This is a genomic window from Serratia sp. BW106 (assembly GCF_002607755.1).
Taxonomy (GTDB): domain Bacteria; phylum Pseudomonadota; class Gammaproteobacteria; order Enterobacterales; family Enterobacteriaceae; genus Serratia; species Serratia proteamaculans.
This window is the reverse complement of record NZ_MCGS01000001.1, coordinates 57672-115342: the sequence shown is the minus strand read 5'-3', so window position 1 is coordinate 115342 and position 57671 is coordinate 57672. Positions and strand designations below refer to the sequence as shown.

Below are 57671 nucleotides of genomic sequence, written 5' to 3'. Positions count from 1 at the left end.
CGTTGCCGGTATTTCTACCCAGGGTTATCACGACCGGGTTGAGTTGCCGATGGTAATGAAAGGCGCGGTGCCGCGTCAGTTGGCGGGCACCCTGACGCTTTCTACCTGCAGCAACGTCTGCATCTTGACCGACTATCCGTTCAGTCTGGATCTTGGCGCGCCGTCAGACGCGCAGTTTACCCATGACTTTGCCCAGGCGATGGGGCAGGTACCCATTGCTGATGGGCTGGTGGAGAGCATTAAAGCCGGCTATCAGAACGGGGAGCTGCAGATCAGCGCCGAGCGAACCGCCGGTTGGCAGCAGCCTGAGCTGTTCTTCGATACGTTGGAAGATGCCGACCTCGGCAAGCCGAAGGTCAGCAGTGAGGGTTCACAGATGTTCGCGCGGGTGCCGGTCAGCGATGGCTGGGGTGACAGCGCAGCGGATTTACGCGGCAAAACTCTGACGTTGGTGATCGGTGACGGTGGCGTGGCGCAACAGGTGACTCTGCCGATTGGCGGGCCGTTGGCCTCACCGATTGCGACGAGTTTCTCGCTGTGGCAGGCGGTCCTGATGGCGCTGCTCGGTGGGCTGATCCTCAACCTGATGCCCTGCGTGCTGCCGGTGTTGGGCATCAAACTGGGTTCGATTTTGCAGGTCGAACAGCGCGACCGACACAGCATTCGGCTGCAATTTCTGGCCTCGTCGTTCGGCATTGTAGCGTCGTTTATGGCGCTGGCCTTGCTGATGACGCTGCTGCGGTTGAGCAATCAGGCGCTTGGCTGGGGTATCCAGTTCCAAAACCCGTGGTTTATCGGCTTTATGGTGTTGGTGACGCTGTTATTCAGCGCCAACCTGTTCGGCCTGTTCCATCTGCAGCTTTCCTCTTCGCTGAACACCAAACTGGCGACCCATAACGGCCGTGGTCTGGGCGGCCATTTTTGGCAGGGCGCTTTTGCCACTTTGCTGGCGACGCCGTGCTCCGCACCTTTCCTGGGTACCGCGGTGGCATTTGCCCTGGCCGCGCCGTTGCCGGTGTTGTGGGGTATGTTTGTCGCGCTGGGCATCGGCATGAGCCTGCCCTGGCTGCTGATTGCCGCCTGGCCGGCGCTGGCGCTGCGTCTACCTCGCCCTGGGCGCTGGATGAACAGTCTGCGCCTGGTGATGGGCCTGCTGATGCTGGCTTCTTCGCTGTGGCTGCTAAGCCTGATGGCCAACCATATCGGCGGGATGCCGACGCTGGTGGTGGGGGTTATCGCTCTGCTGGCCCTGTTGCTGGCGGTCGGCTGGCAACATGGCATTCGTCTGGCGGCCAAGCTGGCTGCCGGGACCCTGGTACTGGTCGGAGTGGTGCTATTGGCCGGTTCGCTGACCGCCGGGCTGTGGCGTCAGCCGCTGCAAGACAATGTAGCCTGGCAGCCGCTGAGCGAAGAGGCGATCACCCAGGCGCTGGCCCAGAACAAGCGGGTGTTTGTCGACGTTACTGCCGACTGGTGTGTAACCTGTAAAGCCAACAAATTCAACGTACTGCTGCGCGATGACGTGCAAAAGGCGCTGAGCGCTGAGGACGTTGTTGCCCTGCGGGGGGACTGGAGCCGTCCATCGGCTGAAATTAGCGCCTTCCTGCAACAACGCGGCAGCGTCGCCGTGCCCTTTAATCAAATTTATGGCCCCAGCAGCCGAGATGGCGTGGTGTTGTCCCCGCTATTGACCCGCGATGCCGTATTGCAAACTCTGTCCGCCGCCAAAGGAAACTCACAATGAAAAAGCTAATGATTTTACTGATGTTGATCGCCACCCCTGTTTGGGCCGCCGCCCCTTTTACCCCGGAGCAGGAAGTGCGTATTAAAGAGCTGATCCGCGAAACCCTGGTGTCGAACCCGGATATTCTGGCGCAGGCGGTTGATGCCTGGCAGCAGCAAACCGCCGGCCAACAAATCAGCCAGGCGATTAAGCAAAACGCCAAAACCCTGTATGAAGACCCGGCCAGTCCGCGTCTGGGGGCAGCCAATGCCAAACTGACGCTGGTAACCTTTACCGATTACAACTGCCCGTACTGCAAGCGTTTTGATCCGATGCTGGAAAAAATCGTTAAAGAGAACCCGGATGTGGCGTTGGTGGTGAAACTGTTGCCGTTCAAAGGGGAAAGCTCGGTCAGTTCGGCACGCGTGGCCTTGACTACCTGGCAGCAGCATCCTGACCAGTTCTGGGCGTTGCACCAGCGGCTGATGGCGAAGAAAGGTTTCCACGACACCGCCAGCATTGCCGCCGCACAGCAGAAAACCGGGGTGAAAGCCGTAGCCCCCAGCGAGGTAAGCATGACCACGCTGCGCACTAACATGGAACTGGCGGAGCAACTGGGCGTGCAGGGGACGCCGGCGACGCTGATTGGTGACCAGATGCTGCCGGGGGCCGTGTCTTACGAGGAGCTGGAAACGATGGTGAAACAACAATTGGCGAAGGTCAAAAATGGCTAGGCTGCGACGTTGGACGCGCGAACTGCTGATCCTGCTGCTGATCGTCCTGGTGGCGGCGTTCGGGATGGACTGGCTGCGCGCACCGCAGGCACCGGCAGCCTTCGACTCGCAGGTTCTGACGACGCTGAACGGTGAACAGGTGTCGCTGGCGCAGCTCAGTCAGGATAAGCCGTTGCTGGTCTATTTCTGGGCCAGTTGGTGCGGTGTTTGCCGCTTCACCACCCCCTATGTCGCCAGACTGGTTGGCGAGGGGGATAACGTGTTGACCGTAGCGCTGCGCTCCGGCGACGACAGTCAGGTAGCGCAGTGGCTGGCGGGCAAACGGGTGACCTTGCCGGTGGTGAATGATCCGCGTGGCGAGCTGTCGGCGCAGTGGCAAATCGGCGTCACCCCGACGCTGGTGATCATCTCCAAAGGCCAGGTGGTGCAGAGCACGACTGGGTGGACCAGCTACTGGGGCATGAAGCTGCGGCTGTGGTGGGCCGGGCTGTAATCAGCGGCTTATTCTGACGCCATCACCTGACTAATCGCCCGGCACAGCCGGGCGATACCTTCCTCAATCAGCAGCGGCGTATTGGCGGCGAAATTCAATCGCAGGCCGTGCGTGCCACGCTGTTCCTCGGCATAAAAACATTCTCCGCGCGCAAAAGTCACACCCTGTCGCCAGGCCACCGGCATCAGGGCTTCGGTGTTAACGGTCGCAGGCAGCGTCAGCCAGATAAACAGCCCGCCCTCCGGTGTTTCAAACTGGCAGCCTGGCGGCAGTTGTTGCTGCAAAGCCGCCACCATCACGTCCCGGTGTTGGCGATAGATCCGCCCGGCGCGCCGCAACTGTTTGTCGTAGCGACCTATGGTGACGAAGGCGTCCAGCGCCCGCTGGATCAGGTTGGAACTGGTAAAGCTGTCGACGTGTTTCAGCCGGGCGATGCGCTGATAATGTTCGCTGTCCGCCACCAAATAGCCGATGCGCATACTGGGTAACAGCATTTTGGAAAAAGTGCTGACGTAAATCACCGCACCCGGCTGCGCCAGTGCCCGCAGCGAGGGCAACTGCTTGCCGTTGTAGCGCAGATCGCCGACAAAATCGTCCTCCAGGATCACCACCCCTGCGCGCTGGGCCAGTGCCAACAGGCGTCGACGGCGGGCTTCGCTCATGCAGCGTCCGGTGGGATTATGGAAATTGGGAATGGTGTAAATCAGCTTCGGGCGATGTTTTTCCAGCAGGGCAGGCAACTGTTCAACCAGCATGCCGTGCCGATCGCTGGGGACAGTGACGATATTGATGCGGTGCAGGCGCAGCAGCCCCAGCGCTTCGGCGTAGGTCGGCTGTTCGACGATCACCGTATCGCCCGGCTCCAGCAGGCTTTGCACAATCAGGCTGATGGCGTGCTGCGAACCGTTGGTGATCAGCAATTGTTCTGCATGGGTCGGAATGCCCTGCGCGGTGAGGATCCGCCCCAGCGTATCGCGCAGCGGGTAGTAGCCACAGTATTCGCCATAGCTGAAAGCCTCTTCCGCATGGCGGCTGAGTACTGACAGCAATATCTTGCGGAATTCTTCCTGAGGGAAAACCTTCGGGCTACCGACACCGGCGGCAAAGTTGATGATGTTGTCCGGCAGCGGGATATCGGGGTAGCCATCCAGCCGTGAGGTCAGGGTGGTGAAACGTTCCGTCGGGAAAGCTGTGTCGGTGCTGGGGCGCGGTTGAGCGGGTTGTGGCAGCGGGTGCTGGACATAGGCACCGCTGCCGCGCCGTTGGCGCAAGAAGCCTTTGGCCGCCAGTTCGGCATAGGCGTTATCTACCGTCAACCGGCTGACGGCCAGTTCGCTCGCCAGCGTACGGGTGGAAGGCAGCTTATCGCCATCGACAAACACGCCGCTCAGGATCGCCCGCCGCAGCGCTTCTTCAATTTGCAGATACAGCGGGACGTCCTGCTGGCGGTCTAATGGAATATGCATGCGAAATTGGCTCGGTTAACGGTGATGATTTTTACTATACCCCATAGCAGCAGGCCTTCAAGCGGATAAAAGTGGCCTGTATAACATTGGGGGAAAGTGGCTCTGGCGGCAAAATCGCGCGGCGTTAGAATCTCAGCCTGAGTCTATTACCGCCATTTTTTGAGGGTGTCATGTCATTACCATCGGGTGTTTCAGCCAGGCCGGTTTTCCCCGGCGCGGGTATTTTACAGGGCAGCAGTCAGGGTTATGTGATTGCCATTATCAGCGCCATGTTGCTGGCTTTTACCGCCATTATTATCCGCGTGCTGACGCAGTATTATCACCTGCCGACCTTTGTGCTGGCCTTTTGGCGAGCGGCGTTGGTGGCGCTGGTTTTATTGCCGGCGTTGTTGCTGTTTAAGCCCGAGTGGGCGCATTTACGGCGTTCGCAGATCCCCTTTTATGCCTGCTATGGCCTGCTGCTGGCGGTATTCAACAGCCTGTGGACGTTGTCGGTGGCGCTGAACGGCGCGTCGGTGGCGACCATTCTGACTTACTGTTCGGTAGGCTTTACCGTCTTTCTCGGTTGGATGATCTACAGCGAGCGCCTGAACCTGCGTCAGTTGGTGGTGATTGTGGTCAGTCTGGGCGGCTGTTTCCTGGTCAGCAACGGTGACAGCATGGGCAACAGCCATTTTAACCTGCTGGGGCTGCTGGTCGGTATGCTGTCCGGTATCGGTTATACCCTCTACACGCTGGGCGGGCGGGTCGCGACGGAGCGTCATTATCCAGTGTGGAATACCATCTTGTACGTGTTCGGCTTTTCGGCCATCTACCAGTGGCTGTTCAACGCCGCGTTGACGTTCTACCCGCTGGCGGCGTTCCACGGCATGACCGGTTCTTTGTGGTTCCTGTCCCACGGCGTTCAGGGCATTGAGTGGCGTGGCTGGCTGTTGTTGCTGACCCTGGCCGCCGGGCCGACGCTGTTGGGGTTTGGTTTGTACAACATCAGTCTGAAAACCTTGCCGCTGGCGGTGGCCAACCTGATTTTGTCGCTGGAGCTGGTGTTTACGGCGGTGATCGCCTATTTCCTGCTGGGGGAAAACATGAATCAGTTGCAGTTGCTGGGTAGCGCGCTGGTGATGGGCGGGGTGCTGATGTTGAAGAGCAAGACGGCTGAGGCGTGATTTGTTACTCAAAAACAATGCCTCAGGCTTTAGGATGTTGTTTCTTGCAGTAGATAAAGGGCGGAAATCACTCACCCTCAGACGGCTGACAAAGCTCGTTATTAGGGAGAGCGTGCCGAAGGGGTCGTAGCAGCTTTAGCTGCCGGAGCGCCCCTCGGTGCGCTAGGCCCGAGTATCTAGGGTTCAAAGACAACTTTGTCATCAAACCAAGGGCGGGGTAAACACCCCGCCCTTTGGCTTACTCGGCCTTGGCCGCTTCCGCCCTTTGGCGGCGTTTGCGTACGATGCGCAGCAGTGGCGGCAGCACCAGCACGGACACCGCCAGCACCAGCAAGGTTTGCGCGATGCTGCTGCTCCACAAAATGCCAAACTCCCCGTTGCTGATCGACAGCGCGCGGCGCAGGTTCTGCTCCAGCATCTCCCCTAATACGAAGCCCAAAATCAACGGCGACATTGGGAAGTGCATTTTCCTCAGAATATAGCCAAACACCCCCAGCCCGACCATCAACAGCAGGTCAAAGGTGGTGCTGTGCACTGCATAAACGCCGACCGCAGACACCGCGGCAATCGCCGGGACCAGGAACCACAGCGGAATGGTCAGCATGCGGGTGAACAGGCCGACCAGCGGCAGGTTCATGATCAACAAGATCACGTTGGCAATCAACAATGCGGCGATCAGGCCCCAGACAATATCCGGTTGTTCGGTGAACATCGCCGGGCCAGGCGTGATGTTATACAGCGTCAGCGCGCCCATCATCACCGCCGTGGTACCGGAACCCGGCACGCCCAGCGTCAGCATCGGAATAAACGAGCCGCAGGCTGAGGCGTTATTGGCGGCCTCTGGCGCTGCCACGCCGCGAATATCCCCTTTACCGAAGGTGTCGCTGTTACCGCTGATTTTCTTTTCGGTCATGTAGGTGAGCGCACTGGCGATGGTGGCACCTGCGCCCGGCAGAATGCCGACGAAGAAACCAATCACCGAAGAACGCAAGGTTGGGCCAACGCACTGGGCGGCTTCCTTACGGTTGAACAGCAGGCGGCCGGTTTTGCGCACCAGCTTTTGTCCGCCGCTGGTGCTTTCCAGCATCAACAGGATTTCACTGACCGAGAACAGGCCAATCACCACCACGATGAACTGCACGCCGTCGGAGAGATGAACACTGTCGAAGGTGAAGCGGTAAACTCCGGTGTTGGCATCCACCCCGACCGTCGCCAGCCCCAGGCCAATCAGCGCCGCCAGCAGCGACTTCAGCGGGTTCTGGCTCATCATGCTGCCCAGGCAGGCGATGGCGAACACCATCAGGGCAAAGTACTCCGCCGGGCCGAACGCCAGTGACCAGCGTGCCAGCAGTGGGGCGAACAGGATAATCCCGCCGATGGCGATCATCGAACCGACAAAAGAGCTGACTGCCGAGATCGACAGTGCCACACCGGCACGGCCTTGCTGCGCCATCGGGTAGCCGTCCAGCGCGGTCATGATGGCCGCCGCGTCACCCGGTACGTTAAGCAGTATCGAGGAGATACGACCGCCGTACTCGCAGCCGATATACACCGTCGCCAACAGGATCAGCGCGGACTCGGCCGGCAGTTTGAGGGCGAACGCCAGCGGCAGCAAAATAGCCACGCCGTTGATCGGCCCCAACCCCGGCAGCAGGCCGACAATGGTGCCAACGAAGCAGCCGATCAGGGCAATAATCAGGTTCTGTGGCACCAATGCCACCTCGAACCCTTGAGATAAATACATCCAGGTTTCCATCATCGCCCCCGTTAGCTCAGCCAAACGCCGAGTGGCAGTGTCACATCAAGTAAGCGGTCAAAGGCGTAATACAGCGCCACGCCCATCACCACGCCGGACACCAATGCTGCCTTCAGGCTGGCCTGGAACAGCAGGCCAATGCTGAAGGTCAACAATGTCGTCGCCAGCGGAAAGCCCAGCCACTCGAAGCCCCAGGCGTACAGCACCAGGGTAATCACCAGCACCAGCAGGCGTTGCATGACCTTGTTATGTGGCCATTCAACTACCTGAGGTTTGTTCAGCAGCAGCAGGGCTGCGCACAGCGCCATCAGGCTGAGGATCGCCAGCGGGAAGGGACGTGGCCCCAGGGGCTCGTAACTGTATTCGCTCTGGATACCCCAGCCGATAAACAGGCCGCCGATACACAGCAGCAGCCAGAAACCGGCAAAAATGCGATCGCTCATGGTATGCCCCCGGTTACTTGGCCAGGCCGAAAATTTTGGCCTGTTCGCGGTACTGATTGACCTGGGTTTTCACGTAGGCATCCAGTTCCTTGCCGGCCAGGTTGAATTCAAACAGGCCACGCAGATCGCGCTGTTTTTTGAACTCATCGGTCGCCGCCATTTTCTGGAAGGTGTCGAGCCACCATTGGTATTCCTCTTCACTGACCTTCGGGCCAAGGTAGAAACCGCGGATAACCGGCCAAACCAGATTGAACCCTTGTTCTTTGGCTGTCGGTACATTGGCTAACTGACCCGGCAGACGCTGATCGGCATATACCGCCAGTACGCGGATTTTGTCGCCCTGCAGGTAGGGCACCATTTCGCTCAAATCACCGGAAACTGCCTGAATGTGGTTGCCGAGCAGGGCGGTAACCGGTTCGCCGCCGCCTTCGAATGCCACGTAACGCATCTTGTGAGGATCGATCCCGACCTCACGCGCCAGCAGGGCGGTTTTCATCCAGTCCTGGCTGCCGATAGAGGCACCTGCGCCGAACACCACGCTGTTCGGATCTTTTTGGAAGGCATCCATCAGGTCTTTCAGGGTTTTGTACGGCGAGTCGGCGCGGACCGCGATCATGCCGTAATCAGTACCGACGGCGGCCAGCCATTTCACGTCGTCGACGTTGTAACGGCCAAATTTCCCTTGTGACAGGTTCAGCAATGAGCCGCCGGAGAAGGCGACCACGGTGCCGAATTCCGCCGGACGCTGGGCGACAATGGCGTTATAGGCCACCGCGCCAACGCCGCCGGGCATGTAGGTGACGCGCATCGGTTTATCGATGGCTTTGGTTTCCTGCAGCGAGACCTGAATCAGCTTGCAGGTCAGGTCAAACCCACCGCCGGGCTTGGCAGGGGCGATACATTCGGTACGTTTCGGTGCTTCAATGGCAAAGGCCTGATGGGTTGCCAGCAGCAGGGCGGTAGCGGTCAGAGTGCGGGTGATTATTTTTTTCATTGCTTTCCCCAAGGTATTTTTTCAGTCGGTGTCGATCCCCGCCGATACGGGTTGCTGGATTGTTAAATCAACAACCTTTCATTTACCTTTCAACCCGCGGAAAAGTTTACGGGATGTGATACGCATCTCCTGTTAGGGGCAAAACAGCGGTGTTTACGGGGCGGCTGTTGCGCTAACACATGCCCTGTGATAATTACAGCCCGTAAACCTTGCTTAAAACCTGTGTATTATCAGTTTTGCCGAGGTTTTTTTGAGATAAAATGCCTAAAACTAAAATTATGACGGGTGCGGGATTATGTTTTTATTAGGGAAATTATTCGGTGGCAGGGATAGCGATAAAGTAAGAGCTATTAAAATGTTACCGTCGGCGTATGCCGAGATGTCCGGAGGGGCAGGAGAGTGTCGGCTGAAACGCCTGCGACCGGAGATTGGCGTTTTTGAACTGCATTTTTCTACTGAAAAAGGCGATAAATACGTTTGCCCAATGACGGCCTGTATTACCGGCATTGATATTGTTTTTGCCGCCCATAATCGCTCGGTGCTGGTGTCACCGCCATTCACCCCAACCAAATTGCAGCCGGTGTTGGATATTGCCCTGGCCGAAAGCGGAAAATAATAGCCCGCCCACGGAATAGACGGCTGCGCCGACTGGCCAGCGTTTATTCCGTGTCACAATTGTGCCCCAGCTCCCAAAACTGGCTCGGCATAACCCTTCTATCCCCCGGTCTTACGTGCCATCCTTCGGTTATCAATATGTTAATTAACCACTGACCAGAGCCGGGTCCCTCGGCACCGCATCTGGCCTGTAGGTATAGATAAATCAATGGAATGGAAAAATGCGTCTGTTATTGGTTGAAGACCATCCCGAGTTATCTCACTGGTTGCAAAAGGCGCTGACCGGCGTCGGTTTTGCCGTCGACGTCGCGCCGGACGGGCTGGCGGCCGACCATCTGTTATTAAACGAAACCTATGCGCTGGTGGTGCTCGACGTGGCGTTGCCGCGCCTGAATGGGCTGGAGCTGCTGGCCCGGCTGCGCAAGCGCGGACAGGATTTACCGGTGTTGTTACTGACGGCCAGAACCGACGTCGCCGATCGGGTCAAAGGGCTGAATCTGGGCGCAGACGATTACCTGACCAAGCCGTTCGAGCTGGATGAGCTGGAAGCGCGTATCCGGGCGTTGCTGCGCCGCAGCGTCGGCGTCACTCAACAGGCGCTGCAGTACGGGGCGCTGACCTATCATGATGAAGGCTATTTCCAACTGGACGACAAACCCTTGCAGTTGACGCCACGGGAACTGGCGGTGCTGACCGCGTTGATCCACCGGCGTGGCCGACCGGTTGCCAAACAGCAGCTGTTTGAACAGGTGTTTACCCTGTCCGATGAGGCCAATCCGGAGAGCATCGAACTGTACGTTCATCGGCTGCGGAAAAAGCTGCAGGGCAGCAATGTGGCAATAATCACCCTGCGTGGTCTGGGCTACAGCCTGGAGCTCAGCAATGAGGTGGTTTAACGCGCCGAGATCGCTGTTTTATCAACTGTTGTTATTCTTTGGTTTACCGTTGCTGGTGTTGGGCGGCATCTCGATTTATACCCACTACTTCAGCGCGATGAATGCTGCCACGCTGGCCTACGATCGCACGCTGCTAGCATCGGCGCGTACCGTGGCGGAGCGGCTGGTGGTGCGCAATGGTCGGCTGGAAGCGGATGTACCCTATGTGGTCCTCGACAGCTTCGAGCGCAACATGAACGATCAGCTGTATTACGAAGTGATCTCCCCGCTGGGGGAAAGTATTTCTGGCTATAACGATCTGCCGCCGATGCCGCCCCATATTCTGCGTTCCAGCCTGTATCCAGCGCTGGTGCATTTCTATGATGCCGAATATCGCGGCCGACCTATTCGCGTGGCTGCGCTGTACCAGCCGATCAACGAGTCTGGCGTGATGGGCATGGCGACCATTCTGGTGGCGGAAACGCTGGAGTCACGCCGCTATCTGGCGCGGCAAATGATGCTTTCCGCGTTGCTCAGCCAGGGTACCGTGGTGGTGTTGACCATGATCCTGGCCTTTGCGCTGCTCAAGCGGGTGCTGAAACCGATGCGCAAGCTTTCCGGCATCATGCTGCGGCGCGATCCGGGTGAACTGACGCCCTTGCCGATGGTGTTGCCCTGGTCGGAAATGCAGCCACTGCTATTGGCATTTAACCGTTATATTGAACGGCTGCGGCTGATGGTGGCGCGTCAGGAACGTTTCAGTGCCGACGCTTCGCACCAGCTTCGCACGCCGTTAACCGTGCTAAAGACTCAGGTGGGGGTCGCGCTGGCCAGCGATAAACCGCAGCAGTGGCGGGAAAGCCTGTTAGCGATGAGCGCTACGCTGGATAACACGGTGGCGCTGACCGATCGTCTGCTTTATCTCTCCAGGCTCAAAGCCCATGAACACCAGGCGGATCGCCAGTTGCAGCCGGTGAATCTGGCGCAGGTGCTGCGCGATGCCTGTTTTTCACGGCTGCCACAGGCGCGCAGTAAACGTATCGATCTGGGGTATGAGGGGGAATCCGTCTGTTGGGTCGGTGGGGAGGCGTTGCTGCTGACTGAACTGTGTGCCAACCTGCTGGACAATGCGCTGAAATACACCCCGAATCAGGGTACGGTCACGGCACGACTCACCATGGATACGTTGGCACGGGAGTGCGTGCTGGAAATTGAAGACAGCGGCCCAGGCATTGCCGAACAGGACACGGCGCAGGCGCTGCAGCCGTTTCATCGGCTGGATAACGTGGGCAATCAGCCCGGTGCCGGCCTGGGGCTGGCGCTGGTCAGCGACATTACCCGTTATCACGGCACCCGCCCGGAGCTGTTGACCTCGGCCACCCTGGGAGGCCTGCTGGTGCGGGTGCGCTTTCAACTGCTGCCTTAGCTTTCACACTCTGCGGTTTGTTTTGCCTTGCGTGCCAGCGGCGTGCGCAGGCGCTGCGACAGGATCACCCCCAGCAGGGTGATGCCGCCGCCGATCAAATGGTAACTGTGCAGATGTTCATGCAGGAACAGCACCGCAATGATAGCGGTAAATACCGGTGCCAGATTCATAAAGATCGACGCGGTATTGGCACCCAGACGCATTACGCCGTGGATCCACAGGTAAGGTGCAATGATCGAGGCCGGGATACCGGCGAACAGCACCAGCGGGATATTCTGGCTGGTCAGCGCGACGTCCTGCGCCATCAGAAAATTAGGCAACAGCAACACTACGCCGAAGACGATCTGTACATACAATGACTGCCAATTTGGCAGGGCGATCGCCCAGCGCTTGGTCAGCACGCCATACAGCGCATAGGCGGCGGTGGCGGCAAACATCATCAACTCGCCTTTGCCGATTCCATGTTGCAACAATTCGGCCGGGTTACCGGCGCTCACCAGCCAGATTAAGCCAGCCAGCGACAACAGGCTGCCGATCGCAATGCCCACCGTCGGTGCTACCCGCAATAACACAATACTGATCAGAATGGTCAGTAACGGGATCAGGGAAACAATAATCCCCATAAACAGCGCGCTGACGCTCTGTGCCGCGTAATAGGCCAGGCTCTGATACAGCACCATGCCCAACATGCCGAGAACCAGCAGCTTCCACCAGTTGGCGCGTATTGCCCCCCAGTGACGGATCACCCCTGGCAGGACGAAAGGCGTCAGAGCGATCAACGCCAGCAGCCAGCGGTAGAAGGAGATGGCTGCCGGATCGATGGCGGTGGCGGAGAGCTTGCTGACCACGGCATTGATTGACCAAATCAACACCGCCAGCAGAGGGAACAGCATATTCATGATAATTATTCTCATTAACAACGGACATGCTGGCTAGTTTACTCGTGTCCGGTTTATTATATATAGCGATATCCAGACAATATTTTCCCTAAACAAGACAAGTCACGGGGCGAAACCATGCCAGAAATTCGTCATTATCCCGAAGCGCTGATCCCGGCGCCACGGCCGGTGCAATTCCGCTGCGAGGAGTTCAACGCCCGTACGGAGTTTCAGCCACACCAGCACAGTTGGGGGCAGTTGATGTGGGTCAAGGCCGGTGTGATGGTGCTGCGCATCGGCGGCCAGCGTTTTTTGGCTCCGCCGGAGTTTGTGCTGTGGGCACCGGCGGGCATTGAACACTCCTGTTATAACCAGCGATTGGCGCAGTGCCGCATGGTCGATATTGCGTTGCCGCTGTGCGCCGGGCTGCCGGTTGACCCCTGTTTGATCAGCGTAACGCCGATTTTCCGCGCCATTGCCGAAGATTTTTACGCACGCAAACAATATATCCCTCAGAGCAAACAGGATTTGCGCCTGTGCCGGGCACTGATCGACCAACTGCATCTGTCGCCGATTCAGCAAACCTACCTGCCGTCGTCCGAAGACAAATTCCTGGCACCGGTGCTGGAGGCGCTGGAGCACTGCCCTTCGGACAACACGTCGCTCGCCGCCTGGGCTGCCCGGGTTTATACCACCGAACGTACGCTGTCGCGCCGTTGCCAGCAGGATCTGGGGATGTCATTCAGCGAATGGCGCCAGCGGTTGCGTTTCCTGCATGCCGTATCCTTACTGGAACAGGGAAAAACCGTGCAGGAAGTGGCGCTCGAGGTAGGGTACAGCTCGGCCTCGGCGTTTATTGTCATGTTTCAGCAAATCGCCGGTACCACCCCCGAGCGCTTTCGCCGGGCATGATTCGGTGGCACACTATTTCCCAGCGAAATAGCCGTAAACCGTCGGAGCAATAAGTGAAAATCCTGGTTGATGAAAATATGCCATACGCGACTGAATTGTTCAGTCGTTTGGGGAATGTGCAGGCGGTGCCTGGCCGTCCGATCCCGAGTGATGCGCTGGCTGATGCCGATGCGTTGATGGTGCGTTCAGTGACGAAAGTCAATGAAGCGCTGCTGGCCGGTACCCGTATTGGTTTTGTCGGCACCGCCACCGCCGGGACCGACCACGTAGACGATGCCTGGCTGCAACAGCAGGGCATCGGTTTTTCTGCGGCACCGGGCTGTAATGCCATTGCGGTGGTGGAATATGTGTTCTCCGCGCTGATGCTGCTGGCCGAACGTGACGGTTTTCAACTGCGGGATAAAACCGTCGGCATTATCGGCGTGGGCAACGTAGGCTCGCGTCTGGATGCCCGCCTGAAAGCCCTGGGGGTGCGCACCTTGTTATGCGATCCACCGCGTGCCGAACGTGGTGATGCCGGTGAGTTCTGGCCGCTGGAAAAACTGGTGGCGGAAGCCGACGTGTTGACCTTCCATACGCCGCTGAATAAATCCGGCCCTTATAACTCGCTGCACCTGGTGGGCGCTGAACTGCTGGCGGCACTGCCGGACAATCGTATTCTGATCAACGCCTGCCGCGGTGCGGTGGTGGATAATGCTGCGCTGCTGCAGGCGCTGGAAAAAGGCAAAAAGCTGAGTACAGTGCTGGATGTCTGGGAACCGGAACCGGAGCTCTCGCTACCGTTGCTGGCGCGGGTGGATATCGGCACCGCGCATATTGCCGGTTACACGCTGGAAGGCAAGGCGCGCGGCACCACTCAGGTGTTTGAAGCCTTCAGCCGCCACCTGGGGCAGCCGCAACAGATCGAGCTGGCCTCGCTGCTGCCGGTACCCGAATTCAGCCAGATCCAGCTCAATGGGCCGCTGGATGAAGGCAAATTAAAACGATTGATGCACTTGGTGTATGATGTGCGCCGCGATGATGCGCCGCTGCGCAAAGTAGCCGGGCAACCGGGCGAATTTGATCGTCTGCGCAAGCATTATCAGGAACGCCGCGAGTGGTCTTCATTGCGCGTCCAGTGCGATGACAGTGCCAGTGCGGAGCTGCTGCACAAGCTGGGTTTCCTGACGGCATAAGGCTTTCTTAAGCCACAGCGACTAATTTTGTTATCAGGGCGGTGCAGTAGCCGCCCATCTGCATTTGAATAAATACTCTGGAGAAACCCAATGTCTGACGGCTGGAATATCGCTCTGCTTGGCGCCACTGGCGCGGTAGGTGAAGCGTTGCTGGAATTATTACAGGAACGCCAGTTCCCGGTGGGCGAACTCTATCCCTTGGCAAGTGTTCGTGGTGCCGGTGCTACGGTGCGCTTCAATGGTAAATCGGTACTGGTACAAAAAGCGGAAGAATTTGACTGGTCACAGGCGCAGTTGGCGTTCTTCGTCGCCGGTACCGAGGCCTCGGCCCGCTACGCGGAAGAAGCCGGCAACATGGGCTGCCTGGTGATCGACACCAGCGGCCTGTTTGCGCTGGAGCCGGACGTGCCGCTGGTGGTCCCTGGGGTGAACCCGCAGGTGCTGGCAGATTACCGTAACCGCAATATCGTTGCCGTGGCCGACAGCATGGTCAGCCAACTGCTGACCGCGATCAAACCTCTGACCGAGCAGGCCGGGCTTTCCCGTCTGCACGTCACTACCCTGATGTCGGTATCGGCACGTGGCAAAGTGGCGGTCGACGATCTGGCCGGCCAAAGTGCACGCCTGTTGAACGGCATTCCGGCTGAAGCGGGCGTTTTTGCCAAGCAGCTGGCGTTCAACCTGTTGCCGTTGCTGGCTGATGAACAGGGCAGCGTGCGCGAGGAACGTTTGATTGTCGATCAGGTACGTAAAGTGCTGCAGGACGAAGGGTTGCCGATTTCCGTGAGCTGTGTGCAGTCGCCGGTATTCTACGGCCATGCGCAGGTGGTTCATCTGGAAGCGCTGCGCCCAATGTCTGCGGAAGAAGCACGCGGTGAACTGGAGCAGGTGGACGATATCCAACTGAGTGAAGAAGACGACTACCCGACCCAGGTGACGGAAGCCTCCGGCAGCGATGTGTTAAGCGTCGGCTGCCTGCGCAATGACTACGGCATTCCGGAGATCCTGCAGTTCTGGTCGGTCGCTGATAACGTACGCTTTGGCGGCGCGTTAATGGCGATCGAAACTGCCGAACGTCTGGTGCAGGAGCAGATGTACTGATGTCTGAAGTTGTCTTGCCCACCCAGCCGACCTTAAAAATCGCGCTGGGGATTGAATATGACGGCAGCCATTATTACGGCTGGCAGCGTCAGCAGGAAGTGGCCAGCGTGCAGGCCTGTCTGGAACAGGCGTTGAGCAAGGTGGCCAATGCGCCGATCAACGTGCTGTGCGCCGGACGTACCGACGCCGGGGTGCATGCTACCGGCCAGGTGGTACATTTTGAAACCACCGCGCAGCGCAAGGACGCCGCCTGGACGATGGGGGTCAACACCCATTTGCCGCCGGATATCGCCGTGCGCTGGGTGACCGGCGTGGCTGAAGATTTTCATGCGCGTTTCAGTGCTACTGCACGCCGCTATCGCTACATTATTTATAACCACCGCTACCGCCCGGCGGTATTACAGCAGGGGATGACCCATTTTTATCACCCGCTGGATGCCGAACGGATGGAAAGGGCGGCTCAGGCGCTGCTGGGCGAGAACGACTTTACTTCGTTCCGCGCCGTACAATGCCAGTCGCGCACGCCCTGGCGTAATGTAAAACACGTTAAGGTTACGCGCTACGGCGAGTATCTTGTGGTAGATATCAAGGCGAATGCCTTTGTACATCATATGGTTCGCAACATTGTCGGTAGCCTGATGGAAATTGGCTGCGGCAATCAGGATGAGAACTGGATGGCCGAGTTGTTGGCACTGAAGGATCGAAATCTGGCTGCGGCGACGGCGCGGGCCGACGGGTTATACCTGGTTAGCGTCGATTACCCTGAGCACTTTGCCATACCCCGGCCGGCAATGGGGCCACTGTTTTTACCCGACAATTAAACAAATGTGCCCTATGAATTTCAAGCTGCAGCTAGGCGCCCAGCTCACTCATCCCCAGGCGCTTACTTGAGTAAGTAACTGGGGTGAGTGAGTGCAGGTAACAACGCTGCAGCTTGAAAGGCGACGGGTATAAACACTGGCGCGCTTGACGCGTTACTCCCTTGTGTACCTGCCGGGTGGGTGAGACACCCGGTAAAAGAGAGAACCTATGGACATTATCAAGTTTGTGATTGATTTTATTCTGCATATTGACGTGCATCTGGCCGAACTGGTGGCGCAATACGGTATGTGGGTGTACGCGATTCTGTTCCTGATCCTGTTTTGTGAAACCGGGCTGGTGGTGACGCCTTTCCTGCCGGGCGATTCTCTGCTGTTTGTTGCCGGTGCGCTGGCGGCATTGCCGACCAACGATCTGAATGTGCACACCATGGTTGCGTTGATGATAGGTGCGGCGATACTCGGGGATGCGGTCAACTACACCATAGGTCGGCTGTTTGGGGAAAAGCTGTTCAGTAACCCGAATTCGAAAATTTTCCGCCGCAGCTACCTGGATAAAACCCACCAGTTTTATGAAAAACACGGTGGAAAAACGATTATCCTGGCGCGATTTGTGCCGATCGTGCGTACTTTTGCGCCGTTTGTTGCCGGTATGGGGCATATGTCCTATCGCCATTTTGCTGCCTACAACGTGATTGGTGCTCTGGTTTGGGTGCTGCTCTTCACTTATGCTGGCTACCTCTTTGGCGATCTGCCGATCGTGCAGGAAAACCTGAAACTGTTGATCGTGGGTATCATCATTGTTTCAATTCTGCCGGGGGTCATTGAAATTTGGCGCCATAAGCGCGCGGCTGCCCGCCAGCAAAAACAGTAAAAACATCGCTTAACCTGTCGGTTCGACCAGTTTTTTGTCCACAGAGTCGGGCCGATATGGTTTAATGAGCGACATTTATGGTCTGTTCCTGTTAACAACCTTGAAACCTGTGCCTTGCTCGCGCGCATGCCGCGTTTTGCCCAGGCATTTTTCATTGGTGTGTTTTCGGGGGGATTGTTAAAGCATGAACAGCGGACTGGCGTCTGCCAGGTTCAAACAGAAAGGTCATCGATGAGCTGGATTGAACGAATTCTTAACAAGAGCAATATCACCCAAACCCGTAAGGCGAGTATTCCTGAAGGGGTCTGGACCAAATGCGATAGCTGCGGTCAGGTTCTCTACCGCGCCGAGCTGGAGCGTAATCTGGAAGTGTGCCCGAAATGCGACCACCACATGCGCATGACTGCGCGTATGCGTCTGCATACCCTGCTGGATGAAGGCAGTGAAGTGGAACTGGGCAGCGAACTGGAGCCGAAAGACGTTCTGAAGTTCAAGGATTCCAAAAAGTATAAAGATCGCCTGGTTGCCGCACAGAAAGCGACCGGTGAAAAAGACGCGCTGGTCGTGATGAAGGGCACGCTGTACGGCATGCCGATTGTCGCGGCTTCGTTTGAATTTGCCTTTATCGGTGGTTCCATGTCGTCCGTGGTCGGTGCGCGCTTTGTGCGTGCGGTTGAGCAGGCGATGGAAGATAACTGCCCGCTGGTGTGTTTCTCAGCCAGTGGCGGTGCCCGTATGCAGGAAGCGCTGATGTCGCTGATGCAGATGGCGAAGACCAGCGCAGCGCTGGCGAAACTGCAGGAACGCGGTCTGCCGTACATTTCGGTATTGACCGATCCGACCATGGGTGGTGTTTCTGCCAGTCTGGCGATGCTGGGCGATATCAATATCGCCGAGCCGAAAGCGCTGATCGGTTTTGCCGGTCCACGCGTTATCGAACAGACGGTACGTGAAAAGCTGCCGCCGGGCTTCCAGCGCAGTGAGTTCCTGATTGAAAAAGGCGCGATCGACATGATTGTACGCCGTCCGGAAATGCGCCAGACCCTGGCGAGTATCCTTTCCAAGCTGACCAACCAGCCGCAGCCGCATTTCGATGAAGCCGCGCCGGTGTCTGAGCAGGAAAATCAGGCCGACGCCTGAGGCAATAAGTGACCCACACCGCTATCAGTCGGTGTGGGTTCAGCCGCCATTTTGTGGCTAAATGACGGCTGAAAACGGAGAGCATCGCCTTTACCGCGGTGAGGGTGGTGCCCGATGGATTAATGAACCCAAGTTCAGTGACGGGACTCATGCAAAACCACCAAATTCCCCAAGCCACGTCGCCATTGAGCTCGTGGCTTTTTTATCTGGAACGTCTGCACAGCCAGGCGATCGAACTCGGCCTGGAACGCGTACAGCGCGTTGCGGCGCATCTTGATTTACTCACTCCTGCACCGACGGTATTTACCGTTGCCGGTACCAACGGCAAAGGCACCACCTGTCGCACCCTGGAAACCATCCTGTTGGCGGCCGGTTTGCGCGTTGGCGTCTACAGCTCGCCGCACCTGGTGCGTTATACCGAACGGGTACGCATTCAGGGCGATGAACTGAGCGAGGCCGAGCATTGCCGTTCGTTCGCCGCTATTGAGGCGGGCCGGGGTGAAACTTCTTTGACCTACTTCGAATTCGGCACCCTGTCGGCGCTGCAACTGTTTAAACAGGCTAAGCTTGACGTGGTGATCCTGGAAGTCGGACTCGGTGGACGCCTGGACGCGACCAATATCGTCGATCCGAGCGTGGCGGTGGTGACCAGCATCGCGCTGGATCATACCGACTGGCTGGGCAACGATCGCGAAAGCATTGGCCGCGAAAAGGCCGGTATCTTCCGTAGCGGCAAGCCGGCGGTGGTAGGTGAACCTGATATGCCGGCCACCATTGGGCAGGTAGCGGAAACCCTGGGTGCCCAACTGTACCGCCGTGGCGATGCCTGGACCTTCAGTGAACAGGGCGAACGCTGGCAGTGGCAAGGCGGCGGCACTTTGCTGACCGACCTGCCGATGCCAAACGTCCCCTTGGCCAACGCTGCGACCGCGCTGGCAGCGCTGCATTTTTCTGCATTGGAAATTGATGAGCGGGCGATCTTCACCGGGCTGCAGCAAGCGACATTGCCTGGGCGCTTCCAGATTGTACGGCGTGAGCCGACGCTGATCCTCGACGTGGCGCATAACCCTCACGCGGCAGGCTATCTGGCCGGGCGTCTGGCGACTTTGCCGCGCAAGGGTGGCAAGGTGCGTGCGGTGGTAGGGATGTTGTCGGATAAAGACATCGCCGGCACCCTGGCCTGTTTGAGTGAGCAGGTCGATGAGTGGTATTGCGCACCGCTGGACGGGCCGCGCGGGGCCAGCGTTGAACTGTTGGCGCAATATTTGACGGAACCGCGGCAGTTTGCCGATGTCGAAACTGCCTGGCGTCAGGCTATGCAGGACGCAGATATTCAGGATATTGTGATCGTCTGTGGATCGTTCCACACCGTTGCACAGGTTATGGCGGCGTTAGACGAGATGCGGGGAGTGTGAGTGGCAAGTAAATTTCAAAACCGATTGGTCGGTACCGTTATTTTGGTCGCGCTGGGGGTGATTATCCTGCCAGGGCTGCTGGACGGTAAAAAGAAGCATTATGAGGACGAATTCGCCGCCATTCCATTGGTGCCAAAGGCCGGTGATGTGGAAGAAAACGACGTGCTGCCACCGGTAAGCCAACCGCTACCGGCACAGCCGCCGGAAGGGGCGGGCGCGTTGGTTGAGCAGCAGGCGGCCAATGAGGCCGCAGCGCAGCAGGCAGTTCGCCAGCCGACGCAGCAGCCGACGTTGGTTACGCCGCCGGTCGAAACCCGTCCACAGCCGACACCACAGCCGACGCCACAGCCAAAACCGAAACCGGTAGAGGTGAAGCCAAAACCGGTGCAGCAGCCGAAGCCGGTAGAAGTGAAGCCGGTAGTGAAACCTGAGCCAACGCCAGTACCCAAGCCTGAGCCTGCACCTGTGCAGAAACCGGCGGAAGAGAAAGCGCCGGCGGGGCAGGCTTATGTGGTGCAGCTCGGCGCGCTGAAGAACGCCGCCAAGGTCAATGAGGTGGTGGCATCGCTCAGGCTGTCCGGCTATCGCGCCTTTACCGTGCCGTCAACGCCGGTACAGGGGCAGATCACCCGGATTTATGTCGGTCCGGACGCCTCGAAACAGAAGCTGCAGTCTTCGCTGTCCGCGCTGAACTCGATCAGTGGTTTGAGCGGTCAGGTGAAGCCGTACGGCGTACGTTAAGATGAGGGGGCACAGCATGCTGTGCCCCTGAAACGATGGATGCCGATATAATCATTAAAAATAATGTGCCTTTCGTAGCTGAAATGGCCTATGTAGGCGCGGCGATTGGGAATTTTTTTATCGCCGTTTTTTATTTGTAACGTGGTAGGAAAACCCCTACGCAAACGTTTACGTTTTCTGTTAGAATTCGCCGCGAAATGGATGCAGGGGCGATTCATCATTGGAATAGTTCATGGTCTGGATTGATTACGTCATTATAGCGGTGATTGGATTTTCGGCTCTGGTGAGCCTGATCCGAGGGTTTGTTCGCGAAGCATTGTCACTTGTGACATGGGGATGTGCGTTTTTTGTTGCCAGCCATTTTTACTCTTACCTTGCAGTCTACTTCACTCGTTTTGAAGATGAACTGGTGCGAAACGGCATCGCGATTGCCATCTTGTTTATCGCGACCCTGATCGTAGGCGCTATTGTTAACTATGTGATTAGCTCACTGGTAGAGAAAACCGGGTTATCAGGCACCGACCGGGTGCTGGGCGTCTGTTTCGGCGCACTGCGCGGCGTGTTGATCGTTTCGGCGATACTGTTTTTCCTGGATACCTTTACCGGCTTTTCACAAAGTACCGACTGGAAACAGTCGCAGCTGATCCCCCAGTTCAGTTACATCATCAGGTGGTTCTTTGACTACCTGCAGAGCACGTCGAGTTTCTTGCCGACCCATTTACCGGGGCGGTAGCGCTGATGAGGAAAAGACAACATGTGCGGTATTGTCGGTATCGCCGGTTTTATGCCGGTAAACCAGTCGATTTATGATGCGTTGATGGTGCTTCAGCACCGTGGCCAGGATGCCGCAGGCATCGTCACCATAGATGCCCATAATGGGTTCCGTCTGCGTAAAGCCAACGGTCTGGTGAAGGATGTGTTTGAGGCACGCCATATGCAGCGCTTGCAGGGCAACATGGGTATTGGCCATGTGCGCTACCCGACGGCTGGCAGCTCCAGTGCCTCAGAGGCTCAACCCTTCTATGTCAACTCGCCGTTCGGCCTTACGCTGGCCCACAACGGTAACCTGACCAACGCCCATGAGCTGCGCCAAAAGCTGTTTGAAAGCGGCCGCCGCCATATCAACACCACCTCCGATTCCGAGATCCTGCTGAACGTACTGGCCAGTGAGCTGGACCGTTTCCAACATTATCCGCTGGAGTCCGACAACATTTTCACCGCCGTTGCCGCCATGCATCAGCAACTGCGTGGCGCATACGCCTGCGTAGCGATGATCATCGGCCACGGTCTGCTGGCGTTCCGTGACCCTAACGGTATCCGCCCGCTGGTGATTGGCAAACGCACGCTGGAAGATGGCCGTAACGAGTATATGGTGGCTTCCGAGAGCGTGGCACTGGACACGCTGGGCTTCGAATTCCTGCGCGACGTGGCGCCGGGCGAAGCGGTGTACATCACCGATAAAGGCCAACTGTTCACTCGCCAGTGTGCAGAGAACCCGAAAACCAACCCGTGCCTGTTCGAATACGTCTACTTTGCTCGTCCAGACTCCTTTATGGACAAGATTTCGGTCTACAGCGCCCGTGTGCGTATGGGGCAGAAGTTGGGTGAGAAGATTGCCCGTGAGTGGGAAGATTTGGACATCGACGTGGTGATCCCCATCCCGGAAACCTCCTGCGATATCGCGTTGGAAATTGCGCGTATCCTGGATAAGCCGTATCGTCAGGGCTTTGTGAAGAACCGCTATGTCGGCCGTACCTTCATCATGCCGGGCCAGCAGGCGCGCCGTAAGTCGGTACGCCGCAAGTTGAACGCCAACCGTGCCGAGTTCCGCGACAAGAATGTGCTGCTGGTGGATGATTCCATCGTGCGCGGTACCACTTCCGAGCAGATCGTAGAGATGGCGCGTGACGCCGGGGCGAAACGCGTTTATCTGGCTTCCGCTGCGCCGGAGATCCGTTTCCCTAACGTGTACGGCATCGACATGCCGAGCGCCAATGAACTGATTGCCCACGGCCGTGAAGTGGATGAAATCCGCCAGATCATCGGTGCCGACGGCTTGATCTTCCAGGACCTGGACGATCTGATCGAAGCGGTGCGCGAAGAGAACCCGGATATCAGCCAGTTCGAATGCTCGGTATTTAACGGTATCTACGTCACCAAAGACGTCGACCAGAGCTACCTCGAGTATCTGGAATCGCTGCGCAATGACGACGCCAAAGAAATGCGTGGGCAGACCGAAGCGGAAAATCTCGAAATGCACAACGAAGGCTAAGCCTTGGCCTTGACCAAAACAGTGCACCGTGGCGCTCGCTGCGGTGCATTATCCCTCCCTGACTTGCTTATGTAGCCCCATTGCGGCAAAGTCTGCCTGATCCCATTTTTTCCTTGGCAGAGGCCAGCTTTATGAAACGACTCATCATCGGTATTTCCGGCGCCAGCGGCGCAATCTACGGCGTGCGCCTGTTACAGGTATTGCGCGACGTCGCAGAGGTGGAAACCCATTTGGTGATGAGTAACGCGGCCCGGCAAACTCTGGCGCTGGAAACCGATCTCAGCCTGCGTGAAGTGCAGGCGCTGGCCGATGTGGTGCATGACTCACGCGACATTGGTGCCAGTATTTCTTCCGGTTCGTTCAAAACGGCCGGGATGGTGATTTTACCTTGCTCGATCAAAACATTATCGGGTATCGCCAATAGCTACAGTGACGGTCTGCTGACGCGGGCTGCCGATGTGGTGCTGAAAGAGCGTCGTCGGTTAGTGCTGTGCGTACGTGAAACCCCGTTGCATATCGGCCATCTGCGCCTGATGACTCAGGTGGCGGAAATGGGAGCGGTGATCATGCCGCCCGTGCCGGCGTTTTATCATCGCCCTGAAAGCGTAGAAGATATCATCGATCAAACCGTTAACCGGGTGGTCGATCAGTTTGACATTGAATTACCGCAAGATTTATTTGCCCGCTGGCAAGGCACGAATTAACAAATTTTTCCCCAATTTGGTACATTTGTGCAACACCGCACTGAATTAGGGCGGCGCATGCACCATAATGATCCCACTTCATCACGCTCACTGTTTCAAGGCTCTGGTATTTCTCCATTGCCCGTGGCGCGGCCAACACTGGCCGATTTAATTTTGCGGTTATCGTCCCAGGAAACAGTTTTGTGAAGGCCGGAGCCGTTCCCTCCGCCTACAGCAACAAATGTGGCACGATTACTGCAAATTGATTTGGTGGAAAAGTAATGCCCGCAGTGGCATCAAAAAATCAATTTGAGGGTAATTTATGAAAAAGCTGGTTAAGGTTCTCCCTTTAGTCTTGGCTTTAGCAGCAGCAAGCAGCGCATTTGCCGCGGTACCATCGACGCTGAAGATAGGTACCGATCCGACCTATGCACCATTTGAATCCAAAAATGCCAAAGGTGAGCTGGTCGGTTTTGATATCGATCTGGCCAAAGAGCTGTGTAAACGCATAAATACCCAATGTACCTTTGTGGAAAGCGATTTTGACGCGCTGATCCCGTCCCTGAAGGCGAAGAAAATTGACGCCATCATCTCTTCTCTGTCGATCACCGAAAAACGCCAGCAGGAAATAGCCTTTACCGACAAGCTGTACGCCGCTAACGCCCGTCTGATTGCACCGAAAGGCTCCAAGCTGCTGCCAACCGTGGACGCGCTGAAAGGCAAGAGCGTCGGCGTGTTGCAGGGCACCACCCAGGAAGCCTATGCCAACGCCATGTGGCAGCCTAAGGGCATCACCGTTGTGCCTTATCAGAACCAGGATCTGGTGTATGCCGACTTGGCATCCGGCCGTATCGATGCCGCCTTCCAGGACGAAGTGGCGGGCAGCGATGGCTTCCTGAAACAGCCTCCAGGCAAGGATTATGCTTTTGCCGGTGAGTCGGTGAAGGATGACAAATTCTTCGGCGTGGGTACCGGCATGGGCCTGCGCAAGACCGATACCGAGCTGAAAGCGGCGCTGGATAAAGCCTTTGCTGAAATGCGCAAAGACGGCACTTACGACAAGTTCGCGAAGAAATACTTCGATTTTGACGTCTACGGCGGTTAATGCCGCAACCGTTCCGTGTTGTGACTTCGGGGCTGGCTCGCCGGCCCCGATGGTTCGGGATCCAATGACGACAGGGTGAAGTAAATGCTGCAAGGCTATTCCCAATTGATATTTGAGGGCGCTCTGGTGACGCTGGAGCTGGCCCTCAGTTCTGTACTGCTGGCGCTGGTGATCGGTTTGATCGGTGCCGGTGGCAAGCTTTCCCAAAATCGCCTGCTTTCAACGCTGTTTGGCGCCTATACCACGCTGATCCGCGGCGTGCCTGACCTGGTGCTGATGCTGTTGATTTTCTACGGCCTGCAAATTGCGCTCAACAACCTCACCGAACTGCTTGGCTTCTCGCAAATCGATATTGATCCGCTCAGCGCGGGGATCATCACCCTCGGGTTTATCTACGGTGCCTATTTCACTGAAACCTTCCGCGGTGCCTATATGGCCGTGCCGAAGGGGCAGATCGAGGCGGCAACCGCCTATGGCTTCACCGGTTCGCAGATTTTCCGCCGCATTCTGTTTCCCGCGATGATGCGTTTTGCCCTGCCGGGCATTGGCAACAACTGGCAGGTGATCCTGAAGGCGACGGCGCTGGTATCTATTCTGGGCCTGAATGACGTGGTGAAAGCCACTCAATTGGCCGGTAAAGGTACCTATCAGCCGTTCTTCTTTGCGATCGTCGCCGGGGTGGTTTATCTGATTTTCACTACTCTCTCCAATGGCGTGTTGCTGTGGCTTGAACGGCGTTATTCCCTGGGCGTCCGGAGGGCTGAGCTATGATCGAAATTTTGCAACAGTACTGGCAATCGCTGCTGTGGAGTGACGGCTACCGTTTTACCGGTGTCGCCGTCACCTTATGGCTGCTGATTTCCTCGGTGGTGATGGGCGGCTTACTGGCGATCCCAATGGCGGTGGCGCGCGTTTCTTCCATCACCTGGGTGCGTTTCCCGGTCTGGCTCTACACCTATATTTTCCGCGGCACGCCGCTGTATGTGCAACTGCTGGTGTTTTACTCCGGTATGTACAGCCTGGAAATCGTCCGTGGGACGGACTTCCTCAATGCCTTCTTCCGCAGCGGGCTTAACTGCACCATTTTGGCGCTGACGCTGAACACCTGTGCCTATACCACCGAGATCTTCGCCGGGGCGATCCGCTCGGTGTCGCACGGTGAAATCGAGGCGGCCAATGCCTATGGCTTCTCACGCTTCAAAATGTACCGCTGCATCATTTTGCCTTCTGCGCTGCGCACCGCACTGCCGGCCTACAGCAACGAAGTGATCCTGATGCTGCATTCCACCGCACTGGCGTTTACCGCCACCGTGCCGGACTTGTTGAAGATAGCGCGAGATATCAATGCGGCGACCTACCAGCCGTTCTATGCCTTTGGCATTGCGGCGGTGCTGTATCTGATCATCTCTTACGGGTTAATCAGCCTGTTCCGCAAGGCGGAAAAGCGCTGGATGGCACACGTTAATCACTGATAATGACGGGAACCTACTATGTCTGAGAATAAATTAGCCGTCACCGAACTGCATAAACGCTATGGCGAACACGAAGTGCTGAAAGGCGTCTCGCTGGCGGCCAACGCAGGGGATGTGATTAGCATCATCGGGTCTTCCGGCTCCGGTAAAAGTACCTTTTTACGCTGCATTAACTTCCTGGAGAAGCCGAGTGAAGGCTCCATCAGCCTGAACAACGAAGATATCCGCATGGTGCGTGACAAGGACGGCCAACTGAAGGTCTTCGACAAGAAACAGCTGCAGCTGCTGCGTACCCGCCTGACTATGGTGTTCCAGCATTTTAACCTGTGGAGCCACATGACGGTGCTGGAGAACGTGATGGAGGCGCCGGTACAGGTGCTGGGGCTGAGCAAGACCGAAGCGCGTGAGCGCGCGATACGTTATCTGGATAAGGTGGGTATCGACGAGCGGGCTCGCGGCAAATACCCGGTGCATCTGTCTGGCGGCCAGCAACAGCGTGTGTCTATCGCGCGCGCCCTGGCGATGGAACCGGAAGTTTTACTGTTCGATGAGCCGACGTCGGCGCTGGATCCGGAGTTGGTGGGGGAAGTCCTGCGCATCATGCAGAAGCTGGCGGAAGAGGGCAAAACCATGGTGGTGGTAACCCACGAAATGGAGTTTGCGCGCCATGTTTCCAGCCACGTGATCTTCCTGCACAAAGGGCTGATCGAAGAGCAGGGGCCACCGGCTGAGCTGTTTGGCAATCCGAAAAGTCCTCGCCTGCAGCAGTTCCTGTCCGGCGCGTTAAAATAGTGACCTGTCGGGGCCGGATCTTTCTGGCCCCGAGCGGATCATCAGCGGGTTTCGGCCCGCTGATTAATCACATCATCCAATGCCTGTTCCAGCTCCAAAAAGCGGAAGCTAAAACCGGCTTCCTCCAGCCTTCTGGGTACTGCTCGCTGTCCACCCAACACTAATACTGCGGCTTCCCCCATCAATAAACGCATGGCGAATGCCGGTACGCGTAGAAATGCCGGCCGATCGAGCACGTTGGCGAGCTGAGCGGTAAACTGTTCGTTGTGAACCGGGTAGGGGGCAACCATATTGAACGGCCCTTGCAGGGTTTGGTGTTCCAGCAAATAGACAATGCCATCGACCATGTCTTCCAGATGGATCCATGGCAGATATTGGCGGCCGTCGCCTATGGGACCGCCCAGCCCAAAGCGGAACGGCGGCAGCATTTTCGCCAAGGCACCGCCTTTGGGCGCCAGCACCACGCCGGTACGTAGCAAACAGACGCGGGTGGCATCGCTTTGCGCTTGCAAAGCCAGGGACTCCCAGCGTTGGCACAGCTGATGGGTGAATTCGTCGTGTGGGGCTTCGTCTTCGGTGACCACCGCCTGGCCCTGATCGCCATAGTAGCCAATCGCAGAACCGGAAATCAGCACGCTGGGTGGCGCGCTGCCGGCGTTAATCAGCTTGGCCAACTGCTCGGTCAGATCCCAACGGCTGTGGCACAGTCGCTCTTTCTGCGCTTTGCTCCAGCGCTTGTCGGCGATCGGCTCCCCGGCCAGGTTGATCACTGCGTCAAAACCGTCCAGCGAGGGCTGATCCTGCAGCGTTGACCAGTAGCTGACCTGCTCGCCGAACTGCTCACGTGCGCGCTGCACGTTGCGGCTCAGCACCGTAATTTGGTGAGAAAGGCCCAGCAGCCGCTGCGTCAGGCTGCTCCCTATCAATCCTGTGGCACCGGTGATCAGGATCCGCATGGTCGATTCTCCCTGAAACTGTGGTTTTCAGGCCCGGCGATAGCTCATGGTCATCGAAACCGAGTCGGCGTAGCGCAGGGCCAGTAGTTTATCTATCTCCACTTCAGCATAGGTTACCCAGGCGTGTTGTTTCACGATATCGAGCACATCCTGAGTTAATTTTTCCAGCAGGGCGAAGCGGTTATCTTCCACATGACGGATGATGGCTTTGGTGATGGTGCGGTAATTGAGCGCGTCGTCGATATTTTCACTGTCGCGCGCCTTGTCCGCCGGGTAATGGATCACCACGTTAATCAGGATGTCCTGACGGTTGTTGATTTCTTCTTCCTTGATACCGATGAATGTACGCAACCGCAGATTTTTTATACGAATAATGGCGTCGGGTTGACTGAATGACATCAGAGAGTCTCCACAGGTCTGATTATTGGTGCTCAGAATACACGGAAAGCAGGGAAAAGATAACGAGCCGGGGGAAACTCCCCGGAGGCCGGGGAGCTGGAAATTTAACCCTGCTCAGCCAGCTTGTAGGCACGCTCGGTAGCCGGGCGGTTGCTGATGCGTTCGAACCAGTTGCGTACCGCCGGATAATCCGCCAGATCGATGCGCTGACGCGGGTGTGACACCACCCAGGGATAGGTCGCGATATCGGCTATGCTGTAGTTGTCACCGCCCAGATAGGGGTGCTTTTGCAGCTCGGCTTCCAGCACGGCATACAGGCGCTTGGTTTCCAGGTGGTAGCGTTCGATGGCGTAAGGCACCGGCTGTGGCGCGTAGTGGTTGAAGTGGTGATTTTGCCCGAGCATGGGCCCAAAGCCCGCCACTTGCCAAAACAACCACTGCAGCGTGGCAGCGCGCTCACGCAGCCCTTTGCTCAGCAGCTTGCCGGTTTTCTCCGCCAGGTACAGCAGAATTTCGCCGGACTCGAACAGGCTGATCGGCGTACCGCCATCAACCGGTTGCTGGTCGACAATCGCCGGGATTTTGTTGTTGGGTGAAATGCTCAGAAAATCCGGCTTGAACTGGTCGCCGGCGCTGATATTTACGCGGTGGATACGGTAGGGTAAGCCAACCTCCTCCAGAAACAGGGTAATCTTGTGACCATTGGGAGTAGGCGCGTAATACAGGTCAATCATGTTGCCTCCTGCGGTAAGGTGATCTGTAAGTCATTACACGTTGTTGCGGTCTTCGCCGCGCACAAAGGTATATCAGAGATCTTTCTCTAGGGTTACCAACAATAGCAGCTAAGAATAGCAGGCTATGTGAGATTCGTCTGATGCTATCTCCACAAGATGCATCACAATGCTTTGCAGGCGCATCTGCGGTTTGCCGCACGGTGCCAGCGCGCTAAAATAGGGCTTATTTCCTTATCAGGGACAAGGTTATGAAGCTGTTATTTGCCTCGGACATACATGGTTCGCTCCCCGCCACCGAAAGCGTGCTGGAGCGTTTTGAACAAAGCGGCGCCGACTGGCTGATCCTGCTGGGCGATTTGCTGAATCATGGGCCGCGCAATGCACTGCCGGTGGGTTATCAGCCGACGCAGGTTGCCGAACAATTGAATCGCTATAGCGACAAGATCATCGCCGTTCGCGGCAACTGTGACAGTGAAGTCGATCAGATGCTACTGTCTTTCCCTATCACCGCGTCTTGGCAGCAGGTGCTATTACAAAAAAGACGATTGTTTTTAACCCACGGTCACCTTTATCATCCCTCGGCACTGCCGCCGTTATCTGCCGGTGATGTGTTGGTCTACGGACACAGCCATTTGCCGCAGGCGGAACGGCAGGGAGAAATTTACTGCTTTAATCCAGGGTCGGTCAGCATTCCGAAAGGGGGCTTTCCTGCCAGCTATGGCATACTGGAGGACGGCGTTTTAAGTGTGGTCACTTTGCTCGGCGGCAAGGCTGTTGCAGAGGTGGCATTAACGCACTAATTTATACACACACAATAAAAATCTTTGAAAAACACTCATTGATTAACCAGTGCGCGGGATGCATCGCGCCAAAATAGAAGGTTTTAGAGGATGGCGGAACAGGATCAGGCTGCAGATACCGAGTGGGTTGATATCGTCAACGAGCAAAACGAAGTGATTGCTCAATCCAGTCGCCAACAGATGCGTGCCCAACGGCTGCGTCATCGTGCTACCTATATTGTGGTGCATGATGGAATGGGAAAAATTCTGGTGCAGCGTCGCACCGACATTAAAGATTTCTATCCGGGCTGGCTGGACGCCACTGCGGGTGGTGTGGTGCAGAGCGGGGAGAATGTACTGGATTCCGCCCGTCGCGAAGCGGAAGAGGAGCTGGGCATTGCCGGCGTGCCTTTCGCCGAACACGGCCTGTTTTACTTTGAAGAAGATCAGTGCCGGGTGTGGGGCGCATTATTCAGTTGCGTATCTCACGGCCCGTTTGCGCTGCAGGAAGAAGAAGTGGCTGAGGTGAGCTGGCTGACGCCGGAAGAGATCACCGCCCGCTGCGACGAATTCACGCCAGATTCGCTAAAAGCGCTGTCGCTCTGGCTGACACGCAACAACGAGCAGGCTTACGGTAAACCGCTACGCGATAGCGATGAAAATGCCTGATGGGGTTTCAGAAATGAAAAAGCCGGTCAATTGACCGGCTCAGATTGCTGACAAAGTTCTTTGCAGTTAAAAGTCTTGAACTGATGGCTAATAAAAAACAAAGGATTATGTCTTCTGATTTACCCCAAACATCCGAAAACCACGTTTTTCGGGTGTTTGTCATCAGACTAAGCCGGTCAATTGACCGGCTTTTTTTATCGGATAACCCAGAGGTTATCAGGCTTTCACTACAGCTTCATCAGCCTGGGAAGACTGAATGGCGGTCAGCGCCACGGTGTAAACAATGTCGTCTACCAGTGCGCCACGTGACAGGTCGTTCACCGGCTTGCGCATGCCTTGCAGCATTGGCCCGATGGACACCAGGTCAGCAGAACGCTGTACCGCTTTGTAGGTGGTGTTACCGGTGTTCAGGTCCGGGAAGATGAACACGGTAGCCTGGCCCGCAACCGGTGAGTTAGGCGCCTTGGATTTGGCTACGTCAGCCATGATCGCGGCGTCGTACTGCAACGGACCGTCGATGATCAGGTCAGGACGTTTTTCCTGTGCCAGACGGGTCGCTTCACGCACTTTCTCAACGTCGCTGCCCGCACCGGAGTTGCCGGTGGAGTAGGAGATCATCGCTACGCGTGGTTCGATACCGAAAGCGGCGGCGGAGTCGGCTGACTGGATTGCGATCTCAGACAGTTGCTCAGCGGTTGGATCCGGGTTGATCGCACAGTCGCCGTACACCAGAACCTGGTCAGGCAGCAGCATGAAGAACACGGAGGACACCAGCGAGCTGCCCGGTGCGGTTTTGATCAACTGCAGCGGTGGACGGATGGTGTTGGCAGTAGTGTGAACCGCGCCGGAAACTAGCCCGTCAACTTCGCCTTTCTCCAGCATCAGGGTGCCGAGAACCACGTTGTCTTCCAGTTGCTCACGCGCAACCACTTCGGTCATGCCCTTGCTCTTACGCAGCTCAACCAGACGCGGCACATAGAGTTCGCGGACGGCGACCGGATCAACGATTTCGATGCCTTTGCCCAGTTCAACGCCCTGAGCGGCAGCAACGCGCTTGATCTCTTCCGGATTACCCAACAGCACGCATTCTGCGATACCGCGTTCGGCACAGATAGCTGCCGCTTTCACGGTACGCGGCTCGTCACCTTCAGGCAGCACAATGCGTTTGCCGGCTTTGCGTGCCAGCTCGGTCAGTTCGTAACGGAATGCCGGTGGAGACAGACGACGTGAACGCTCGGAGGTGGCGGTCAGAGACTCGATCCATTCGGCGTTGATGTGGCTGGCCACGTAGTTCTGCACTTTCTCGATGCGCTGATGGTCGTCCGCCGGCACTTCAAGGTTGAAGCTTTGCAGGCTGAGCGAGGTCTGCCAGGTGTTGGTGTCGACCATAAATACCGGCAGGCCGGTCTGGAAGGCACGTTCACACAGCTTTCTGATCGGCTCGTCGATGGCATAACCACCGGTCAGCAGGATGGCGCCGATTTCTACGCCATTCATCGCAGCCAGACAGGCAGAAACCAGCACGTCAGGACGGTCTGCCGAGGTCACCAGCAGTGAGCCTGGGCGGAAGTGTTCCAGCATGTGCGGGATGCTGCGCGCACAGAAGGTCACAGACTTCACGCGGCGGGTCATGATGTCGCCTTCATTGACCACGGAGGCCTTCAGGTGACGAGCCATGTCGATAGCGCGGGTGGCGATCAGATCAAAGCTCCACGGCACGCAACCCAGAATCGGCAGCGGGCTGTTGGCGAACAGCTGCGCCGGGTCAACGTTGGTCACGCTGGCCTTGGTGGAGTCGTCGAAGATCTCGGACAGGTCAGGACGGGTGCGGCCCTGCTCGTCAACCGGGGCGTTCAGCTTGTTGATGATCACGCCGGTGATGTTTTTGTTTTTGCTGCCGCCGAAGCTGCTGCGGGCCAGCTCGATGCGCTCTTTCAGCTGTGCCGGGGAGTCGTTACCCAGCGCCAGCACGAAGACGATTTCTGCATTCAGCGTTTTGGCGATTTCGTAGTTCAGCGCGTTGGCGAACTGATGTTTACGGGTCGGTACCAGACCTTCGATCAACACCACTTCTGCGTCTTTGGTGTTTTCGTGGTAGCGAGCCACGATCTCTTCCATCAGCTCATCTTGCTTGTTGGAGCTCAGCAGGCCCTCAACGTAGCTCATGCGCAGCGGTTCGGCCGCGGTGATGGTGGAGTTGCTGCTGCGGATGATGGTGGTGGTTTGATCGAGCGAGTCGCCGCCAGTACGTGGCTGTGCGATAGGTTTGAACACGCTCAGGCTAACGCCTTTTTGCTCCATGGAGCGAATGACACCCAGGCTGACGCTGGTCAGGCCGACGCTGGTGCCAGTGGGGATCAACATAATTGTACGTGACACAGAATAGTCCTCTTCACGAATTAACATGAGGCTAAAACAGCACCGTCAGCCTGGGCTGACGGTGTCGGAGAGCGTTACGCGGTCAGACGGGATGCGTCTTGCGCGATGACCAACTCTTCGTTGGTCGGGATAACCAGCGCCAGGCGGCTACCGTCTTTGGTGATGGCACCGGATTTACCGAAGCGAGCATCCATGTTGCGGTCGTGGTCAACTTCGAAGCCCAGCAGGCCCAGTTTGTTCAGGGTCAGCTCACGCACCATACCGGCGTTTTCACCGATACCGCCGGTGAAGACGACTGCGTCCAGACGGCCGTCCATCAGTGCGCTGTAGGCACCGATGTACTTGGCCAGGCGGTGGCAGAATACGTCCATCGCACGCTTGGCATCGGCTTTGCTTTCGTAGTTGTCTTCAACATAACGGCAGTCGCTGGTGACTTCGGTCAGGCCCAGCAGGCCGGATTCTTTGGTCAGCATTTTGTTGATTTGATCAACGCTCATGCCCAGGGAGTCGTGCAGGTGGAAGATAATGGCAGGATCGATGTCACCGCTACGGGTACCCATGACCAGGCCTTCCAGCGGGGTCAGACCCATGGAGGTGTCAACGCATTTGCCGTTGCGCACTGCGGTAACGGAACCGCCGTTGCCCAGGTGGCAGGTGATCAGGTTAACTTCTTCAACCGGCTTGTTCAGCGCCTTGGCCGCTTCTTGAGTTACGTAGAAGTGGCTGGTGCCGTGTGCGCCATAACGGCGAACGCTGTGGTCACGGTACAGGCTGTACGGCAGGGCGTACAGGTAGGATTCTTCCGGCATGGTCTGGTGGAACGCGGTGTCGAACACGGCAACGTTTTTATCCGCCAGTTTAGGGAAAGATTTCAATGCTTCAGCGATACCGATCAGGTGCGCCGGGTTATGCAGTGGTGCAAAAGGCACCGAATCTTTGATACCCTGCAGGACTTCGTCATTGATCACGGCAGAAGCAGTAAACTTCTCGCCGCCGTGCACAATGCGGTGACCGATAGCGGTCAGCTGTGCAGAAAGCTCAGGTTTTTGTGCCAGAATTGTATTAACAATGTAGTTCAGTGCTTCGCTGTGCGCAGCGCCGGCGCCCAGAGCCGCTTCGTGTTTCGCGCCGTCCATCTTCCACTTGAGGCGAGCCTCAGGCAGGTGGAAACATTCGGCTAAGCCGGAGAGGTGTTCTTCACCGTTGACAGCATCGATGATAGCGAACTTCAGGGAAGAACTGCCGCAGTTCAGGACCAGTACTAGCTTACTCGACATGGAAGTACCTACTTAAATAGTTCGTGTTGTTAAAGGAAAGACCAAAACACGTGGTGAATTAATCGTCAATCAGACAACAAGCGTAGCGCATAATGCCGTTGACATTTATGATTAACATCATGTGAATTGCACAAACCACATGACGATGAAAAAACCGATGATTTCTCTGCGGTTTAAGTAATCTTGATTTTTATAGGGCTAAAAGTTGACAGAATTCTTGTCATCTTCTACCGGCCAAAAGGCCGGCTTAGGATACCGATAGCCTGAGGCAAACACAAAATAAATTTAAAGCTTCAACTTTTTTAGTATTGTGTTGGCTGTGTCCTTATTTTTCTTTGTGACGTTGAGGTACGCAATGACGAGCAAACCGTCCGGTTCCGTTAGCTGGTTTCAGGTCTTCCAGCGCGGGCAGCATTATATGAAAACCTGGCCGTCGGACAAACGTCTGGCTCCGGTCTTTCCGGAGAATCGCGTTGCGAGTGCCACCCGTTTTGCCGTCCGCTTTATGCCACCGCTGGCGGTGTTTGCCCTGACCTGGCAGATTGCCCTGGGTGGCCAGTTGGGCCCGGCGATCGCCACTGCGCTGTTTGCGTGCAGCATGCCGATGCAGGGTCTGTGGTGGTTGGGCCGTCGTTCGGTCACCCCGTTGCCGCCAACGCTGCTGCAATGGTTCCATGAAGTCCGCAACAAGCTGGCGGAAGCCGGTCAGGCGGTAGCACCGGTAGAAGGCCCGCCGACCTACCAGGCGCTGGCGGACCTGCTGAAACGCGCCTTCAAGCAGTTGGATAAAACCTTCCTGGATGACCTGTAACCACAAAAATGGCCGCATTGATTGCGGCCTGATTAAGTTTGATGTCTAGTCTGAGATACCCGGGCCTAGCGCACCGAGGGGCGCTCCGGCAGCTGAAGCTGCTACGACCCCTTCGGCACGCTCTCCCTAATAATAGGCCTGGGCATAGCTTGTTCCAGCCAATAACCCCGGTTTAAATCAAAGAACCGGCGAGTTGTGATTTCCTGCGATATTGCGCTGTGCGATGCTTCCGCCATTAGTAATTTATCGAGGAAATTATAATGGAAATGACCCACGCCCAACGGCTGATCCTGTCGAACCAATACAAAATGATGACCATGCTGGATCCGGATAACGCCGAGCGTTACCGCCGCCTGCAGACCGTTATCGAACGTGGTTTTGGCCTGCAGATGCGCGAGCTGGATCGCGACTTCGGCGAAATGAGCGAAGAAGTGTGCCGCACCATTATCAACGTGATGGAAATGCACCATGCGTTGCAGGTCTCCTGGGATAACCTGAAGGAAAAACAGGGGATTGAGGCGCGCCGCCTGGCGTTTCTCGGCTTTGACGCCGCAACCGAAGCGCGTTATCTGAGCTATGTGCGGTTCCTTGTGACCACCGAGGGACGCTATACTCATTTCGATTCTGGCAGCCATGGCTTTAATGCCCAAACCAAAATGTGGGAAAAGTACCAGCGGATGCTGGCCATCTGGCTGTCATGCCCACGCCAGTATCATCTGAGCGCCGTTGAGATAGCGCAAATTATCAATGCCTGATTAAAAGAGGTTTCCTGTGGAGTGTAAGGGTTTTCTGTTCGATCTTGATGGGACGTTGGTTGATTCACTGCCGGCGGTAGAGCGTGCCTGGATTAACTGGGCCAAACGCCGCGGTATTAATCCGCAGGACGTACTGGATTTCATTCACGGTAAACAGGCCATTACCTCGTTACGTCACTTTATGCCGGGTGAAAGTGAGGAAGCCATCCAACAGGAGTTCCTGCTGCTGGAGCAGGTGGAAGCGCAGGATACCGATGGCGTCACGGCATTGCCTGGGGCTGCAGCCTTGCTGGAGCGCTTGAACCGCCTCGATATCCCGTGGGCGATCGTGACTTCCGGTTCGATCCCGGTGGCTACTGCTCGTCGTAATGCCGGTGGTTTGCCGCAGCCGGAGGTGTTCATCACCGCCGAGCAGGTAAAACATGGCAAGCCGCAGCCGGATGCCTACCTGCTGGGTGCGGAGCGCCTGGGGCTGGCGCCTCAGGACTGTGTGGTGGTGGAAGACGCCGCTGCCGGTATTCTTTCCGGGTTGGCTGCGGGCTGCCAGGTGATTGCGGTCAACGCACCAGCCGACGCCCCCAAGCTAGAGCAGGTTGATCTGTTGTTAACCTCGCTGGAGCAGATTGCAGTGAGTAAAACGGAGCAGGGTGCGGCGATAAGCCTGGTCGCCTGACCGAACCTATCTTCACCCAAATTGATTAGACCCCGCACCGGCGGGGTTTTTTTATGCTAATTTTTAAGCCCTTGGATATCTCTGCCGGATGAGGCCGTTTTGAACAGCGAATTACTGTGGGTGCTGAGTTTACTGTTGATTGCCATTGTGCTGTTTACCACCAACAAGCTGCGGATGGACGTCGTGGCGTTGCTGGTGATCATCGCTTTTGTGTTGAGCGGCACGCTGACCTTGGCGGAGGCCACGGTGGGCTTCAGCGATCCCAATGTGATCCTGATCGCCGCGTTGTTCGTGATTGGTGAAGGGTTGGTACGCACCGGCGTGGCTTATCAGGTGGGGGACTGGCTGGTGAAGGTGGCCGGCAGCAGCGAAACCAGAATGCTGATGTTGTTGATGGTCACCGTGGCCGGACTCGGGGCTTTTATGAGCTCGACCGGCGTGGTGGCGATCTTTATTCCGGTGGTACTCAGCGTGGCGGCGCGGATGAAAATCGCGCCGGGCAGGTTGATGATGCCACTGAGCTTTGCCGGTTTGATCAGCGGCATGATGACCCTGGTGGCAACGCCGCCGAACATGGTGGTCAACAGTGAGCTGGTCCGCGAGGGTATCAGTGGTTTTGGCTTCTTCGGCGTAACCCCGGTCGGTCTGGCGGTGCTGGTGTTGGGCGTGGGGTACATGCTGGTGGCCCGGCGCTGGTTGGCCAGTGACGACGGTGATAAAACGCGTGAAACCTGGCAGCGCCGTACCTTCCGCGATCTGATCCGTGACTATAAGCTGACCGGTCGTGCCCGCCGCTTGGCACTGCGCAGCGGCTCGCCGCTGGTCGGTCACTCGCTGGACGAGCTGCACCTGCGCGCCCGTTACGGTGCTAACGTGGTGGGGATTGAACGCTGGAAACGTTTCCGGCGGGTGATGGTCAGCGCATCCGGCAGCACCGAGCTGCGCGAAGGGGATGTGCTGCTGCTCGACATGTCGGACAGTCAGGTTGATCTGCGTGAGTTCTGCAGCGAGCAGCAGTTGGAGCCGATGGTCCTGCGCGGCGACTATTTCTCTGAACAGTCACGTAACGTCGGCATGGCGGAAGTGTCGTTGATCCCCGATTCAACCCTGTTGGGCAAAAGCCTGCGCGAGTCAGCCTTTCGCAGCCGCTACGATCTGAACGTGGTTGGTATTCGTCGCAATGGCGAAACCCTGGCAGGCAAGTTGGTGGATGAGCCCCTGGCGTTGGGCGATATTCTGTTGGTGATCGGCGACTGGAAGGCGATCCGCCAGTTGCAGGCGAAAACCCATGATTTTATCGTGCTCAATCTGCCGGCCGAGGTTGATGAAGTGGCACCGGCCATTACCCAGGCACCGCACGCACTGTTCTGCCTGGCGCTGATGGTCGCGATGATGCTGACCGATGAAATCCCCAACCCGATCGCCGCGCTGATTGCCTGCCTGTTGATGGGCAAGTTTCGCTGCATCGATATGGAAAGCGCCTATAAGTCGATTCACTGGCCGAGCATTATTTTGATTGTCGGTATGATGCCGTTTGCCCAGGCGCTGCAAAAAACCGGCGGGGTCGATTTGATCGTGCGTGGCTTAATGGACGTGGCGGGCGATGCCGGACCGCGGGTGATGCTGGTGTGCCTGTTTGCCCTTTGCGCCACTATCGGCCTGTTTATCTCCAACACCGCCACCGCGGTGCTGATGGCGCCGATCGCCATTGCGGCCGCGCGTGAAATGGGCGTTTCGCCTTACCCCTTTGCGATGATTATCGCCATCGCCGCTTCGGCCGCATTTATGACGCCGGTTTCTTCACCGGTAAACACGCTGGTGCTGGGGCCGGGAAACTATAAGTTCGGTGATTTTATCCGCATGGGCGTGCCGTTCACGCTGTTGGTGATGGTGGTCAGCGTGATTATCGTGCCCTGGCTGTATGCATTCTAATTAACGGCGCAGCGCGCTGCGCCATGAGAATTACAGGGAAGAATCCAGGCTGATTTCATCCAGCGACAGGCTGAAGCTGGGGATAAACACGTTCATGAAATAATCCATCTCCGGGCTGCTACGCTGCTGCAGGGTTTTTTCCAGTCGTGCTTTCGCCAGCTTGAATTCGTTATTGCCGGCAGACAACTCTTCCAGACATTTCAGGTAGGCGCACAGCGCATCGGCCTGTTTCACCACCAACTTTTCGTCTTCGGTGTAATAGTGTTCGTCGAGGATCGAGCGGAAATCGTTGCGTAATTCCGCCGGGATCATATCCAGCAGTTTCTGCTGGGCGATCTTTTCGATCTTCTTATACTCGTGGGCGATCTGCGGATTGTAGTATTTGATCGGCGTTGGCATGTCGCCGGTGATCACTTCGCTGGCATCGTGGTACATCGCCAGCAGGGCGACGCGATCGGCGCTCAGGTTGCCATTGAATTTTCGGTTTTTGATCACCGCCAGGGCGTGGGCAACAAATGCCACCTGCAGGCTGTGTTCGGAAACGTTCTCGGTGCGAACATTGCGCATCAGCGGCCAGCGGTTAATCAGTTTCAAACGGGACAGATGGGCAAAAAAGTGGCTCTGGCTCATGGTGCTCTCTTTTACAACGGCAAGTGAGGGTTCCATTGTGAGCAGTGACAGCAGGTTATGCAAATATCCTTCATGCTTCACGCTGCCTCTTTGTTGGCTGCCTTCGCTCACCCCGGTCACATAGCTATCTATGCTCTCGAGGATGTGCTCAGTTGCCGCCTTGATGCAACGCGAAGCATTTCGGTTATTACGAGAGCGTGCTTAATTTTTACTGACGGTAGCCTTCCAGGAAGCGGCCCAGTTTGCCCACCGCCATTTCCAGTTCATCCACCCGTGGCAGAGTCACGATGCGCACGTGGTCCGGATACGGCCAGTTGAACGCGCTACCCTGTACCAGCAGCACTTTTTCCTGCAGCAACAGGTCCAGCACCAATTTCTGATCATCGTGAATGTTAAAGCGTTTAGCGTCGATGCGCGGGAACATATACAGCGCCCCCTGAGGTTTCACGCAGGAAACGCCCGGGATTTGGTTCAACAGTTCCCAGGTACGATTGCGCTGTTCATACAGACGCCCGCCCGGTTGAATAAATTCGTTGATGCTCTGGTAGCCACCCAGCGCGGTTTGGATCGCATGCTGCATCGGCACGTTGGCGCATAGCCGCATGGATGCCAGCATTTCCAGCCCTTCGATATACCCCTTGGCGTGCTTCTTCGGCCCGTTCAACACCATCCAGCCCTGGCGGAAACCCGCCACGCGATAGGTTTTTGACAGTCCGTTAAAGGTCACGGTCAGCAGGTCCGGCGCCAGCGCAGCGATCGAATGGTGCTCGGCTTCGTCATACAGAATCTTGTCGTAGATTTCATCAGAAAAGATGATCAGGTTGTGCTGACGGGCGATCTCAACAATCTGCTCCAGCAGTGCCTTGCTGTAGACCGCGCCGGTCGGGTTGTTTGGGTTGATGATCACAATGCCGCGGGTGCGTGGGGTGATCTTGCTGATGATATCGTCCAGATCCGGGAACCAGCCGGCTTCTTCATCACACAGGTAATGCACGGCTTTGCCGCCGGACAGCGAAACAGCTGCGGTCCACAGCGGGTAATCCGGTGCCGGTACCAGCATTTCGTCGCCGCTGTTGAGCAGCGCCTGCATGGATTGCACAATCAGCTCGGAAACCCCATTACCGATGTAGATATCCTCAACGGTCACGTCACGTATGTTGCGCGCCTGATAGTGCTGCATGATCGCTTTACGCGCCGAGAAGAGCCCTTTGGAATCGGAATAGCCTTGCGCCGTGGGCAGATTGCGGATCACGTCGACCAGGATTTCATCAGGGGCGTCAAAACCAAACGGGGCAGGGTTGCCGATGTTCAGTTTCAGGACTTTATGGCCTTCTTCTTCAAGACGTTTAGCTTCTTTGAGCACCGGGCCGCGAATGTCATAACAGACGTTGTCCAGTTTGCTGGATTTCTCAATGGGGGACATAGAAAGTTGAGCCTTTTGCTGGGATAGGGGCGTTCCTACCGTGGAACACCGCAACCTGCTCAATGTACTCCTGGCGCAGATGCTTTTGAAGGGTTGTGCACGCCTTTGGTGCAAACGAAGGGCGCAACGGGGGATTTCAGGGATGATGAACAATACCAAAGTGATTTACTGGTGTTTAATTCCAGTGTTTATTATTTTATTGGTTTTTTATTCTGTAGAGGTGAGATCGGGTAGAGATAATGGCCCCATGTTATTGATGCAATGCTGACAGAACCGTACTCACTGTTAAGCCACATCGGGGATTTAGCGGAGATAAACTGTAAAGAAATGATAATGCCAGAGTAGTCTGATAGTCGCTTGTCCAGGCTCACTCCAAACTGAATCATAAGAAAATTCACATTAGCGCTATTTTAGTTTCTCTGTTAAGCCGCGTTTAAGTAGTTATTCCTTAGTTATTCACGGGGTAAATGTTACTGATTGAATTTATTAAAATCATTAAAAAATGTACCGGCTGTTACAAGAGGATCGTCTTACTCTTTTACGTATGAGAATACGCTGAGGCCAGTCTGGCTGCGGAGGTTGTGCAGCACAATTGGTGTGGTAATCCCGCTATCTGAATGAGTAAAATATTTTGTTCGGTAAAAATGAAACACTTGCACCACTTATAACGTCAGACGTTGTATAAGCATTCTCGATAGATCACATTTTAAAAGGCGATAGAGGTAACGAAATAAAAGTAATTTTTTGCCCTCCACTAATGAGTGGGGTACTGTCATGTCTGGCATCGTCCCTTTTAAACGATGTCTTAGAAACACACCAGGGTAGTTTGTAAATTAGAATTTAAAAAGTGAAGAAAACACTATGACAACTGCAAATCGTCCGATACTCAATCTCGACCTCGATCTGCTAAGAACCTTTGTAGCTGTTGCTGATTTGAATACTTTTGCGGCGGCGGCAGTCGCCGTTTGTCGTACTCAATCAGCCGTCAGCCAACAAATGCAGCGGTTAGAGCAACTGGTTGGCAAAGAGTTGTTTGCCCGTCACGGGCGCAATAAATTACTGACTGAACACGGTATTCAGCTTCTCGGCTACGCCAGAAAAATTCTGCGCTTTAACGACGAAGCCTGTACCTCTCTGATGTACAACAATATTAAAGGTGTTCTGACTATTGGCGCTTCTGATGATACCGCCGATACCATCCTGCCTTTCCTGCTTAACCGCGTCACTTCTGTGTATCCAAAACTGGCGATTGATGTGCGGGTGAAACCCAGCTCGTTCATGATCGAGATGCTGGAAAACGGTGAAGTTGATCTGGCGATTACCACGATGGCTACCGAAGATCGCCCGCACATTGTGCTGCGTACTTCGCCAACCCTGTGGTATTGCGCGGCGGATTACCATTTTCAGGCCGGTGAACCGATCCCGTTGGTGGTGATGGACGAACCCAGTCCGTTCCGCGCGATGGCGATTCAACACCTGGATGACGCCGGGATCCCATGGCGCATTGCCTATGTGGCCTCGACGCTGTCCGCCGTTCGTGCAGCCTGCAAGGCTGGGTTGGGCATCACCGTTCGACCAATTGAAATGATGAGCCCGGACCTGCGGGTGCTCGGCGCAGCGGAAGGTTTGCCAACGCTGCCGGACACGCAATACAGCTTGTGCAAGGACCTGCAGTGCGGCAACGAGCTGGCGATGGCCATTTTCAGTGCCATGCAGAACGGCAACGATAACTACAGCTTCAATGGGCCGAGTAGCTCGTTGCAGGATGACACCTGCCTGGTTGACGATGAGGAATAACTCCAAAACGCGTTAAATCCGGTGATAAAACCTCTGCTTCGGCGGAGGTTTTTTTTGCTCTGAATTCAGTGAAAATTTAATTTATGAGGGGTTCGTTTTATTTTCATAGCGAAGTGGTTATTTGTTTGACTAAATCGTTGCCGATGAGAACGGTTATCAGACGAAGAAATAGCCTTTCGGTTATTTTTTGAACGAATAATTATAAAGGTAAAGGCCTGGAATCAATATGGTTATTTTGGTAGTTTGTGCCGGGATTATTTGACCGACGTAATTGACAAAATTTATTAAAGGGCCACACTTTTTTTGAGGGTTTATGCTAAAAACGTGTCCTGGATCAAAAAAATACCCCTAGGTAGTGAGTGGAAGAACAGGAGATTCCTGAGACAATGGTATAGTAAAACTGAAATGAGCATGTTGGTTTATATCTATCTGTTTCTACACATCAATTAACTGACACGATTTAGCCTAAGCCAGGCGCATCAAATGTTAATTAAATGATATGTATGTAAACTAGTGTGTAGATACTTTTGTCAAAGTTGACAAAAGGTTATAGAAAGGAGTAAAAAGCCCACAGTAAAACGCTGGCTAACTTGCTGTAATAGCAGTTTGTTTGTGTGGTTTATTTATCCTTCCCTTAAATCGATGTGGTGCACTAACTGCCAGAAACAAGAGCAGAGCGATCGACGCCACTTTTGATGAGTAAGCATAGAGTATGTCAACAACCACTGAAGTTATCGCTCATCACTGGGCGTTCGCCGTATTTTTTGTCGTGGCAATCGGGCTTTGCTGTTTAATGCTTATGGGTGCGTTCTTCCTGGGTGGGAGAGCCCGTGCGCGCGCCAAACATACCCCGTTTGAATCAGGCATCGACTCGGTCGGTACGGCGCGCATGCGTCTGTCCGCCAAGTTCTACCTGGTCGCCATGTTCTTCGTTATTTTCGATGTTGAAGCCTTGTACCTGTACGCCTGGTCGGTCTCCATACGTGAGAGCGGGTGGGTAGGCTTTATCGAAGCCGCCATTTTCATTTTGGTGTTATTGGCTGGGCTGGTTTATCTGGTGCGTATTGGCGCATTGGATTGGACTCCGGTGCGCTCCCGGCGCCAGAGCAAGCCAGGCACAATCAAAAACGCCACTAACAGTCATCCGCAGTAGTCGGTTAAAAACGAGGCATTAAGATGGACTATACGCTCACCCGCATAGACCCGAACGGTGAGAACGACCGTTACCCCCTGCAAAAACAGGAGATCGTTGCCGATCCCCTGGACCAACAGGTTCACCGCACGGTTTACATGGGTAAACTCGAACATGCATTGCATGACATGGTGAACTGGGGGCGTAAAAACTCTATTTGGCCGTATAACTTCGGCCTTTCGTGCTGTTACGTGGAGATGGTGACGTCGTTTACCGCCGTTCACGACGTGGCGCGTTTTGGTGCTGAAGTTCTGCGTGCATCACCGCGTCAGGCTGACCTGATGGTGGTGGCCGGTACCTGCTTTACCAAGATGGCCCCGGTTATTCAACGTCTGTACGAACAGATGCTGGAACCAAAATGGGTGATCTCCATGGGTGCCTGTGCCAACTCCGGCGGCATGTACGATATCTATTCCGTGGTACAGGGCGTGGACAAGTTCCTGCCGGTCGACGTGTACATTCCTGGCTGTCCACCGCGCCCGGAAGCTTACATGCAGGCACTGATGCTGTTGCAGGAATCTATTGGCAAAGAACGCCGCCCTCTGTCCTGGGTTGTCGGCGATCAGGGTGTTTACCGCGCCAACATGCAGTCTGAAAGAGAGCGTAAACACGGCGAGCGTATCGCGGTGACCAACCTTCGGACGCCTGACGAGATTTAAGACGTTCATTTAACGTCCATCTTAGTGCGCTATTGGTTAACACAGCGAAAAGTGAACTTGCGGCGAAATAACCCTTCAGTGTGGTGAAAAAAATTATGACAGATTCAACGACGCACGACGCATTGCCGGCCTGGCAAACCAGAGATCACCTTGACGATCCGGTGATTGGCGAACTGCGCAACCGTTTTGGGCCGGAAGCCTTTACTGTTCAGCCTACCCGTACCGGAATACCCGTGGTATGGGTCAAAGCCGATCAGTTACTGGAAGTAATGACGTTTTTGAGAAAGCAGCCGAAGCCTTATGTCATGCTGTTCGATCTGCATGGCATGGACGAGCGTCTTCGTACCCACCGCGACGGCTTGCCTGCTGCGGATTTTTCTGTTTTCTATCATCTGATTTCTATCGAACGCAACCGCGACATCATGCTGAAAGTGGCGCTGTCTGAAAAAGACCTGCACGTGCCCACAGCGACCAAGGTATTCCCTAATGCCAACTGGTATGAGCGTGAAACCTGGGAAATGTTCGGTATTACCTTCGACGGCCACCCGCACCTGACGCGCATCATGATGCCGCAAACCTGGGAAGGCCACCCGCTGCGTAAAGATTACCCGGCGCGTGCCACCGAATTCGATCCCTTTGTGTTGACCAAACAGAAAGAAGATCTGGAAATGGAAGCGCTGACTTTCAAACCGGAAGACTGGGGCATGAAGCGCGGTACCGAGAACGAGGACTTCATGTTCCTTAACCTCGGCCCGAACCACCCGTCTGCGCACGGTGCATTCCGTATCATTCTGCAGTTGGATGGCGAAGATATTGTCGACTGCGTACCGGATATCGGTTACCACCACCGTGGCGCCGAGAAGATGGGCGAGCGTCAGTCCTGGCACAGCTATATTCCGTACACCGACCGTATCGAGTACCTCGGCGGCTGCGTGAATGAAATGCCTTACGTGCTGGCAGTTGAGAAACTGGCAGGCATCAAGGTGCCGGATCGCGTTGATACCATCCGCGTGATGCTGTCCGAACTGTTCCGTATCAACAGCCACCTGCTGTACATCAGTACCTTCATTCAGGACGTCGGCGCCATGACCCCGGTGTTCTTCGCCTTTACCGACCGTCAGAAAATCTACGATCTGGTTGAAGCGATCACCGGTTTCCGTATGCACCCGGCCTGGTTCCGTATTGGCGGTGTTGCACACGACCTGCCGCGCGGATGGGATCGCCTGCTGCGCGAGTTCCTTGAGTGGATGCCAAAACGTCTGGATTCTTACGTCAAGGCCGCACTGAAGAACAGCATCCTGAAAGGCCGTTCCGTTGGCGTGGCATCCTACAATGCGAAAGAAGCGTTGGAGTGGGGCGTCACTGGCGCGGGTCTGCGTGCCACCGGTATCGAGTTCGATGTGCGCAAATGGCGTCCGTATTCCGGCTATGAGAATTTCGATTTCGAAGTTCCGGTCGGTGACGGTAACAGCGACTGCTACACCCGTGTGATGCTGAAGGTGGAAGAGCTGCGCCAGAGCTTGCGCATTCTCGAACAGTGCCTGAACAACATGCCGGAAGGCCCGTTCAAGGCCGATCACCCGCTGACCACGCCGCCGCCGAAAGAGCGCACGCTGCAGCACATTGAAACGCTGATCACCCACTTCCTGCAGGTTTCCTGGGGCCCGGTGATGCCAGCCAACGAATCATTCCAGATGATTGAAGCCACTAAAGGGATCAACAGCTACTACCTGACCAGCGACGGCAGCACCATGAGCTACCGCACCCGGGTACGTACGCCAAGCTTTGCGCACCTGCAGCAAATCCCAGCGGTAATCCGTGGCAGCCTGGTCTCCGACCTGATCGTCTATCTGGGTAGTATCGATTTTGTAATGTCAGATGTGGACCGCTAACTATGCATGATCAAAAAGACAATCACGCGAATAACCCCGCGCTTGAACCTATCAATGCGGCCGCTCCTCAGAGCGGCGTTGATGCATTTGAGCTGAGTGCGGAAGAACGTGATGCGATCGAGCACGAAAAGCACCATTACGAGGACCCACGCGCCGCCTCTATCGAAGCACTGAAAATTGTGCAGAAGCAGCGTGGCTGGGTTCCGGATGGGGCGATTTATGCCATCGCGGAGCTGCTGGGCATTCCTGCCAGTGACGTAGAAGGCGTGGCCACGTTCTACAGCCAGATTTTCCGTCAGCCAGTAGGACGTCACGTGATCCGTTATTGTGACAGCGTTGTTTGTCACATCACCGGTTACCAGGGCATTCAGGCCGCCATTGAGAAGAAGCTGAGCATCAAACCGGGTCAAACCACCTTTGATGGCCGTTTCACTCTGCTGCCAACCTGCTGCCTGGGCAACTGCGATAAAGGGCCGACCATGATGATTGATGAGGACACTCACAGTCAGCTGAAGCCTGAAGATATCGAGACGCTACTGGAGCAGTATCAATGATTAAAGACATTGTGCGCACTCCCGAAATGCACCCGCTGACCTGGCGGCTGCGCGATGACAAACAGCCGGTCTGGCTGGATGAATACCGCAGCAAGAACGGCTATGCCGGTGCCGAAAAGGCCATCAAGGGCATGGCTCCGGACGAGATCGTCACCCTGGTGAAAGACGCCGGGTTGAAAGGTCGCGGCGGTGCGGGCTTCTCCACCGGTTTGAAGTGGAGCCTGATGCCGAAAGACGAATCCATGAACATCCGTTACCTGCTGTGTAACGCCGATGAAATGGAGCCGGGCACCTATAAAGACCGCTTGCTGATGGAGCAACTGCCGCACCTGTTGGTGGAAGGCATGCTGATCTCGGCGTTCGCGCTGAAGGCCTATCGCGGCTACATCTTCCTGCGTGGTGAGTACATCGAAGCTGCGGTGCATTTGCGCCGGGCGATCGCTGAAGCCACCGAAGCCGGTTATTTGGGCAAGAACATCATGGGCAGCGGCTTCGACTTCGAGCTGATTGTTCATACCGGCGCCGGTCGCTACATCTGTGGCGAAGAAACCGCACTGATCAACTCGCTGGAAGGCCGCCGTGCCAACCCGCGTTCCAAGCCACCTTTCCCGGCGTCCTCCGGTGTCTGGGGCAAACCGACCTGCGTCAATAACGTAGAAACCCTGTGCAACGTTCCGGCGATCCTTGAAAGCGGCGTTGACTGGTACAAGGGGATCTCCGCCGGCAAGAGTAACGACGCCGGTACCAAACTGATGGGCTTCTCCGGCCGGGTGAAAAACCCAGGCGTTTGGGAGCTGCCGTTTGGCACCACCGCACGTGAAATTCTGGAAGATTACGCCGGTGGCATGCGTGACGGTCTGCGTTTCAAAGCCTGGCAGCCAGGCGGCGCGGGCACCGACTTCCTGACCGCCGATCACCTCGATCTGCCGATGGACTTCGAGAGCATCGGTAAAGCCGGTAGCCGTCTCGGTACCGCGCTGGCGATGGCCGTAGACCACGAGATTGGCATGGTTCCGCTGGTGCGTAACCTGGAAGAATTTTTCTCTCGCGAGTCCTGCGGCTGGTGTACGCCATGCCGTGACGGTCTGCCGTGGAGCGTGAAGATCCTGCGTGCGCTGGAGAATGGCGAAGGGCAGCCGGGGGATATCGAAACCCTTGAGCAGCTGTGCCGTTCTCTCGGCCCGGGCAAAACCTTCTGCGCCCATGCGCCAGGTGCCGTAGAGCCACTGCAAAGCGCGATTAAATATTTCCGTGAAGAGTTCGAAGCGGGCATTGCCGTGAAGCACTTCAGTAACGCGCATGCGATTGGCGGTATTCAGCCGAACAATCTGCTGAAGCAACGCTGGTAAGCCGACTCGCCCCGACGACACGGCCAGAATTTTTGATTAACGCCTGCCGCAAGGCAGGCCACTTGGAAGCATGCTGACTATGGCTACGATTCATGTAGACGGCAAAGAATACGACGTAGATGGGGCCGACAACCTGCTGCAGGCTTGTCTCTCCCTCGGGCTCGATATTCCTTACTTTTGCTGGCATCCGGCGCTGGGAAGCGTCGGCGCTTGCCGCCAATGTGCGGTAAAGCAATACCAAAACGCGGAAGATACGCGTGGCCGTTTGGTGATGTCTTGTATGACACCGGCATCCGATGGAACCTTTATTTCCATCGACGATGGCGAAGCCAAACAGTTCCGTGAAAGCGTGGTTGAGTGGTTGATGACCAACCACCCGCACGACTGTCCGGTATGTGAAGAAGGCGGTAACTGTCACCTGCAGGATATGACAGTAATGACCGGCCACAGCTTCCGTAAATACCGCTTCAGTAAGCGTACTCACAACAACCAGGAGCTGGGGCCGTTTATCTCGCATGAGATGAACCGCTGTATCGCCTGTTACCGTTGTGTGCGCTACTACAAGGATTATGCGGACGGCACCGACTTCGGTGTGTACGGCGCGCACGATAACGTCTACTTCGGTCGTACCGAGAGCGGCACGCTGGAAAGCGAGTTCTCCGGCAACCTGGTGGAAGTGTGCCCGACCGGCGTGTTCACCGATAAAACCCACTCCGAGCGCTATAACCGTAAGTGGGACATGCAGTTTGCGCCAAGCATCTGCCAGCAGTGCAGCATCGGCTGTAACACCAGCCCAGGCGAACGCTATGGTGAACTGCGTCGTATCGAAAACCGTTATAACGGCAGCGTGAACCACTACTTCCTGTGTGACCGCGGCCGCTTCGGTTATGGCTACGTGAACCAGAAAGATCGTCCGCGTCAGCCACAACAACTGCGTGGCAACGACTGGATCACCCTGAACGCCGAGCAGGCGATGCAGGGCGCTGCGGATATTCTGCGTCAGGCGAAGAAAACCATCGGCATTGGCTCACCACGCGCCAGTCTGGAAAGTAACTTCGCACTGCGTGATTTGGTGGGTGCCGAGAACTTCTACACCGGTATCTCGCAGGCCGAGCAGGGCCGTCTGGACCTGATGCTGAACGTGCTGCAAAACAGCGGTGTTCACACCCCTGCGCTGCGCGAAATCGAAGGTTACGACGCGGTGCTGGTGCTGGGTGAAGATTTGACCCAGACCGGTGCACGTATTGCCCTGTCGGTACGTCAGGCGGTGAAGGGCAAGGCTCGCGCCATGGCTGCGGCCCAACGCGTTGCCGACTGGCAGATTGCTGCGGTGCAGAACATCGGCCAGCACGCCAAACACCCGCTGTTCGTTACCAACGTGGATAACACCCGTCTGGACGACATCGCGGCATGGAATTACCGTGCACCGGTGGATGAGCAGGCGCGCTTCGGCTTCGCTATCGCCCATGCGCTGGACAACGCGGCACCGGCGGTCAACGATTTGGCTGACGGCCTGAACAAGAAAGTCGATATCATCGTGCAGGCGCTGACCGACGCGCGTAAACCGCTGATCGTTACCGGCAGCAACGCCGGCAGCGAAGCCATCATCGAAGCGGCGGCCAACATCGCCAAAGCGCTGAAGGATCGCGGTTCTGACGTCGGCATCACCTTTGTCGCCAGCGCTGCCAACAGCATCGGTTTGTCGATGATCGGCGGCGGTTCGCTCGATCAGGCTCTGACCCTGCTGGAAAGCGGCGAAGCCGACACGGCCATCGTGATGGAAAACGATCTCTACCGGCATGCGCCGGCGGCGAAAGTGGACGCTGCGCTGGCCAAGGTCAGCAACCTGATCGTGGTCGATCACCAGCGTACCGCCATCATGGACAAGGCTAACCTGATCCTGTCGGCGGCCAGCTTCGCCGAAAGCGACGGTACTCTGGTCAACCAGGAAGGCCGCGCACAGCGTTTCTTCCAGGTTTACGATCCGGCGTACTACGACGACGCGAAGAAAGACGTTTACACCGTGATGCTGGAAAGCTGGCGTTGGATGCACTCGCTGCATTCCACCTATACCAGCCGCCACGTGGACTGGACTCAGCTCGACCATGTGATCGAAGCCTGTGTCACCGCGTTGCCGCAGTTGCAGGGTATTGTCGACGCCGCACCGGACGCGAGTTTCCGTATCCGCGGCCAGAAACTGGCACGTTCTCCGATCCGCTCCAGTGGCCGTACGGCGATGCGCGCCAATATCAGCGTGCACGAACCGCGTCAGCCGCAGGATAAAGACACCATGTTTGCCTTCTCAATGGAAGGGAACAACAGCCCGTTTGCCGATCGTCAGCAGATCCCGTTCGCCTGGGCACCAGGTTGGAACTCACCGCAAGCCTGGAACAAATTCCAAGCCGAAGTGGGTGGCAAGCTGCGTCATGGCGATCCGGGCGTGCGCTTGATCGAAGCGGGGGAGGGCAAGCTGGGTTACTTCACCCAAGTGCCTGCCGCCTTTGGTCAACAGCAAGGCTGGCGTGTCGCGCCGTATTACCACCTGTTCGGCAGTGATGAAATGTCACAGCGTTCCGGGGTGATTCAGCAGCGCATGCCGGATGCTTATGTGATGGTCAACCCGACCGACGCTGCTGCGCTTGGCGTCAATGCCGGTGCGCTGGTGGAGTTCAGCTGTGCGGGTCAGACCTTGCGTCTGCCGGTGCGTCTGAGTGAAACCCTGGCCCAGGGCCAGGTGGGCTTACCGCTCGGCTTGCCAGGGATCTCGCCGGTACTGGTGGGTGCAACGGTTGAAAATCTGCGGGAGGCAACACGATGAGCTGGTTTACCCCTGAGGTGATCGACATTCTGATCTCCATTCTTAAAGCGGTAGTGATCCTGCTGGTCGTAGTCACCTGTGGGGCATTCATGAGCTTCGGCGAACGCCGTTTGCTCGGCTTGTTCCAGAACCGTTATGGACCGAACCGTGTCGGCTGGGGTGGCTCACTGCAGCTGGTCGCCGACATGATCAAAATGTTCTTCAAGGAAGACTGGGTACCGAAATTCTCCGACCGGGTGATCTTTACCCTGGCGCCGATGATCGCCTTTACTTCCCTGTTGCTGGCATTTGCCATCGTCCCGGTCAGTCCGACCTGGGCGGTGTCCGACCTCAACATCGGTATTTTGTTCTTCCTGATGATGGCCGGCCTGGCGGTTTACGCCGTGCTGTTTGCCGGCTGGTCGAGCAACAACAAATACTCGCTGTTGGGGGCGATGCGTGCTTCTGCGCAAACCCTGAGCTACGAAGTGTTCATCGGCCTGTCGTTGATGGGTGTGGTGGCGCAGGCGGACTCCTTCAACATGCAGGCGATCGTTGAATCTCAGGCGCATATGTGGAACGTCATCCCGCAATTCTTTGGTTTCATTACCTTTGCGATTGCCGGCGTGGCGGTGTGTCACCGTCACCCGTTTGACCAACCGGAAGCCGAGCAGGAACTGGCTGACGGTTACCACATTGAATATTCCGGCATGAAGTTCGGTCTGTTCTTCGTGGGTGAATACATAGGTATCGTCACCGTTTCTGCCCTGATTGTGACGTTGTTCTTCGGTGGCTGGCAGGGTCCTTTCCTACCGCCATTCATCTGGTTCGCGCTGAAAACGGCTTTCTTCATGATGATGTTCATTCTGATTCGTGCTGCTCTGCCACGCCCGCGCTATGACCAGGTGATGTCCTTCGGCTGGAAAGTCTGTCTGCCGTTGACGCTACTGAACCTGCTGGCGACTGCCGCAGTCATTTTGTACAACGCTCAATAAGGGGTGAATAAACCATGACATTGAAAGAGTTATTGGTTGGTTTCGGCACCCAGGTGCGCAGTATTTGGATGATAGGCCTGCACGCCTTCGCCAAACGCGAAACCCAGATGTATCCGGAAGAACCGGTTTACCTGCCGCCGCGCTACCGTGGCCGCATCGTGCTGACGCGCGATCCGGACGGCGAAGAGCGCTGCGTGGCGTGTAACCTGTGTGCGGTTGCCTGCCCGGTGGGCTGTATCTCGCTGCAAAAAGCAGAACAGAAAGACGGCCGTTGGTACCCGGAGTTCTTCCGCATCAACTTCTCGCGCTGCATTTTCTGCGGCCTGTGCGAAGAAGCTTGCCCAACTACCGCGATCCAGCTGACGCCGGATTTCGAAATGGGTGAGTTCAAGCGTCAGGATCTGGTGTACGAAAAAGAAGATCTGTTGATCTCGGGGCCGGGTAAATATCCGGAATATAACTTCTACCGGATGGCCGGTATGGCGATTGACGGCAAAGCCAAGGGCGAAGCCGAAAACGAAGCCAAACCGATCGACGTCAAAGGTCTGTTGCCTTAAGGAGCCAGCAAGCATGGAAATTGCCTTTTATCTGGCAGGTTTTATTGCGGTGATCTCGACAATTCGCGTGATCTCGCATACCAATCCTGTGCATGCGTTGCTGTATCTGATCGTTTCGTTACTGGCGATCTCTGCAGTCTTTTTCTCACTCGGCGCGTACTTCGCCGCGGCATTGGAAATCATCGTCTACGCCGGCGCCATCATGGTGTTGTTCGTGTTCGTGGTTATGATGCTGAACCTCGGCAACGCGGTGCAGCAGCAAGAGCGCGATTGGCTGAAGCCGTCGGTGTGGATCGGCCCTGGCATCTTGTCGCTGGCGCTGTTGGCGGTGCTGATTGTCGCTATCCGCAGCGTGTCCGATCAGGGCATCAGCGGTGAGATGGTTGACGCTAAAGCGGTGGGGATCAGCCTGTTTGGTCCTTACGTTCTGGCGGTTGAGCTGGCTTCAATGCTGCTGTTGGCAGGTCTGGTTGTTGCCTTCCACATTGGCCGTGAGCACAAACCGGGTGAGGTGTTGAGCAACGCCCCGGCCAGTAGCGAAATGGCGAGAAGAAAATCGGAGGAGCAAGCATGATCCCTCTTCAACATGGCCTGATCCTGGCGGCAGTCCTGTTCGTCCTGGGTCTGACCGGGTTGCTGGTCCGTCGCAATCTGCTGTTTATGCTGATCAGTCTGGAAGTGATGATCAACGCCGCAGCATTGGCGTTTATCGTTGCGGGCAGCTACTGGGGCCAACCGGACGGGCAGGTGATGTATATCCTGGCGATCAGCCTGGCAGCCGCCGAGGCCAGTATTGGTCTGGCATTGCTGCTGCAGCTTTACCGTCGTCGTCATACCCTGAATATTGATACTGTCAGTGAGATGCGCGGATGAACCTATTATATTTAACTATTCTGCTACCGCTGATCGGGTTCCTGCTGTTGGCCTTTTCCCGTGGCCGCTGGTCTGAGAACACCTCGGCAACCGTCGGCGTAGGCTCTATCGGCCTGGCTGCTCTGGTCACTGTCTATGTGGGGATGGATTTCTTCGCCCAGAAAGCCACTGGCGTGCAGCTGTTTGAGCAAAGCCTGTGGAACTGGATGAGCGTCGGTAACTTCAACATTGGCGTGACTCTGACGCTGGATGGCCTGTCGTTGACCATGCTGTCAGTGGTGACCGGCGTGGGCTTCTTCATTCACATGTTCGCTTCCTGGTACATGCGCGGTGAAGAGGGCTACTCACGCTTCTTCGCTTACACCAACCTGTTTATCGCCAGCATGGTGATATTGGTACTGGCGGACAACCTGTTGCTGCTGTACCTGGGTTGGGAAGGCGTGGGCCTGTGCAGCTATCTGTTGATCGGCTTCTATTACAAGGATCCGGCCAACGGTGCGGCGGCGATGAAAGCCTTCATCGTGACTCGCGTTGGTGATGTGTTCCTGGCGTTTGCGCTGTTCATTCTCTACAACGAGCTGGGCACGCTGAACATCCGCGAACTGATGATCCTGGCACCGCAAAAACTGGCGATCGGCGATACGGCGATCACCTGGGCTACCCTGATGTTGCTGGGTGGTGCGGTCGGTAAATCGGCGCAGTTGCCGTTGCAGACCTGGCTGGCAGATGCGATGGCGGGTCCAACCCCGGTTTCCGCACTGATCCACGCGGCGACCATGGTGACCGCGGGCGTTTATCTGATTGCCCGTACTCACGGCCTGTTCCTGATGGCGCCGGAAGTACTGCATCTGGTGGGGATTATCGGGGCGGTGACCCTGGTGCTGGCCGGCTTTGCCGCGCTGGTGCAGACCGATATCAAACGCGTACTTGCCTACTCCACCATGAGCCAGATTGGCTACATGTTCCTGGCGTTGGGCGTGCAGGCGTGGGATGCGGCTATCTTCCACCTGATGACCCATGCGTTCTTCAAGGCGCTGCTGTTCCTGTCCTCCGGTTCGGTGATCCTGGCCTGCCATCACGAGCAGAACATCTTCAAGATGGGTGGCCTGCGCAAGAGCATTCCGCTGGTTTACGTCTGCTTCCTGGTGGGTGGCGCTGCGCTGTCGGCCTTGCCGCTGATCACCGCAGGCTTCTTCAGTAAGGATGAGATCCTGGCCGGTGCGATGGCTAACGGTCACATCAACCTGATGATTGCCGGTCTGATCGGTGCGTTCATGACCTCGCTGTACACCTTCCGTATGATTTTCATCGTGTTCCATGGCGAAGAGAAAATCAAAGCGCATGCCGGTAAAGGCATCACTCACCACCTGCCGCTATTGGTTCTGCTGGTGCTGTCCACCTTCGTTGGCGCGATGATCGTTCCGCCACTGCAGGGCGTACTGCCAGACACCACCGAGCTGGCGCACGGTAGCGTACTGCAACTGGAGATCACCTCCGGCGTAGTGGCTATTGTCGGCATCCTGTTGGCGGCGGCACTGTGGCTGGGCAAACGTAGCCTGGTGACCCGCATTGCCAAGAGCGCACCGGGACGTTTCTTCTCGACCTGGTGGTTCCATGCCTGGGGCTTCGACTGGCTGTACGACAAAGTGTTCGTCAAGCCGTACCTGGGTATTGCGAAGTTGCTGCAACGTGATCCGCTGAACTCGATGATGAATCTGCCGGCCATCTTCTCCCGCTGGGGGAACCGAGGTCTGACAGTGAGCGAGAACGGTCAGGTGCGTTGGTATATAGCGTCTATGGGTGTGGGTGCAGTGGTCGTATTGGCTCTGTTGATTCTGGTTTAATTGAATAATTTAAACAGACGCATTTTTCGGGCGTAGCGCCCTGCAGGGCAGGCGCTACGTACAAAGTTTGAAATTATTCGTATAAGGGACACAAAACGCCATGCTATTACCTTGGCTAATTCTTATCCCCTTTATTGGCGGTCTGCTGTGCTGGCAGTTTGAGCGCTTCGGTACTAAGGTGCCGCGCTGGATTGCGTTGATCGCAATGGGGCTGACATTGGCGCTTTCTCTGTATCTGTGGATGCAGGGTGGCTACACATTGACTACGCCGAAAGGCATTCCGCAGTGGCAGTCTGAATTCCTGCTGCCGTGGATCCCACGCTTTGGTATTTCCATCCACCTGGCGCTGGACGGCCTGTCACTGCTGATGGTGGTGCTGACCGGCCTGCTGGGCGTGCTGGCGATCCTCTGTTCCTGGCGTGAAATCCAGAAATATCAGGGCTTCTTCCACCTGAACCTGCTGTGGATCCTGGGTGGGGTAATCGGCGTGTTCCTCGCCATCGACATGTTCCTGTTCTTCTTCTTCTGGGAAATGATGTTGGTGCCGATGTACTTCCTGATTGCGCTCTGGGGTCACAAGGCGTCGGACGGGAAAACCCGTATCACTGCGGCCACCAAGTTCTTCATCTATACCCAGGCCAGCGGTCTGGTGATGCTGATTGCGATTATGGGCCTGGTGTTCGTGCACTATAACGCGACCGGCGTGTGGACCTTCGATTACGAAGATCTGCTGCAGACGCCAATGTCGCACAACGTGCAATACCTGTTGATGCTAGGCTTCTTCATTGCCTTCGCGGTGAAAATGCCGGTGGTACCGCTGCACGGCTGGTTGCCTGATGCGCATAGCCAGGCCCCTACCGCAGGTTCTGTGGACCTGGCGGGGATCTTGCTGAAGACCGCGGCCTACGGCATGTTACGTTTCAGCCTGCCGCTGTTCCCGGAAGCGTCACACGAGTTTGCGCCTATCGCCATGTGGCTGGGTGTGATCGGTATCTTCTACGGCGCCTGGATGGCGTTTGCGCAGACCGACATCAAGCGTCTGATTGCTTACACCTCGGTTTCCCATATGGGCTTCGTGCTGATCGCCATCTACACCGGCAGCCAACTGGCTTACCAGGGCGCGGTGATCCAGATGATTGCGCACGGCCTGTCTGCGGCCGGTATGTTCATCATCTGTGGCCAGCTGTACGAACGTCTGCATACCCGTGACATGCGTGAAATGGGCGGTCTGTGGGGACGTATCAAATACATCCCTGCGCTGTCGCTGTTCTTCGCAGTGGCGACGCTGGGGATGCCGGGTACCGGTAACTTCGTCGGTGAATTCATGATCCTGTTCGGCAGCTACCAGGTTGTGCCGGTGATCACCGTGATTTCTACCTTCGGTCTGGTGTTTGCTTCGGTTTACTCGTTGATCATGATGCAGCGTGCCTATTACGGCAAAGCCAAATCTGACCAACCGTTGCCGGGCATGACCGCGCGTGAGCTGTTTATCGTTCTGTTGCTGGTGGTATTGCTGGTTCTGCTCGGGGTTTACCCGCAGCCGATTCTGGATACTTCCAATGCGGCGATGAGCAACGTGCAACACTGGTTTGGTTCGTCAGTTTCAGCAATTTCAACAACAAGGCCGTAATTCGCCATGACAATAACTCCTCAACAACTGATCGCATTGTTACCACTGTTGATCGTCGGATTGACGGTGGTGGTTGTGATGCTAGGCATTGCGTGGCGACGCGACCACTTTATCAACGCCACCCTGACCGTGATCGGTCTCAACCTGGCGCTGCTTTCACTGTACTTTGTTGGCCAGGTAGGCCCAATGGACGTCACCCCGCTGATGCGGATAGACGGCTACTCGATGTTCTATACCGGGCTGGTGATACTGGCGAGTCTGGCGACCTGTACCTTTGCCTATCCTTGGCTGGTCGGTTACCCGGACAACCGCGAAGAGTTCTACCTGCTGGTGCTGATTGCGACCATGGGTGGCATTCTGCTGGCGAGCGCCAACCATCTGGCGTCGCTGTTCCTCGGTATTGAACTGATCTCGCTACCGCTGTTTGGCCTGGTGGGCTATGCCTACCGCCAGAAGCGCCCGCTGGAAGCGGCTATCAAGTACATGTTGCTGTCCGCTGCCGCGTCGTCATTCCTGCTGTTCGGTATGGCGCTGCTGTATGCGGAGTCCGGTGACCTGTCACTGGCCGGCCTGGGCAAAAGCATGCAAGAAAACATGATGCACCAGCCGCTGATCCTGGCGGGTATGGGCATGATGATTGTTGGTCTGGGCTTCAAGCTGTCGTTGGTACCCTTCCAACTGTGGACGCCGGATGTGTATCAGGGGGCGCCTGCGCCGGTTTCAACCTTCCTGGCGACCGCCAGCAAGATTGCGATCTTTGCCGTAGTGATGCGTTTGTTCCTGTATGCACCGGCTGCCGACAACGAAGCGCTGCGCATGGTGCTGTCAATCATTGCCGTCTGCTCAATTTTGTTCGGCAACCTGATGGCCATCAGCCAGACCAACATCAAGCGTCTGCTGGGTTACTCGTCGATCGCCCACCTGGGTTATCTGCTGGTGGCGTTGATTGCGGTGCAAACCCATCAGCTGTCGCTGGAAACTGCCGGGGTTTACCTGGCCGGTTACCTGTTCAGCAGCCTGGGCGCGTTCGGTGTGGTCAGCCTGAT

At 56.3% G+C, this 57671-nt stretch carries 54 protein-coding genes (2 of these 54 cut by a window edge); 42 read left to right on the top strand and 12 right to left on the bottom strand.

Features of this window, described 5'->3' with window-relative positions; translation table 11 throughout:
- The 3 genes in view from BEI65_RS00485 to BEI65_RS00475 are tightly spaced (each overlapping or abutting the next) and all read left to right on the top strand, a layout consistent with a single transcriptional unit that may run on beyond the window.
- Positions 1-1744: the 3' portion of a protein-disulfide reductase DsbD gene (locus BEI65_RS00485; RefSeq protein WP_099061638.1), read on the top strand. Its footprint begins 293 nt before the window's first position; only the last 1744 of its 2037 coding nucleotides appear in the window; the start codon falls outside the window, past its left edge; its stop codon occupies positions 1742-1744.
- Positions 1741-2457, top strand: a complete 717-nt coding sequence (locus BEI65_RS00480; RefSeq protein ID WP_099061637.1) for a DsbA family protein — start codon at positions 1741-1743, stop codon at positions 2455-2457. The genes BEI65_RS00485 and BEI65_RS00480 overlap by 4 nt, the downstream gene beginning before the upstream one ends.
- Complete coding sequence (locus BEI65_RS00475) at positions 2450-2950, top strand: protein disulfide oxidoreductase (RefSeq protein ID WP_099061636.1); 501 nt, start codon at positions 2450-2452, stop codon at positions 2948-2950. The genes BEI65_RS00480 and BEI65_RS00475 overlap by 8 nt, the downstream gene beginning before the upstream one ends.
- Positions 2951-2958: 8 nt before the next feature.
- Here BEI65_RS00475 and BEI65_RS00470 read toward each other — a convergent pair whose 3' ends face one another.
- On the bottom strand, positions 2959-4416 hold the full coding sequence (locus BEI65_RS00470; protein WP_099061635.1) for a PLP-dependent aminotransferase family protein: 1458 nt from the start codon (positions 4414-4416) through the stop codon (positions 2959-2961).
- A gap of 170 nt (positions 4417-4586) precedes the next feature.
- Between BEI65_RS00470 and BEI65_RS00465 the strand changes: the two genes are divergently transcribed.
- Positions 4587-5582 (top strand): DMT family transporter, encoded by a 996-nt coding sequence (locus BEI65_RS00465; protein WP_099061634.1) that lies wholly within the window; start codon positions 4587-4589, stop codon positions 5580-5582.
- A gap of 238 nt (positions 5583-5820) precedes the next feature.
- On the opposite strand, the gene BEI65_RS00460 is transcribed toward BEI65_RS00465, so the two are convergent.
- Genes BEI65_RS00460 through BEI65_RS00450 form a run of 3 tightly spaced genes read right to left on the bottom strand, consistent with a single transcriptional unit; the run spans position 5821 to position 8775 of the window.
- Positions 5821-7338, bottom strand: coding sequence for a tripartite tricarboxylate transporter permease (locus BEI65_RS00460; RefSeq protein ID WP_085117845.1), 1518 nt, complete (start codon positions 7336-7338; stop codon positions 5821-5823).
- An 11-nt stretch (positions 7339-7349) separates the two neighbouring features.
- Entirely contained in the window at positions 7350-7781 is a 432-nt protein-coding gene (locus tag BEI65_RS00455; protein WP_012146057.1) for a tripartite tricarboxylate transporter TctB family protein, read from the bottom strand.
- A gap of 13 nt (positions 7782-7794) precedes the next feature.
- Complete coding sequence (locus tag BEI65_RS00450; protein WP_099061633.1) at positions 7795-8775, bottom strand: tripartite tricarboxylate transporter substrate binding protein; 981 nt, start codon at positions 8773-8775, stop codon at positions 7795-7797.
- A gap of 295 nt (positions 8776-9070) precedes the next feature.
- Here BEI65_RS00450 and BEI65_RS00445 point away from each other — a divergent pair, with 295 nt between their 5' ends.
- The 3 genes from BEI65_RS00445 to BEI65_RS00435 all read left to right on the top strand — a co-directional run bounded on the left by BEI65_RS00445 (position 9071) and on the right by BEI65_RS00435 (position 11691).
- Positions 9071-9391: a hypothetical protein gene (locus tag BEI65_RS00445; protein WP_099061632.1), complete on the top strand. Its 321-nt coding sequence runs from the start codon at positions 9071-9073 to the stop codon at positions 9389-9391.
- Positions 9392-9611: 220 nt separating this feature from the next.
- Positions 9612-10286 (top strand): transcriptional regulator TctD, encoded by a 675-nt coding sequence (tctD, locus tag BEI65_RS00440; protein ID WP_099061631.1) that lies wholly within the window; start codon positions 9612-9614, stop codon positions 10284-10286.
- The gene (locus BEI65_RS00435; RefSeq protein WP_099061630.1) at positions 10273-11691 is read left to right on the top strand and encodes a sensor histidine kinase; all 1419 of its coding nucleotides are present in this window, start codon (positions 10273-10275) and stop codon (positions 11689-11691) included. The genes tctD and BEI65_RS00435 overlap by 14 nt, the downstream gene beginning before the upstream one ends.
- Here BEI65_RS00435 and BEI65_RS00430 read toward each other — a convergent pair.
- The gene (locus tag BEI65_RS00430) at positions 11688-12590 is read right to left on the bottom strand and encodes a DMT family transporter (protein WP_099061629.1); all 903 of its coding nucleotides are present in this window, start codon (positions 12588-12590) and stop codon (positions 11688-11690) included. The two genes, BEI65_RS00435 and BEI65_RS00430, sit on opposite strands and share 4 nt — an antisense overlap.
- 117 nt (positions 12591-12707) lie before the next feature.
- Here BEI65_RS00430 and BEI65_RS00425 point away from each other — a divergent pair, with 117 nt between their 5' ends.
- The 15 genes from BEI65_RS00425 to hisP all read left to right on the top strand — a co-directional run bounded on the left by BEI65_RS00425 (position 12708) and on the right by hisP (position 27069).
- A complete protein-coding gene (locus BEI65_RS00425; protein ID WP_099061628.1) occupies positions 12708-13481 on the top strand; it encodes a helix-turn-helix domain-containing protein in 774 nt (257 codons plus the stop codon).
- A 53-nt stretch (positions 13482-13534) separates the two neighbouring features.
- Positions 13535-14656 (top strand): 4-phosphoerythronate dehydrogenase PdxB, encoded by a 1122-nt coding sequence (gene pdxB, locus BEI65_RS00420; RefSeq protein ID WP_099061627.1) that lies wholly within the window; start codon positions 13535-13537, stop codon positions 14654-14656.
- Between the two features lie 90 nt (positions 14657-14746).
- Entirely contained in the window at positions 14747-15757 is a 1011-nt protein-coding gene (locus BEI65_RS00415) for an aspartate-semialdehyde dehydrogenase (RefSeq protein WP_099061626.1), read from the top strand.
- Complete coding sequence (gene truA, locus BEI65_RS00410) at positions 15757-16578, top strand: tRNA pseudouridine(38-40) synthase TruA (protein ID WP_085117830.1); 822 nt, start codon at positions 15757-15759, stop codon at positions 16576-16578. Before BEI65_RS00415 ends, truA begins: the two co-directional genes overlap by 1 nt.
- A 208-nt stretch (positions 16579-16786) precedes the next feature.
- Positions 16787-17449: a DedA family protein gene (locus BEI65_RS00405; protein ID WP_085117828.1), complete on the top strand. Its 663-nt coding sequence runs from the start codon at positions 16787-16789 to the stop codon at positions 17447-17449.
- A 231-nt stretch (positions 17450-17680) separates the two neighbouring features.
- On the top strand, positions 17681-18589 hold the full coding sequence (gene accD / locus BEI65_RS00400) for an acetyl-CoA carboxylase, carboxyltransferase subunit beta (RefSeq protein ID WP_099061625.1): 909 nt from the start codon (positions 17681-17683) through the stop codon (positions 18587-18589).
- A 149-nt stretch (positions 18590-18738) separates the two neighbouring features.
- Complete coding sequence (gene folC / locus BEI65_RS00395) at positions 18739-20004, top strand: bifunctional tetrahydrofolate synthase/dihydrofolate synthase (protein WP_099061624.1); 1266 nt, start codon at positions 18739-18741, stop codon at positions 20002-20004.
- The gene (gene dedD / locus BEI65_RS00390; RefSeq protein ID WP_099061623.1) at positions 20005-20745 is read left to right on the top strand and encodes a cell division protein DedD; all 741 of its coding nucleotides are present in this window, start codon (positions 20005-20007) and stop codon (positions 20743-20745) included. It begins immediately after the preceding gene.
- Between the two features lie 232 nt (positions 20746-20977).
- The gene (gene cvpA, locus BEI65_RS00385; RefSeq protein ID WP_012146043.1) at positions 20978-21478 is read left to right on the top strand and encodes a colicin V production protein; all 501 of its coding nucleotides are present in this window, start codon (positions 20978-20980) and stop codon (positions 21476-21478) included.
- Between the two features lie 21 nt (positions 21479-21499).
- Positions 21500-23017, top strand: coding sequence for an amidophosphoribosyltransferase (purF, locus tag BEI65_RS00380; RefSeq protein ID WP_099061622.1), 1518 nt, complete (start codon positions 21500-21502; stop codon positions 23015-23017).
- A gap of 131 nt (positions 23018-23148) precedes the next feature.
- Positions 23149-23721, top strand: coding sequence for a UbiX family flavin prenyltransferase (locus tag BEI65_RS00375; protein ID WP_099061621.1), 573 nt, complete (start codon positions 23149-23151; stop codon positions 23719-23721).
- 301 nt (positions 23722-24022) lie between these two features.
- Positions 24023-24805, top strand: coding sequence for a histidine ABC transporter substrate-binding protein HisJ (gene hisJ / locus BEI65_RS00370; RefSeq protein ID WP_099061620.1), 783 nt, complete (start codon positions 24023-24025; stop codon positions 24803-24805).
- A gap of 84 nt (positions 24806-24889) precedes the next feature.
- Positions 24890-25576, top strand: a complete 687-nt coding sequence (locus BEI65_RS00365; RefSeq protein WP_099061619.1) for a histidine ABC transporter permease HisQ — start codon at positions 24890-24892, stop codon at positions 25574-25576.
- Complete coding sequence (locus BEI65_RS00360) at positions 25573-26277, top strand: ABC transporter permease (protein ID WP_012146038.1); 705 nt, start codon at positions 25573-25575, stop codon at positions 26275-26277. The genes BEI65_RS00365 and BEI65_RS00360 overlap by 4 nt, the downstream gene beginning before the upstream one ends.
- 18 nt (positions 26278-26295) lie before the next feature.
- A complete protein-coding gene (hisP, locus tag BEI65_RS00355) occupies positions 26296-27069 on the top strand; it encodes a histidine ABC transporter ATP-binding protein HisP (RefSeq protein ID WP_020827863.1) in 774 nt (257 codons plus the stop codon).
- Positions 27070-27110: 41 nt separating this feature from the next.
- Here hisP and BEI65_RS00350 read toward each other — a convergent pair whose 3' ends face one another.
- From BEI65_RS00350 to yfcG, 3 genes are all read right to left on the bottom strand, one after another.
- Positions 27111-28025, bottom strand: a complete 915-nt coding sequence (locus BEI65_RS00350; protein WP_099061618.1) for a TIGR01777 family oxidoreductase — start codon at positions 28023-28025, stop codon at positions 27111-27113.
- Positions 28026-28052: 27 nt separating this feature from the next.
- Positions 28053-28424 carry a dihydroneopterin triphosphate 2'-epimerase gene (folX, locus tag BEI65_RS00345; RefSeq protein ID WP_012146035.1) on the bottom strand — a complete coding sequence of 124 codons (372 nt, stop codon included), beginning with the start codon at positions 28422-28424 and terminating at the stop codon, positions 28053-28055.
- Between the two features lie 104 nt (positions 28425-28528).
- Positions 28529-29158, bottom strand: a complete 630-nt coding sequence (yfcG, locus tag BEI65_RS00340; RefSeq protein ID WP_099061617.1) for a GSH-dependent disulfide bond oxidoreductase — start codon at positions 29156-29158, stop codon at positions 28529-28531.
- A gap of 248 nt (positions 29159-29406) precedes the next feature.
- On the opposite strand from yfcG, the gene yfcE reads away from it, so the two are divergent.
- Together yfcE and yfcD are read left to right on the top strand one after the other, a co-directional pair.
- On the top strand, positions 29407-29958 hold the full coding sequence (gene yfcE / locus BEI65_RS00335; RefSeq protein WP_085117804.1) for a phosphodiesterase: 552 nt from the start codon (positions 29407-29409) through the stop codon (positions 29956-29958).
- A gap of 90 nt (positions 29959-30048) precedes the next feature.
- The gene (yfcD, locus tag BEI65_RS00330; protein WP_099061616.1) at positions 30049-30606 is read left to right on the top strand and encodes an NUDIX hydrolase YfcD; all 558 of its coding nucleotides are present in this window, start codon (positions 30049-30051) and stop codon (positions 30604-30606) included.
- A 216-nt stretch (positions 30607-30822) separates the two neighbouring features.
- Here yfcD and pta read toward each other — a convergent pair whose 3' ends face one another.
- On the bottom strand, positions 30823-32985 hold the full coding sequence (pta, locus tag BEI65_RS00325; protein WP_099061644.1) for a phosphate acetyltransferase: 2163 nt from the start codon (positions 32983-32985) through the stop codon (positions 30823-30825).
- Between the two features lie 74 nt (positions 32986-33059).
- Positions 33060-34262 (bottom strand): acetate kinase, encoded by a 1203-nt coding sequence (ackA, locus tag BEI65_RS00320; protein WP_099061615.1) that lies wholly within the window; start codon positions 34260-34262, stop codon positions 33060-33062.
- A 355-nt stretch (positions 34263-34617) separates the two neighbouring features.
- Between ackA and yfbV the strand changes: the two genes are divergently transcribed.
- From yfbV to BEI65_RS00300, 4 genes are all read left to right on the top strand, one after another.
- Entirely contained in the window at positions 34618-35073 is a 456-nt protein-coding gene (gene yfbV / locus BEI65_RS00315) for a terminus macrodomain insulation protein YfbV (RefSeq protein WP_099061614.1), read from the top strand.
- Positions 35074-35333: 260 nt separating this feature from the next.
- Positions 35334-35828 carry a YfbU family protein gene (locus BEI65_RS00310; protein ID WP_099061613.1) on the top strand — a complete coding sequence of 165 codons (495 nt, stop codon included), beginning with the start codon at positions 35334-35336 and terminating at the stop codon, positions 35826-35828.
- 16 nt (positions 35829-35844) lie between these two features.
- Positions 35845-36501: a sugar phosphatase gene (locus BEI65_RS00305; RefSeq protein WP_099061612.1), complete on the top strand. Its 657-nt coding sequence runs from the start codon at positions 35845-35847 to the stop codon at positions 36499-36501.
- Positions 36502-36600: 99 nt separating this feature from the next.
- Positions 36601-38433 (top strand): SLC13 family permease, encoded by a 1833-nt coding sequence (locus BEI65_RS00300; protein WP_099061611.1) that lies wholly within the window; start codon positions 36601-36603, stop codon positions 38431-38433.
- Positions 38434-38463: 30 nt separating this feature from the next.
- On the opposite strand, the gene yfbR is transcribed toward BEI65_RS00300, so the two are convergent.
- Positions 38464-39063, bottom strand: a complete 600-nt coding sequence (gene yfbR, locus BEI65_RS00295) for a 5'-deoxynucleotidase (protein WP_037421003.1) — start codon at positions 39061-39063, stop codon at positions 38464-38466.
- A gap of 208 nt (positions 39064-39271) precedes the next feature.
- Positions 39272-40486 (bottom strand): pyridoxal phosphate-dependent aminotransferase, encoded by a 1215-nt coding sequence (locus tag BEI65_RS00290; protein WP_099061610.1) that lies wholly within the window; start codon positions 40484-40486, stop codon positions 39272-39274.
- An 861-nt stretch (positions 40487-41347) separates the two neighbouring features.
- Here BEI65_RS00290 and lrhA point away from each other — a divergent pair.
- The 14 genes from lrhA to nuoN form a co-directional block, all read left to right on the top strand.
- Positions 41348-42283, top strand: coding sequence for a transcriptional regulator LrhA (gene lrhA / locus BEI65_RS00285; protein WP_099061609.1), 936 nt, complete (start codon positions 41348-41350; stop codon positions 42281-42283).
- A gap of 712 nt (positions 42284-42995) precedes the next feature.
- Complete coding sequence (locus tag BEI65_RS00280; RefSeq protein WP_012146022.1) at positions 42996-43436, top strand: NADH-quinone oxidoreductase subunit A; 441 nt, start codon at positions 42996-42998, stop codon at positions 43434-43436.
- 23 nt (positions 43437-43459) lie between these two features.
- Positions 43460-44134 (top strand): NADH-quinone oxidoreductase subunit B family protein, encoded by a 675-nt coding sequence (locus BEI65_RS00275; RefSeq protein WP_004947278.1) that lies wholly within the window; start codon positions 43460-43462, stop codon positions 44132-44134.
- Between the two features lie 95 nt (positions 44135-44229).
- Positions 44230-46026, top strand: a complete 1797-nt coding sequence (nuoC, locus tag BEI65_RS00270) for an NADH-quinone oxidoreductase subunit C/D (protein WP_099061608.1) — start codon at positions 44230-44232, stop codon at positions 46024-46026.
- Positions 46027-46028: 2 nt separating this feature from the next.
- Entirely contained in the window at positions 46029-46580 is a 552-nt protein-coding gene (gene nuoE / locus BEI65_RS00265; protein WP_099061607.1) for an NADH-quinone oxidoreductase subunit NuoE, read from the top strand.
- Positions 46577-47929, top strand: coding sequence for an NADH-quinone oxidoreductase subunit NuoF (gene nuoF / locus BEI65_RS00260; RefSeq protein WP_099061606.1), 1353 nt, complete (start codon positions 46577-46579; stop codon positions 47927-47929). Before nuoE ends, nuoF begins: the two co-directional genes overlap by 4 nt.
- Positions 47930-48008: 79 nt before the next feature.
- The gene (gene nuoG, locus BEI65_RS00255) at positions 48009-50747 is read left to right on the top strand and encodes an NADH-quinone oxidoreductase subunit NuoG (RefSeq protein ID WP_099061643.1); all 2739 of its coding nucleotides are present in this window, start codon (positions 48009-48011) and stop codon (positions 50745-50747) included.
- Positions 50744-51721 carry an NADH-quinone oxidoreductase subunit NuoH gene (gene nuoH / locus BEI65_RS00250; RefSeq protein WP_085117774.1) on the top strand — a complete coding sequence of 326 codons (978 nt, stop codon included), beginning with the start codon at positions 50744-50746 and terminating at the stop codon, positions 51719-51721. The genes nuoG and nuoH overlap by 4 nt, the downstream gene beginning before the upstream one ends.
- A gap of 14 nt (positions 51722-51735) precedes the next feature.
- Positions 51736-52278 (top strand): NADH-quinone oxidoreductase subunit NuoI, encoded by a 543-nt coding sequence (gene nuoI, locus BEI65_RS00245; RefSeq protein WP_004947256.1) that lies wholly within the window; start codon positions 51736-51738, stop codon positions 52276-52278.
- 13 nt (positions 52279-52291) lie between these two features.
- A complete protein-coding gene (nuoJ, locus tag BEI65_RS00240; RefSeq protein ID WP_085117771.1) occupies positions 52292-52852 on the top strand; it encodes an NADH-quinone oxidoreductase subunit J in 561 nt (186 codons plus the stop codon).
- Positions 52849-53151, top strand: coding sequence for an NADH-quinone oxidoreductase subunit NuoK (nuoK, locus tag BEI65_RS00235; protein WP_085117770.1), 303 nt, complete (start codon positions 52849-52851; stop codon positions 53149-53151). Before nuoJ ends, nuoK begins: the two co-directional genes overlap by 4 nt.
- Positions 53148-54995, top strand: a complete 1848-nt coding sequence (gene nuoL, locus BEI65_RS00230) for an NADH-quinone oxidoreductase subunit L (RefSeq protein WP_099061605.1) — start codon at positions 53148-53150, stop codon at positions 54993-54995. The genes nuoK and nuoL overlap by 4 nt, the downstream gene beginning before the upstream one ends.
- Positions 54996-55095: 100 nt before the next feature.
- Positions 55096-56625: an NADH-quinone oxidoreductase subunit M gene (gene nuoM, locus BEI65_RS00225; protein ID WP_099061604.1), complete on the top strand. Its 1530-nt coding sequence runs from the start codon at positions 55096-55098 to the stop codon at positions 56623-56625.
- Positions 56626-56631: 6 nt separating this feature from the next.
- A protein-coding gene (gene nuoN / locus BEI65_RS00220; protein ID WP_099061603.1) for an NADH-quinone oxidoreductase subunit NuoN crosses the window boundary here: on the top strand, positions 56632-57671 show its 5' portion. Its footprint extends 418 nt past the window's final position; only the first 1040 of its 1458 coding nucleotides appear in the window; the start codon lies at positions 56632-56634; its stop codon lies off the right edge, out of view.

Bases quoted from the DNA above. Each gene is read 5' to 3' on its own strand.
- BEI65_RS00480 (WP_099061637.1), top strand. From the start codon at position 1,741: ATGAAAAAGCTAATGATTTTACTGATGTTGATCGCCACCCCTGTTTGG.
- BEI65_RS00475 (WP_099061636.1), top strand. From the start codon at position 2,450: ATGGCTAGGCTGCGACGTTGGACGCGCGAACTGCTGATCCTGCTGCTG.
- BEI65_RS00470 (WP_099061635.1), bottom strand. From the start codon at position 4,416: ATGCATATTCCATTAGACCGCCAGCAGGACGTCCCGCTGTATCTGCAA.
- BEI65_RS00465 (WP_099061634.1), top strand. From the start codon at position 4,587: ATGTCATTACCATCGGGTGTTTCAGCCAGGCCGGTTTTCCCCGGCGCG.
- BEI65_RS00460 (WP_085117845.1), bottom strand. From the start codon at position 7,338: ATGGAAACCTGGATGTATTTATCTCAAGGGTTCGAGGTGGCATTGGTG.
- BEI65_RS00455 (WP_012146057.1), bottom strand. From the start codon at position 7,781: ATGAGCGATCGCATTTTTGCCGGTTTCTGGCTGCTGCTGTGTATCGGC.
- BEI65_RS00450 (WP_099061633.1), bottom strand. From the start codon at position 8,775: ATGAAAAAAATAATCACCCGCACTCTGACCGCTACCGCCCTGCTGCTG.
- BEI65_RS00445 (WP_099061632.1), top strand. From the start codon at position 9,071: ATGTTTTTATTAGGGAAATTATTCGGTGGCAGGGATAGCGATAAAGTA.
- tctD (WP_099061631.1), top strand. From the start codon at position 9,612: ATGCGTCTGTTATTGGTTGAAGACCATCCCGAGTTATCTCACTGGTTG.
- BEI65_RS00435 (WP_099061630.1), top strand. From the start codon at position 10,273: ATGAGGTGGTTTAACGCGCCGAGATCGCTGTTTTATCAACTGTTGTTA.
- BEI65_RS00430 (WP_099061629.1), bottom strand. From the start codon at position 12,590: ATGAATATGCTGTTCCCTCTGCTGGCGGTGTTGATTTGGTCAATCAAT.
- BEI65_RS00425 (WP_099061628.1), top strand. From the start codon at position 12,708: ATGCCAGAAATTCGTCATTATCCCGAAGCGCTGATCCCGGCGCCACGG.
- BEI65_RS00415 (WP_099061626.1), top strand. From the start codon at position 14,747: ATGTCTGACGGCTGGAATATCGCTCTGCTTGGCGCCACTGGCGCGGTA.
- truA (WP_085117830.1), top strand. From the start codon at position 15,757: ATGTCTGAAGTTGTCTTGCCCACCCAGCCGACCTTAAAAATCGCGCTG.
- BEI65_RS00405 (WP_085117828.1), top strand. From the start codon at position 16,787: ATGGACATTATCAAGTTTGTGATTGATTTTATTCTGCATATTGACGTG.
- accD (WP_099061625.1), top strand. From the start codon at position 17,681: ATGAGCTGGATTGAACGAATTCTTAACAAGAGCAATATCACCCAAACC.
- folC (WP_099061624.1), top strand. From the start codon at position 18,739: ATGCAAAACCACCAAATTCCCCAAGCCACGTCGCCATTGAGCTCGTGG.
- cvpA (WP_012146043.1), top strand. From the start codon at position 20,978: ATGGTCTGGATTGATTACGTCATTATAGCGGTGATTGGATTTTCGGCT.
- purF (WP_099061622.1), top strand. From the start codon at position 21,500: ATGTGCGGTATTGTCGGTATCGCCGGTTTTATGCCGGTAAACCAGTCG.
- BEI65_RS00375 (WP_099061621.1), top strand. From the start codon at position 23,149: ATGAAACGACTCATCATCGGTATTTCCGGCGCCAGCGGCGCAATCTAC.
- hisJ (WP_099061620.1), top strand. From the start codon at position 24,023: ATGAAAAAGCTGGTTAAGGTTCTCCCTTTAGTCTTGGCTTTAGCAGCA.
- BEI65_RS00365 (WP_099061619.1), top strand. From the start codon at position 24,890: ATGCTGCAAGGCTATTCCCAATTGATATTTGAGGGCGCTCTGGTGACG.
- BEI65_RS00360 (WP_012146038.1), top strand. From the start codon at position 25,573: ATGATCGAAATTTTGCAACAGTACTGGCAATCGCTGCTGTGGAGTGAC.
- hisP (WP_020827863.1), top strand. From the start codon at position 26,296: ATGTCTGAGAATAAATTAGCCGTCACCGAACTGCATAAACGCTATGGC.
- BEI65_RS00350 (WP_099061618.1), bottom strand. From the start codon at position 28,025: ATGCGGATCCTGATCACCGGTGCCACAGGATTGATAGGGAGCAGCCTG.
- folX (WP_012146035.1), bottom strand. From the start codon at position 28,424: ATGTCATTCAGTCAACCCGACGCCATTATTCGTATAAAAAATCTGCGG.
- yfcG (WP_099061617.1), bottom strand. From the start codon at position 29,158: ATGATTGACCTGTATTACGCGCCTACTCCCAATGGTCACAAGATTACC.
- yfcE (WP_085117804.1), top strand. From the start codon at position 29,407: ATGAAGCTGTTATTTGCCTCGGACATACATGGTTCGCTCCCCGCCACC.
- yfcD (WP_099061616.1), top strand. From the start codon at position 30,049: ATGGCGGAACAGGATCAGGCTGCAGATACCGAGTGGGTTGATATCGTC.
- ackA (WP_099061615.1), bottom strand. From the start codon at position 34,262: ATGTCGAGTAAGCTAGTACTGGTCCTGAACTGCGGCAGTTCTTCCCTG.
- yfbV (WP_099061614.1), top strand. From the start codon at position 34,618: ATGACGAGCAAACCGTCCGGTTCCGTTAGCTGGTTTCAGGTCTTCCAG.
- BEI65_RS00310 (WP_099061613.1), top strand. From the start codon at position 35,334: ATGGAAATGACCCACGCCCAACGGCTGATCCTGTCGAACCAATACAAA.
- yfbR (WP_037421003.1), bottom strand. From the start codon at position 39,063: ATGAGCCAGAGCCACTTTTTTGCCCATCTGTCCCGTTTGAAACTGATT.
- BEI65_RS00290 (WP_099061610.1), bottom strand. From the start codon at position 40,486: ATGTCCCCCATTGAGAAATCCAGCAAACTGGACAACGTCTGTTATGAC.
- lrhA (WP_099061609.1), top strand. From the start codon at position 41,348: ATGACAACTGCAAATCGTCCGATACTCAATCTCGACCTCGATCTGCTA.
- BEI65_RS00280 (WP_012146022.1), top strand. From the start codon at position 42,996: ATGTCAACAACCACTGAAGTTATCGCTCATCACTGGGCGTTCGCCGTA.
- BEI65_RS00275 (WP_004947278.1), top strand. From the start codon at position 43,460: ATGGACTATACGCTCACCCGCATAGACCCGAACGGTGAGAACGACCGT.
- nuoC (WP_099061608.1), top strand. From the start codon at position 44,230: ATGACAGATTCAACGACGCACGACGCATTGCCGGCCTGGCAAACCAGA.
- nuoE (WP_099061607.1), top strand. From the start codon at position 46,029: ATGCATGATCAAAAAGACAATCACGCGAATAACCCCGCGCTTGAACCT.
- nuoF (WP_099061606.1), top strand. From the start codon at position 46,577: ATGATTAAAGACATTGTGCGCACTCCCGAAATGCACCCGCTGACCTGG.
- nuoG (WP_099061643.1), top strand. From the start codon at position 48,009: ATGGCTACGATTCATGTAGACGGCAAAGAATACGACGTAGATGGGGCC.
- nuoH (WP_085117774.1), top strand. From the start codon at position 50,744: ATGAGCTGGTTTACCCCTGAGGTGATCGACATTCTGATCTCCATTCTT.
- nuoI (WP_004947256.1), top strand. From the start codon at position 51,736: ATGACATTGAAAGAGTTATTGGTTGGTTTCGGCACCCAGGTGCGCAGT.
- nuoJ (WP_085117771.1), top strand. From the start codon at position 52,292: ATGGAAATTGCCTTTTATCTGGCAGGTTTTATTGCGGTGATCTCGACA.
- nuoK (WP_085117770.1), top strand. From the start codon at position 52,849: ATGATCCCTCTTCAACATGGCCTGATCCTGGCGGCAGTCCTGTTCGTC.
- nuoL (WP_099061605.1), top strand. From the start codon at position 53,148: ATGAACCTATTATATTTAACTATTCTGCTACCGCTGATCGGGTTCCTG.
- nuoM (WP_099061604.1), top strand. From the start codon at position 55,096: ATGCTATTACCTTGGCTAATTCTTATCCCCTTTATTGGCGGTCTGCTG.